The sequence below is a fragment of the Pseudomonas sp. MWU15-20650 genome (genome assembly GCF_023242475.1).
In the GTDB taxonomy this organism is placed as follows: domain Bacteria; phylum Pseudomonadota; class Gammaproteobacteria; order Pseudomonadales; family Pseudomonadaceae; genus Aquipseudomonas.
Map to the genome: position 1 here is coordinate 1 of NZ_JALJFG010000008.1, position 57,671 is coordinate 57,671.

At 60.4% G+C, this 57,671-nt stretch carries 37 protein-coding genes (1 of these 37 running past the window's edge); 20 read left to right on the forward strand and 17 right to left on the reverse strand.

Going from position 1 to position 57,671, the window contains the following annotated elements; genetic code table 11:
* Window positions 1-234: 234 nt before the first annotated feature.
* The 3 genes from M5B43_RS09490 to M5B43_RS09500 all read right to left on the reverse strand — a co-directional run bounded on the left by M5B43_RS09490 (window position 235) and on the right by M5B43_RS09500 (window position 2,730).
* Window positions 235-627, reverse strand: coding sequence for a DNA polymerase III subunit chi (locus tag M5B43_RS09490; protein WP_248749857.1), 393 nt, complete (start codon window positions 625-627; stop codon window positions 235-237).
* Window positions 628-634: 7 nt separating this feature from the next.
* Entirely contained in the window at window positions 635-1,063 is a 429-nt protein-coding gene (locus M5B43_RS09495) for a DNA polymerase III subunit chi (protein ID WP_248749858.1), read from the reverse strand.
* A gap of 176 nt (window positions 1,064-1,239) precedes the next feature.
* Window positions 1,240-2,730 carry a leucyl aminopeptidase gene (locus tag M5B43_RS09500; RefSeq protein WP_248749859.1) on the reverse strand — a complete coding sequence of 497 codons (1,491 nt, stop codon included), beginning with the start codon at window positions 2,728-2,730 and terminating at the stop codon, window positions 1,240-1,242.
* Between the two features lie 284 nt (window positions 2,731-3,014).
* On the opposite strand from M5B43_RS09500, the gene lptF reads away from it, so the two are divergent.
* From lptF to tadA, 10 genes are all read left to right on the forward strand, one after another.
* Window positions 3,015-4,133, forward strand: coding sequence for an LPS export ABC transporter permease LptF (gene lptF / locus M5B43_RS09505; RefSeq protein WP_248749860.1), 1,119 nt, complete (start codon window positions 3,015-3,017; stop codon window positions 4,131-4,133).
* Window positions 4,126-5,205 carry an LPS export ABC transporter permease LptG gene (gene lptG, locus M5B43_RS09510; RefSeq protein ID WP_248749861.1) on the forward strand — a complete coding sequence of 360 codons (1,080 nt, stop codon included), beginning with the start codon at window positions 4,126-4,128 and terminating at the stop codon, window positions 5,203-5,205. The genes lptF and lptG overlap by 8 nt, the downstream gene beginning before the upstream one ends.
* 151 nt (window positions 5,206-5,356) lie before the next feature.
* Window positions 5,357-7,156, forward strand: a complete 1,800-nt coding sequence (gene lepA / locus M5B43_RS09515; protein ID WP_003188853.1) for a translation elongation factor 4 — start codon at window positions 5,357-5,359, stop codon at window positions 7,154-7,156.
* 5 nt (window positions 7,157-7,161) lie between these two features.
* Window positions 7,162-8,016: a signal peptidase I gene (gene lepB / locus M5B43_RS09520; protein WP_248749862.1), complete on the forward strand. Its 855-nt coding sequence runs from the start codon at window positions 7,162-7,164 to the stop codon at window positions 8,014-8,016.
* A gap of 167 nt (window positions 8,017-8,183) precedes the next feature.
* Window positions 8,184-8,873: a ribonuclease III gene (rnc, locus tag M5B43_RS09525; protein WP_033902449.1), complete on the forward strand. Its 690-nt coding sequence runs from the start codon at window positions 8,184-8,186 to the stop codon at window positions 8,871-8,873.
* Window positions 8,866-9,768: a GTPase Era gene (gene era, locus M5B43_RS09530; protein ID WP_028618988.1), complete on the forward strand. Its 903-nt coding sequence runs from the start codon at window positions 8,866-8,868 to the stop codon at window positions 9,766-9,768. The genes rnc and era overlap by 8 nt, the downstream gene beginning before the upstream one ends.
* 154 nt (window positions 9,769-9,922) lie before the next feature.
* Window positions 9,923-10,612 carry a DNA repair protein RecO gene (recO, locus tag M5B43_RS09535; RefSeq protein ID WP_248749863.1) on the forward strand — a complete coding sequence of 230 codons (690 nt, stop codon included), beginning with the start codon at window positions 9,923-9,925 and terminating at the stop codon, window positions 10,610-10,612.
* A gap of 51 nt (window positions 10,613-10,663) precedes the next feature.
* Window positions 10,664-11,407 (forward strand): pyridoxine 5'-phosphate synthase, encoded by a 744-nt coding sequence (gene pdxJ / locus M5B43_RS09540; RefSeq protein ID WP_248749864.1) that lies wholly within the window; start codon window positions 10,664-10,666, stop codon window positions 11,405-11,407.
* Window positions 11,408-11,617: 210 nt separating this feature from the next.
* Window positions 11,618-13,000, forward strand: coding sequence for a multicopper oxidase family protein (locus tag M5B43_RS09545; RefSeq protein ID WP_248749865.1), 1,383 nt, complete (start codon window positions 11,618-11,620; stop codon window positions 12,998-13,000).
* Entirely contained in the window at window positions 13,000-13,497 is a 498-nt protein-coding gene (tadA, locus tag M5B43_RS09550) for a tRNA adenosine(34) deaminase TadA (protein ID WP_248749866.1), read from the forward strand. Before M5B43_RS09545 ends, tadA begins: the two co-directional genes overlap by 1 nt.
* 129 nt (window positions 13,498-13,626) lie before the next feature.
* Here the strand turns inward: tadA and cmoB are convergent, their stop codons facing one another.
* The 5 genes from cmoB to lon form a co-directional block, all read right to left on the reverse strand.
* Window positions 13,627-14,583, reverse strand: coding sequence for a tRNA 5-methoxyuridine(34)/uridine 5-oxyacetic acid(34) synthase CmoB (cmoB, locus tag M5B43_RS09555; RefSeq protein ID WP_248749867.1), 957 nt, complete (start codon window positions 14,581-14,583; stop codon window positions 13,627-13,629).
* On the reverse strand, window positions 14,580-15,323 hold the full coding sequence (gene cmoA, locus M5B43_RS09560) for a carboxy-S-adenosyl-L-methionine synthase CmoA (protein ID WP_248749868.1): 744 nt from the start codon (window positions 15,321-15,323) through the stop codon (window positions 14,580-14,582). Before cmoA ends, cmoB begins: the two co-directional genes overlap by 4 nt.
* A 36-nt stretch (window positions 15,324-15,359) precedes the next feature.
* Window positions 15,360-16,016: a lysoplasmalogenase gene (locus M5B43_RS09565; protein ID WP_248749869.1), complete on the reverse strand. Its 657-nt coding sequence runs from the start codon at window positions 16,014-16,016 to the stop codon at window positions 15,360-15,362.
* A gap of 1 nt (window position 16,017) precedes the next feature.
* Entirely contained in the window at window positions 16,018-16,407 is a 390-nt protein-coding gene (locus tag M5B43_RS09570; RefSeq protein ID WP_248749870.1) for a protease inhibitor I42 family protein, read from the reverse strand.
* 185 nt (window positions 16,408-16,592) lie between these two features.
* Window positions 16,593-19,016, reverse strand: a complete 2,424-nt coding sequence (gene lon / locus M5B43_RS09575; RefSeq protein WP_248749871.1) for an endopeptidase La — start codon at window positions 19,014-19,016, stop codon at window positions 16,593-16,595.
* A gap of 409 nt (window positions 19,017-19,425) precedes the next feature.
* On the opposite strand from lon, the gene M5B43_RS09580 reads away from it, so the two are divergent.
* Entirely contained in the window at window positions 19,426-21,762 is a 2,337-nt protein-coding gene (locus M5B43_RS09580) for a bifunctional diguanylate cyclase/phosphodiesterase (protein WP_248749872.1), read from the forward strand.
* Here M5B43_RS09580 and M5B43_RS09585 read toward each other — a convergent pair.
* From M5B43_RS09585 to M5B43_RS09600, 4 genes are all read right to left on the reverse strand, one after another.
* Window positions 21,759-23,183 carry a pyridoxal-dependent decarboxylase gene (locus M5B43_RS09585; RefSeq protein WP_248749873.1) on the reverse strand — a complete coding sequence of 475 codons (1,425 nt, stop codon included), beginning with the start codon at window positions 23,181-23,183 and terminating at the stop codon, window positions 21,759-21,761. The genes M5B43_RS09580 and M5B43_RS09585 overlap by 4 nt on opposite strands.
* A gap of 34 nt (window positions 23,184-23,217) precedes the next feature.
* Window positions 23,218-24,063: a 2OG-Fe(II) oxygenase gene (locus M5B43_RS09590; protein WP_248749874.1), complete on the reverse strand. Its 846-nt coding sequence runs from the start codon at window positions 24,061-24,063 to the stop codon at window positions 23,218-23,220.
* Window positions 24,064-24,331: 268 nt separating this feature from the next.
* Window positions 24,332-26,749: a glucose/quinate/shikimate family membrane-bound PQQ-dependent dehydrogenase gene (locus tag M5B43_RS09595; protein WP_248749875.1), complete on the reverse strand. Its 2,418-nt coding sequence runs from the start codon at window positions 26,747-26,749 to the stop codon at window positions 24,332-24,334.
* 1,124 nt (window positions 26,750-27,873) lie between these two features.
* Window positions 27,874-29,892 (reverse strand): TonB-dependent receptor, encoded by a 2,019-nt coding sequence (locus tag M5B43_RS09600; protein WP_248749876.1) that lies wholly within the window; start codon window positions 29,890-29,892, stop codon window positions 27,874-27,876.
* Window positions 29,893-30,106: 214 nt separating this feature from the next.
* Here M5B43_RS09600 and M5B43_RS09605 point away from each other — a divergent pair, with 214 nt between their 5' ends.
* Together M5B43_RS09605 and M5B43_RS09610 are read left to right on the forward strand one after the other, a co-directional pair.
* Entirely contained in the window at window positions 30,107-30,340 is a 234-nt protein-coding gene (locus M5B43_RS09605) for a VF530 family protein (protein WP_010212838.1), read from the forward strand.
* A gap of 4 nt (window positions 30,341-30,344) precedes the next feature.
* Window positions 30,345-30,971: a Pr6Pr family membrane protein gene (locus M5B43_RS09610; RefSeq protein ID WP_248749877.1), complete on the forward strand. Its 627-nt coding sequence runs from the start codon at window positions 30,345-30,347 to the stop codon at window positions 30,969-30,971.
* Window positions 30,972-31,026: 55 nt separating this feature from the next.
* Here the strand turns inward: M5B43_RS09610 and M5B43_RS09615 are convergent, their stop codons facing one another.
* Window positions 31,027-31,800 (reverse strand): siderophore-interacting protein, encoded by a 774-nt coding sequence (locus M5B43_RS09615; protein ID WP_248749878.1) that lies wholly within the window; start codon window positions 31,798-31,800, stop codon window positions 31,027-31,029.
* A complete protein-coding gene (locus tag M5B43_RS09620; RefSeq protein ID WP_248749879.1) occupies window positions 31,797-32,306 on the reverse strand; it encodes a PadR family transcriptional regulator in 510 nt (169 codons plus the stop codon). The genes M5B43_RS09615 and M5B43_RS09620 overlap by 4 nt, the downstream gene beginning before the upstream one ends.
* 476 nt (window positions 32,307-32,782) lie before the next feature.
* On the opposite strand from M5B43_RS09620, the gene M5B43_RS09625 reads away from it, so the two are divergent.
* The 6 genes from M5B43_RS09625 to M5B43_RS09650 all read left to right on the forward strand — a co-directional run bounded on the left by M5B43_RS09625 (window position 32,783) and on the right by M5B43_RS09650 (window position 39,611).
* Complete coding sequence (locus M5B43_RS09625) at window positions 32,783-33,280, forward strand: CS1 type fimbrial major subunit (RefSeq protein ID WP_248749880.1); 498 nt, start codon at window positions 32,783-32,785, stop codon at window positions 33,278-33,280.
* A gap of 115 nt (window positions 33,281-33,395) precedes the next feature.
* Complete coding sequence (locus tag M5B43_RS09630) at window positions 33,396-35,918, forward strand: CS1-pili formation C-terminal domain-containing protein (protein ID WP_248749881.1); 2,523 nt, start codon at window positions 33,396-33,398, stop codon at window positions 35,916-35,918.
* 19 nt (window positions 35,919-35,937) lie between these two features.
* Entirely contained in the window at window positions 35,938-37,182 is a 1,245-nt protein-coding gene (locus tag M5B43_RS09635; protein WP_248749882.1) for a hypothetical protein, read from the forward strand.
* Window positions 37,183-37,241: 59 nt separating this feature from the next.
* Window positions 37,242-38,000 (forward strand): molecular chaperone, encoded by a 759-nt coding sequence (locus M5B43_RS09640; RefSeq protein ID WP_248749883.1) that lies wholly within the window; start codon window positions 37,242-37,244, stop codon window positions 37,998-38,000.
* 5 nt (window positions 38,001-38,005) lie between these two features.
* On the forward strand, window positions 38,006-38,488 hold the full coding sequence (locus M5B43_RS09645) for a CS1 type fimbrial major subunit (protein ID WP_003188892.1): 483 nt from the start codon (window positions 38,006-38,008) through the stop codon (window positions 38,486-38,488).
* A 13-nt stretch (window positions 38,489-38,501) separates the two neighbouring features.
* Entirely contained in the window at window positions 38,502-39,611 is a 1,110-nt protein-coding gene (locus M5B43_RS09650; RefSeq protein ID WP_248749884.1) for a hypothetical protein, read from the forward strand.
* A 124-nt stretch (window positions 39,612-39,735) separates the two neighbouring features.
* Here M5B43_RS09650 and M5B43_RS09655 read toward each other — a convergent pair whose 3' ends face one another.
* From M5B43_RS09655 to M5B43_RS09665, 3 genes are all read right to left on the reverse strand, one after another.
* Window positions 39,736-45,954: a membrane-targeted effector domain-containing toxin gene (locus M5B43_RS09655; RefSeq protein WP_248749885.1), complete on the reverse strand. Its 6,219-nt coding sequence runs from the start codon at window positions 45,952-45,954 to the stop codon at window positions 39,736-39,738.
* Window positions 45,955-46,160: 206 nt separating this feature from the next.
* Window positions 46,161-51,017: a DUF6543 domain-containing protein gene (locus tag M5B43_RS09660; RefSeq protein ID WP_248749886.1), complete on the reverse strand. Its 4,857-nt coding sequence runs from the start codon at window positions 51,015-51,017 to the stop codon at window positions 46,161-46,163.
* Between the two features lie 199 nt (window positions 51,018-51,216).
* Window positions 51,217-56,292 (reverse strand): DUF6543 domain-containing protein, encoded by a 5,076-nt coding sequence (locus M5B43_RS09665; protein ID WP_248749887.1) that lies wholly within the window; start codon window positions 56,290-56,292, stop codon window positions 51,217-51,219.
* A gap of 134 nt (window positions 56,293-56,426) precedes the next feature.
* On the opposite strand from M5B43_RS09665, the gene M5B43_RS09670 reads away from it, so the two are divergent.
* A protein-coding gene (locus M5B43_RS09670) for a hypothetical protein (RefSeq protein ID WP_248749888.1) crosses the window boundary here: on the forward strand, window positions 56,427-57,671 show its 5' portion. 249 nt of this gene lie beyond the right edge of the window; the window shows 1,245 of its 1,494 coding nt (coding positions 1-1,245); its start codon is at window positions 56,427-56,429; its stop codon lies off the right edge, out of view.

Genomic DNA, 57,671 nt, shown 5'->3' on the forward strand with positions numbered 1-57,671 from the left:
TAACAAATCGGCTGTTGTGGCGAGCGGGCTTGTCCCGCGTTGGGGCGCGCAGCGCCCCCCAAAGAAGGACGAATGCGGTGTAGCCGATACTCCGCAGAGACAGCTTTTGGGGCTGCTGCGCACCCCAACGCGGGACAAGCCCGCTCGCCACCGGGGAATATGACAGCCTTCAAACGTTGTGTAGATACCTATGGTCATCGGGGGCAAGCCCCTCTACAGGGATCTTGGTGTGGCTCAGGATTGGTACTGGCTGAGTAACCGTTCCATCCGCGCATCCATCCGACGCTTGATCTCAGCCTCGATATGCGGCGCAAAGTCATCGATCACATCCTGCATGATCAGTTGTGCGGCGGCACGCAGTTCGTTGTCCAGGTGCAGCAGCAGGGCGTCTGGCGCTTTTTCAGCGGGGGCGGCGGCTACGGGGGGCTCGACGGGGGCCGGGGCAGCGGGCTCCGGGGCGACGGGCTTGCCACCGACCATATCGAACAACAGCGGAATCTGTACCTCACCCTCGACCGTCTCGGTCAACAGCGGCGGTTGCAAGTTGTCATCACCGAGTAACTGGCGGATCGACTCCAGGTCATCCAGCAAGTGATCGTCTTTTTTTATCGGATTGGGCGTGTCCATCATGTACTCAAAGTCGTTGTAGCCGGTGATCCTGCAAAGAATAGCCCTGTTCGCGGTAGAAACGGAAACTCTCCCGCGCGGCCTGACGAATTGCCGGGTCTTCCACCACGACTTCGGCTACGCGTGCAAACGCCTTGGCAAAGGCCGGTACTTTCAGGTCCAGGTTGACCAACAGGTCGTGGTGGTCGCCGCAGTTGTCCCCCAAACCCAGGGCAATCAGGCCTTCGGGTTCGGATTCGGCGGGGCCGTGGGGCACGAAGCTTTCGCCCTTGAAGCGCCACAGGCGCGCATCCAGCTCGTCACGTTGGGCAGCATCGCTGCAATGCAGGTAGATGCGGTGGCCCATGCGCCAGGCTTTTTCGGTGAGTTTGCAGGCAAAGTCCAGGCGCGCGGAGGGATCGGCGCTGGGCAATATATAGAAGTCGACTTGGGTCATTGGGGTTCCTGAGACCGGGGCGGCCTGATGGCTGCCCCGGAATTTGTAGGCGCGAGCTTGCTGTGGCGAGCAAGCTTGCTTGCGCTGGGGTGCGGAGCGCCCCTAAAAAAGCCGGAGACTGCTACGCAGTCAACGGGAGCAAGCTCCCTCGCCACAGCACGCTCGCGCCTACAGGGTTAGGCTTTGGCGCGATCCAGCAGGTACTGGGTCAGCAGAGGCACAGGACGGCCGGTTGCGCCCTTGTCCTTGCCGCCGCTGGTCCAGGCCGTACCGGCGATGTCCAGGTGCGCCCAGTTGAAGTTCTTGGCAAAGCGCGACAGGAAGCAAGCCGCCGTGATCGTGCCGGCTTTCGGGCCGCCGATATTGGCGATGTCTGCGAACGGGCTGTCCAACTGCTCCTGGTACTCATCGAACAGCGGCAATTGCCAGGCGCGGTCGTCGGCAGCCTTGCCGGCGCTGAGCAGTTGCTCGATGAGTTCGTCGTTGTTGCCCAGCAGGCCCGAGGTGTGGGAGCCCAGGGCCACGATGCAGGCACCGGTCAGGGTAGCGATGTCGATCACGGCCTGAGGCTTGAAACGCTCGGCATAAGTCAGGGCATCACACAGCACCAGGCGGCCTTCGGCGTCGGTGTTGAGGATTTCCACGGTCTGGCCGCTCATGGTCGTGACGATATCACCAGGGCGGGCAGCGCCACCGCTCGGCATGTTCTCGGCGCAGGCCAGGATGCAGACCAGGTTGACCGGCAGCTTCAGCTCCAGCACGGCGCGCAGGGTGCCGAACACGCTGGCGGCGCCACCCATGTCGTACTTCATCTCATCCATGCCGGCACCCGGCTTGAGGCTGATGCCGCCGGTGTCGAAGGTGATGCCTTTGCCGACCAGCGCGTAAGGCTTCTCGGACTTCTTGCCGCCGTTGTATTGCATCACGATCAGGCGGGGTGGCTGGTCGCTGCCCTGGCCCACGGCATAGAACGAGCCCATGCCCAGTTCCTTGATCTTCTTCTCGTCCAGCACTTCGACTTTCAGGCCCTTGAACTCTTTGCCCAGCGCCTTGGCTTGTTCGCCCAGGTAAGTCGGGTGGCAGATGTTCGGTGGCAGGTTGCCCAAATCGCGCGTGAACGACATGCCTTTGGCGATGGCCTGGGCGTGGGTCACGGCGCGCTCGACTTCAGCCTGGGCTGCCTTGATGGTCAGCAGGGTGATTTTCTTCAGGGCGCGTGGTTCGGCTTTCTGGCTCTTGAATTGGTCGAAGGTATAGCCGCCGTCCACCAGGCTTTCGGCCAGCAGGCGGGTCTTGCCATAGCTGTCACGGCCTTTGACGACGATTTCATCGAGTGCCAGTGCAGCATCGCTGCCGCCCAGGCCCTTGAGGGTGGTGAGGATGCCGCTGACGATTTTACGGAATGGACGGTCGCCCAGCTCGGCGTCCTTGCCGACACCCACCAGCAATACGCGGTCGGCTTTGAGGTTCGGCAGGCTTTGCAGCAACAGGCTCTGGCCGACTTTGCCGGCCAGGTCGCCGCGCTTGAGCACGGCGCTGATGGCGCCACCGCTCAGTTCATCCAGTTGCTTGGCGGCGACGCCGAGTTTGCGGCCTTCGCCGACAGCGACCACGAGGGTGGCGGTTTTCAACGTTTCGGGGCTAACGCTTTTTACAACCAATTCCATTTTCGGGTCCCTTATCTAAGGTCTGTGAGCCTGCGTTTGTACGCAGGCTTGAAGCTTGACAGCTTTGTAAGCCGCCAGTGGCAAAGGCCGCAGTTTGAACCTCGCCAGCGGAGCCTGACAACCCTCGGCACACGCTTTATGAGTACGTATAAGGTTGCGCAGTGACAGGCGAGGACAATCACAGGATAATGCGCCATCTTTTTAGCCGGCCCACTGTAAAGGGGGTCGACTCGGTATGCTTGCTTGTTTGGCCGCCTTAGCCTGACAACCCTGGAGTGTCTGGTTTGATCGTCTTCCGTTATCTGTCCCGCGAAGTCCTGTTGACCCTGAGTGCCGTGAGTGCGGTATTGCTGGTCATCATCATGAGCGGTCGCTTCGTCAAATTCCTTGCCCAGGCCGCTTCGGGCGCCCTGGATCCGGGCTCTCTGTTCCTGATCATGGGCTTTCGCCTGCCGGGCTTCCTGCAGTTGATCCTGCCACTTGGCCTGTTCCTGGGGATTTTGCTGGCCTATGGCCGGCTGTATCTCGAAAGTGAGATGACCGTTCTCTCCGCCACCGGCATGAGCCAGCAGCGTCTGTTGGCCATGACCATGGTTCCGGCGGCCGGTGTCGCCCTGGTGGTGGCGTGGTTGAGCCTGAGCCTGGCGCCCCAGGGCGCGTTGCAGTTCCAGCTGGTACTCAACAAGCAGGACGCGATGACGGAGTTCGACACCCTCGAGCCCGGTCGCTTTCAGGCCCTCAACGACGGTACGCGGGTGACTTATACCGAAACCATGACGGATGACCGCACCAACCTCGGCGGCGTGTTCATTTCCCAGAAGAACCTGGGCCAGAACCAGAAAGACCGTGGCATTTCGATTCTGGTGGCCGACAGCGGCCGCCAGGAAGTGCGCCCGGACGGCAGCCGTTACCTGATCCTGGAAAATGGCTACCGCTACGATGGCAGCCCCGGCCTCGCGGATTATCGCGCGATCAAGTACGACACCTATGGCGTCATGCTCGCCAAGCCTGAGATCAGTGAAGAGGTCACCGACCGCGACGCCCTGCCGACGTCGGCGTTGATCGGCAGCCAGGAACTGCGTTCGATCGCCGAGTTGCAATGGCGCATTTCCCTGCCGCTGCTGGTGTTTATCGTGACCTTGATGGCTGTGCCGCTGTCACGCGTCAACCCGCGCCAGGGCCGCTTCCTGAAGCTGTTGCCGGCGATCCTGCTGTACATGGCTTACCTGACTATCCTGATTTCCGCCCGTGGATCCCTGGAGAAGGGCAAGTTGTCGCCCACCCTGGGCCTGTGGTGGGTGCATGGCATTTTCCTGGTGATCGGCCTGGGGCTGCTCTACTGGGAGCCTATCCGTTTGAAAATGAAGAGCCGTCGTGGCCTGAAGGAGTTGGCTCGTGGCTAAGCTTGATCGCTACATTGGTAGCAGCGTACTGATCGCCATCCTGGCGGTATTGGGCATTATCCTGGGCCTGGCCTCGTTGTTTGCCTTCATCGATGAAGTGAGCAACGTCACCGACACCTACACGGTCACGGATGTGTTGAGCTTCGTGGCGTTGACCGCGCCGCGCCGGCTCTACGACATGATGCCGATGGCCGGCTTGATCGGTTGCCTGATCGGCCTGGGTACCCTGGCCAGCAACAGCGAACTGACCATCATGCGCGCGGCGGGTGTTTCCATCGGTCGCATCGTTTGGGCGGTCATGAAGCCGATGCTGCTGCTGATGGCGTGCAGCGTGCTGATCGGCGAATACGTAGCGCCGCCGGCCGAAGCCACGGCCCAGGCCAATCGCGCCCTGGCCCAAGGTTCGGGCGATGCGCAAAGCGCCAAGCACGGCCTGTGGCACCGTCAGGGGGATGAATTCATCCACATCAACGCCGTGCAGCCCGATGGCCTGTTGATCGGTGTGACGCGTTACACGTTCGACAAAGAGCGGCACATGCTCACCTCCAGTTTCGCCAAGCGTGCGCAATACAGCGCCGAGCAATGGCAACTGAGTGACGTCACCACCACTTACTTCCGCAACGTGGGCCAGGGCACCAAGGCCAGTACCGAAGTGATCAATGTACCGACCGAGCATTGGGACATCGCCCTGAAGCCGGAACTGCTCAACACCGTGGTCATGATCCCGGAAGCCTTGCCGATCTCCGGTTTGTGGAACTACATCCACTACCTCAAGGATCAGGGCCTGAACAATGGCCGCTACTGGCTGGCGTTCTGGGTCAAGGTGCTGCAGCCGGTCGTCACCGCCGCATTGGTGTTGATGGCGATTTCCTTTATCTTCGGCCCATTGCGTTCCGTGACCCTCGGCCAGCGGGTGTTCACCGGCGTGCTGGTGGGCTTCACCTTCCGTATTGCCCAGGACTTGCTGGGCCCGTCGAGCCTGGTGTTCGGTTTCTCGCCGTTGTTTGCGGTGTTGGTGCCGACGACGATCTGCGCCCTGGCCGGGTTCTGGCTGCTGCGCCGCGCCGGTTGAGGCCGCGCTTATGCACAAAAAATGCCCCGCTCGTATGAGTGGGGCATTTTTGTTCTGGTCAGCAAAGATGACGCCTGGCCTGAGCATCAGGTACAATTCCCGGCTATTTTTCAGCGGGCAATCTGCCTGCAGCCTTTTTGAGTGTTGATCCGTGAGTGATTTGAGTCATATCCGCAATTTCTCCATCATCGCCCACATTGACCATGGCAAGTCGACGCTGGCCGATCGATTCATCCAGATGTGCGGCGGCCTTGCCGAGCGTGAAATGGAAGCCCAGGTACTGGATTCCATGGACCTCGAACGCGAGCGCGGGATCACCATCAAGGCCCACAGCGTCACGCTGTACTACAAGGCCAAAGACGGCATTACTTACCAACTGAACTTCATTGACACCCCAGGCCACGTTGACTTCACCTACGAAGTCAGCCGCTCGCTGGCGGCCTGTGAAGGTGCGCTGCTGGTGGTCGATGCCGGCCAGGGCGTGGAAGCGCAATCGGTCGCCAACTGCTACACCGCGATCGAGCAGGGCCTGGAAGTCATGCCCGTGCTGAACAAGATCGACCTGCCCCAGGCCGAGCCGGAGCGCGTCAAGGAAGAGATCGAGAAGATCATCGGTATCGACGCCACCGACGCCGTCACCTGCAGCGCCAAGACCGGCCTGGGTGTCGACGAAGTGCTCGAGCGCCTGGTACACACCATCCCTGCGCCGACCGGCAACTACGAAGATCCGCTGCAAGCGTTGATCATCGACTCCTGGTTCGACAACTACCTGGGCGTTGTTTCCCTGGTACGCGTGCGCCACGGCCGTGTGAAGAAGGGCGACAAGATCCTGGTCAAGTCCACCGGCAAGATCCACCTGGTGGACAGCGTCGGTGTATTCAACCCCAAGCACACCGCAACCGTTGATCTGAAAGCCGGTGAAGTGGGCTTCATCATCGCCGGCATCAAGGACATCCACGGTGCGCCGGTCGGTGACACCCTGACCTTGAGCTCCACCCCTGACGTCGACGTGCTGCCAGGCTTCAAGCGCATCCAGCCACAGGTCTACGCCGGCCTGTTCCCGGTCAGCTCCGACGACTTCGAAGACTTCCGCGAAGCCCTGCAAAAGCTGACCCTCAACGACTCGTCGTTGCAGTACACCCCGGAAAGCTCCGACGCCTTGGGCTTCGGCTTCCGTTGCGGCTTCCTCGGCATGCTGCACATGGAAATCATCCAGGAGCGCCTCGAGCGCGAGTACGACCTGGACCTGATCACCACCGCGCCAACCGTTATTTTTGAGCTATTGCTGAAAACCGGTGAAACGATTTACGTCGACAACCCGTCCAAGCTCCCGGATCTGTCAGCCATCGAAGACATGCGCGAGCCCATCGTGCGGGCCAACATCCTGGTACCGCAGGAGCACTTGGGCAACGTCATCACCCTGTGTATCGAAAAGCGTGGCGTCCAGCGCGACATGCTGTTCCTCGGTACCCAGGTACAAGTGACCTACGATATGCCGATGAACGAAGTGGTCCTGGACTTCTTCGATCGCCTCAAATCCACCAGTCGCGGCTATGCTTCGCTGGATTACCATTTCGATCGTTACCAATCGGCTAATCTGGTGAAGCTGGATGTGCTGATCAACGGCGACAAGGTAGATGCCCTGGCACTGATCGTGCACAAGGACAACGCGCACTACAAAGGTCGCCAGTTGACCGAGAAGATGAAAGAACTGATTCCGCGCCAGATGTTCGACGTCGCGATCCAGGCCGCCATTGGCGGGCAGATCATTGCACGGACCTCCGTCAAGGCTCTCAGAAAGAACGTACTGGCCAAATGCTACGGCGGTGACGTAAGCCGTAAGCGCAAGCTGCTTGAGAAGCAAAAGGCCGGTAAAAAACGCATGAAGCAAGTAGGCAACGTGGAAGTTCCACAAGAAGCCTTCCTTGCGGTGCTCAGGTTGGATAGTTAGGTCCTATGTCACTAAATTTCCCGCTGTTGCTGGTCATCGCCGTTGCCGTTTGCGGTCTCCTGGCGTTGCTCGATCTGGTGTTCTTCGCCCCGCGTCGGCGGGCGGCTATCGCGTCCTATCAGGGCAGCGTCAGCCAGCCCGATACGGCGGTGGTCGAGAAGCTGAACAAAGAGCCTTTGCTGGTTGAATACGGCAAATCGTTCTTTCCGGTGTTGTTCATCGTGCTGGTGCTGCGCTCGTTCCTGGTGGAGCCGTTCCAGATCCCTTCGGGGTCGATGAAACCTACCCTGGACGTGGGCGACTTCATCCTGGTGAACAAGTTTTCCTACGGGATTCGCCTGCCGGTGATCGACAAGAAAGTCATTCCGGTCGGTGACCCACAGCGTGGCGATGTGATGGTGTTCCGCTACCCAAGCGACCCGAACGTCAACTACATCAAGCGCGTCGTGGGCCTGCCGGGCGACGTGGTTCGCTACACCAGCGACAAGCGTCTGTTCATCAACGGTGAGTCGGTGGCCGAGAAGCTGCTGGGCGCCGAGCCGAACACCCTGGGCAGCGCCGAGCTGTACCAGGAGAAGCTCGGTGCGGTAGAGCACGAAATCCGCAAGGAAATGAGCCGTTACCGCGCGATGCCTGATGGCGAGTGGAAAGTGCCTGCCGGGCACTACTTCATGATGGGCGACAACCGTGACAACTCCAACGACAGCCGGTACTGGGATGACCCCAGCATTCCCAAGGACCTGCTGGGCATGGTGCCCGACGAGAACATTGTCGGCAAAGCCTTCGCGGTCTGGATGAGTTGGCCGGAGCCCAAGCTCAGCCACCTGCCGAACTTCTCGCGGGTCGGGCTGATCAAGTAATACAAGCGGCGCTGTGAACACAGCGCCGAATGCTTTTCTGGGGCTGGGACAAATAAGTGTCCGGCCTCATGCAGCACCTATCAGGATTTGAATTTGAATACTGCGTCAATCGTCGATGGCCACCGGTGCCACGAACTCGATATGCATCAACCAGGTATGGCTAAACAGTGACCGTTTCTCTCAGTCGTCTCGAGCGCCAGCTCGGCTACACCTTCAAGGACCAGGAATTGATGGTCCTTGCCCTCACACACCGCAGTTTTGCAGGGCGCAATAACGAGCGCCTGGAATTCCTCGGTGATGCCATCCTTAATTTTGTCGCCGGTGAAGCGCTGTTCGAGCGCTTCCCCCAAGCCCGTGAAGGGCAGCTGTCACGCCTGCGCGCGCGCCTGGTAAAAGGCGAGACCCTGGCCGTGTTGGCCCGTGGTTTCGGCCTGGGCGAATACTTGCGCCTGGGTTCGGGCGAATTGAAGAGCGGCGGTTTTCGTCGTGAGTCGATCCTGGCCGACGCCCTTGAGGCGTTGATCGGTGCCATCTACCTCGATGCAGGCATGGAGGCCGCCAAGGAGCGCGTCACTGCCTGGCTGACGTCGGAGATCGAAAGCCTCACGCTGGTCGACACCAACAAAGATCCCAAGACCCGGCTGCAGGAATTTCTGCAATCGCGCGGCTGCGAACTGCCACGCTACGAAGTGGTGGATATCCAGGGTGAGCCCCATTGCCGCGTTTTCTTCGTGGAATGTGAGATCACCTTATTGAACGAAAAAAGCCGAGGTCAGGGTGTGAGCCGTCGTATTGCCGAACAGGTAGCGGCCGCTGCAGCACTGATTGCCCTGGGCGTGGAGAATGGCCATGACTGATTCAACCGCAACACGCTGTGGCTATGTTGCCATCGTCGGGCGCCCGAACGTGGGCAAGTCCACGCTGCTGAACCACATCCTCGGCCAGAAGCTTGCGATCACTTCGCGCAAGCCGCAGACCACCCGCCACAACATGCTGGGCATCAAGACCGAAGGCAACGTGCAGGCGGTCTACGTCGATACCCCGGGGATGCACAAAGGCGGCGAGAAAGCCCTTAACCGCTACATGAACAAGACCGCATCGGCGGCGTTGAAGGACGTCGACGTGGTGATCTTCGTGGTCGACCGCACCAAGTGGACCGACGAAGACCAGATGGTTCTCGAGCGTGTGCAGTACGTCACCGGCCCTTTGATCGTCGCGTTGAACAAGACCGATCGCATCGAAGACAAAGCCGAGCTGATGCCGCACCTGAGCTGGCTGCAGGAACAGTTGCCGAACGCCCAGATCATCCCGATCTCGGCCCAGCACGGTCACAACCTCGAAGCCCTGGAGCGCGTGATCGCCGAGCACCTGCCGGAGAATGAGCACTTCTTCCCGGAAGACCAGATCACCGACCGCAGCAGCCGCTTCCTCGCCGCCGAACTGGTCCGCGAGAAAATCATGCGCCAGATGGGCGCCGAGCTGCCATACCAGATCACCGTCGAAATCGAAGAGTTCAAGCAGCAGGGCAAGACCCTGCATATCCATGCGCTGATCCTCGTCGAACGTGATGGCCAGAAGAAAATCATCATTGGCGACAAGGGCGAGCGCATCAAGCGTATCGGCACCGAAGCGCGCAAGGACATGGAATTGCTGTTCGATTCCAAGATCATGCTCAACCTGTGGGTGAAGGTTAAGGGTGGCTGGTCCGATGATGAGCGCGCGTTGCGCTCCCTGGGCTACGGCGACCTGTAAGGACACCGCAGGGCAAAAATGTGGGAGGGGGCTTGCCCCCGATAGCGGTGGGTCAGTTAACAAATAAGTGACTGACACATTGCCATCGGGAGCAAGCCCCCTCCCACATTAGGTTTGTGTCGTTTTCAAAAATGCATTCCAGCAGTGAGAACCCATGTCCCAATCCCCACCCCCCAGCCAACTCGCCTACGTCCTGCACAGCCGCGCCTATCGTGAGACCAGCGCGCTGGTGGACTTCCTCACGCCCCAGGGGCGCCTGCGTGCGGTCATGCGCAGCGCGCGGGGCAAGGCGGGGACGTTGGCGCGGCCTTTCGTGGCCTTGGACGTGGAGTTTCGGGGCAAGGGCGAGCTGAAAAACGTCGGCCGCCTGGAAAGTGTCGGCACCTCTGCCTGGCTCAACGGCGACGCCTTGTTCAGCGGCCTCTACCTCAATGAACTGCTGATTCGCCTGTTGCCCGCCGAAGACCCTCACCCGGCGGTCTTCGACCACTACGCCGCCACGCTGTTGGCCCTGGCCGAAGGGCGCCCTCTGGAGCCGCTGCTGCGTGCCTTCGAATGGCGCTTGCTCGACGATCTTGGCTACGGCTTTGAGCTGAGCAACGACCTGCACGGCGACCCCATCGCCGAAGACGGCATGTACCGCTTGCAAGTGGATGCCGGCCTTGAACGTGTGTACCTGCTGCAACCGGGGCTGTTCCAAGGCGCTGAGCTGCTCGCCATGAGCGACGCTGACTGGACCGCCCCAGGCGCCTTGTCCGCCGCCAAGCGCTTGATGCGCCAGGCCCTGGCCGTGCATCTGGGCGGTCGGCCCTTGGTCAGTCGCGAGTTGTTTCGAAAGCCCTGACATCCCCGTGTATGCTGTGCACCGTTTCTTTCCCTTTTCAGGAGCGCTTCCGTGACCACCAGCAATCGCATTCTTCTAGGCGTCAACATCGACCACGTCGCCACCCTGCGCCAGGCCCGGGGCACCCGTTACCCTGATCCGGTCAAGGCCGCGCTGGACGCCGAAGAAGCGGGCGCCGACGGCATCACCGTGCACCTGCGCGAAGACCGCCGCCACATCCAGGAGCGCGACGTGCTGTTGCTCAAGGACGTGCTGCAAACGCGCATGAACTTCGAGATGGGCGTTACCGAAGAAATGATGGCCTTTGCCGAGCGTATCCGCCCGGCACATATCTGCCTGGTACCCGAGACCCGTCAGGAACTGACCACCGAAGGCGGCCTCGACGTGGCCGGCCAGGAAGCGCGGATCAAGGCTGCGGTCGAGCGCCTGTCGAAGATCGGCAGCGAAGTCTCGCTGTTCATCGACGCCGACGAGCGCCAGATCGAAGCCTCCCGCCGTGTGGGCGCCCCGGCCATCGAACTGCATACCGGTCGTTACGCGGATGCCACCACGCCGACCGACGTCGCCGACGAACTGCAGCGCATCATCGATGGCGTTAACTGCGGCTTGGCTGAAGGCTTGATCGTCAACGCCGGCCATGGCCTGCACTACCACAACGTCGAAGCGGTGGCGGCGATCAAGGGCATCAACGAGCTGAACATCGGCCATGCACTGGTGGCGCACGCGCTGTTCGTTGGCTTCAAAGGCGCTGTGGCCGAAATGAAAGCCCTGATCCTGGCGGCTGCCAGGACTTAAGCGCACACACAGTAAGATCCAATGGAGATCAAAATGTGGAAGGGGGCTTGCCCCCGATAGCAGTGTGACAGTCACCCAATACCTTGGCTGATCCGCCGCTACCGGGAGCAAGCCCCCTCCCACATGAGAAACCTTACTGTTTAGCCCGCGCAGGTGTATCGTATCTGCCTTTTGCGGGCGCACGGCCCGCGGCAGATACGAGAGGTTGTTGTGTCCCGATCCTTTTCCCGTCGACAAATCCTCGGTGGCCTTGCCGGCCTCGCCGTCGTGGGCGTGGGCGCCGGTGGCGCCTACCGCTACTGGCTGGGGAAAGTCGCCGACGCCAACGCTGGAAGCGATTACCAGTTGATCGCCGCACCGCTGGACGTGGAGTTGGTGCCGGGGCACACGACCCAAGCCTGGGCATTCGGCCCTTCGGCGCCTGGCACCGAGCTGCGGGTGCGCCAGGGCGAGTGGTTGCGGGTGCGCTTTATCAACCACCTGCCGGTCGCCACCACCATCCATTGGCATGGCATCCGCCTGCCATTGGAAATGGACGGTGTGCCCTACGTCTCGCAGTTGCCGGTGCTGCCCGGTGAATACTTCGACTACCAATTCCGCGTGCCCGACGCCGGCAGCTATTGGTACCACCCTCACGTGGACAGCAGCGAAGAACTCGGCCGTGGCCTGGTCGGCCCGCTGATCATCGAAGAGCGCGAGCCCACCGGTTTCAAATACGAACGCACCCTTAGCTTGAAAAGCTGGCATGTGGACGAAGAGGGCGCCTTTGTCGCCTTCAGTGTGCCCCGTGAAGCGGCGCGTGGCGGCACGGCGGGGCGCTTGTCGACCATCAACGGTACGCCCCAAGCGGTGATCGACTTACCGGCTGGGCAGATCACCCGCGTGCGCCTGCTCAACCTCGACAACACCCTGACCTATCGCATCAACATCCCTGACGTCGAAGCGCAGATCTATGCGCTCGACGGCAACCCCATCGAGCCGCGCCCGCTGGGCAAGGAATACTGGCTGGGCCCGGGGATGCGCATTTGCCTGGCAATCAAGGCGCCTGCGGCGGGTGAAGAGCTTTCGATCCGTAATGGGCCGGTCCGCCTGGGCACCTTCCGTTCGGTGGCCAACAGCGACGCGCCCACCGCATGGCCACCCGCATTGCCCGCCAACCCGATCAGTGAGCCGGACCTGGCCAATGCGGAGAAACTCAACTTCAATTTCGAATGGGTCGGTTCGGTCTCGGTCAACGTCGAGAACGGCAAACCGCCGAGCCTCTGGCAGATCAACGGCCAGGCGTGGGACATCACCGACAAGACCTGCGCCGACCGCCCGATAGCCAAGCTTGAGAAGGGCAAGAGCTACATTTTCGAATTGAAGAACATGACCCAGTATCAACACCCGATCCACTTGCACGGCATGAGCTTCAAGGTGATTGCCTCGAACCGCCACAAGGTGATTCCCTACTTCACCGACACCTACCTGCTGGGCAAGAACGAACGTGCCCGCGTTGCGCTGGTGGCGGATAACCCAGGGGTGTGGATGTTCCATTGCCACGTGATCGACCACATGGAAACCGGCCTCATGGCCGCCATCGAGGTGGCCTGATGCGCCAGATTCGCCCCATGGCGATTATCGACCGCAGCCGCGACCAGGACTTCATGCGCGAAGCCCTGGCCCTCGCCGCCCAAGGTGCTGCGCTGGGCGAAGTGCCGGTGGGTGCGGTATTGGTGCAGGGCGGTGAAATCATCGGGCGCGGCTTCAACTGCCCCATCAGCGGCAATGACCCCAGTGCGCATGCCGAGATGGTCGCGATCCGCGCCGCCGCCCAGGCGATCAGCAACTATCGCCTGGTGGGCAGCACGCTGTACGTGACCCTGGAGCCCTGCAGCATGTGCGCCGGGCTGATCGTACATTCGCGCATCGCCAGGGTGGTGTACGGCGCGCTGGAGCCCAAGGCCGGGATCGTGCAAAGCCAGGGGCAGTTTTTTACCCAGGGTTTTCTCAACCATCGGGTGTTGTTTGAAGGTGGGGTGTTGGCTGAGGAATGTGGGACGGTGTTGAGTGAATTCTTCAAGGCGCGAAGGGCCAAGCCCCCTCTCTAAAGAACACTGAGGACAACAATGTGGGAGGGGGCTTGCTCCCGATAGCGGTGTATCAGCCATAAATGTGGTGACTGACACTCTGCTATCGGGAGCAAGCCCCCTCCCACATTTGGCTCTCTATTTGTTCAGTTACTTTTTGGCGATGATCACCGCCCGCATCGGCGCCGGCAGCCCTTCGATGGTCTTGCTGTGATCTTCGGGATCGAGAAAGTCGCTCAAGGACTGATACTTCATCCACTCCGTGCCGCGCTGTTCTTCGACCGTAGTCACGCTCACATCCACGCACCGCACCTCACTGAACCCCGCACGCCGTAGCCACAGCATCAACGCCGGCACCGACGGCAGGAACCACACGTTGCGCATCTGCGCATAACGGTCTTCCGGCACCAGTACCTGTTGCTGATCGCCTTCCACCACCAGCGTTTCCAAGACCAGCTCGCCACCTTTGACCAGGCAATCTTTCAGCGCCAGCAAATGCTCGATGGGCGAGCGACGGTGATAGAACACGCCCATGGAAAACACCGTGTCGAAACCTTCCATGTTCGGCGGCAGGTCTTCGAACGGGAACGGCAGGTGCCAGGCATTCGGTGCTGACAGGTAGCGCTGCACCGCCTGGAACTGGCAGAAGAACAGCCAGTTCGGGTCCACGCCAATCACGCTGTCTGCCCCGGCACCGAGCATGCGCCACAGGTAGTAGCCATTGCCGCAACCCACATCGAGGATGCGCTTGCCTTTGAGGTCCAGGTGCGGCGCGACCCGTGACCACTTCCAGTCCGAACGCCATTCGGTGTCTACGTGCACGCCGAACAGGTCAAACGGGCCCTTGCGCCAGGGGCACAGCCCCATCAGCGCGGCACGCATTTGTTCGCGGGTGGCCTCATCGCAATCGGTGTCCAGCACCAGGCCGTTCAGCAGGTCGACTTCGCTGGGCATGATCTTCGGCAGCGCATCCAGCGCGCTCTGCCAGCGCTCCAGGTCACCGTGGCCTTTTTCCATCTTTGCGTCGAGCTGTGCTTGCAGGCCCTGGGCCCACACGGCCAGGGGAGTGCCGACCAAGTGGCGGGCGAGGGGAGACAAATCAATCATGGCAAGGCAATCAACGAGGCAAAGTTAAGACACTGGAACCACGGCACGACTTTCGAGAACCCGGCCGCCAGCAGGCGTTCGCGGTGTTCTTCGAGGCTGTCGGGCTTCATGACGTTTTCGATGGCACTGCGCTTCTGGGCGATTTCCAGTTCGCTGTAGCCGTTGGCGCGTTTGAACGCGATATGCAGGTCGGTGAGCAGGGCATGTTCTTCAACATCATTGAAGCGCAGCTTCTCCGAAAGGATCAACGCCCCGCCCGGCAGTAGCGATTGGCGGATACGCCCGAGCAACGCCAGGCGTTCGGCGGGGGCGATAAATTGCAGGGTGAAGTTCAACGCCACCACCGACGCGGGCTGAAATTGCAGCGCGAGGATATCGCCCTCGATCACCTCGACCGGCAGCAGCTCCTGGAACATCGAGTCCTGGCCATTGAGGTATTGGCGACAACGCTCGACCATCGCCGCCGAGTTATCCACCGCGATCACCCGGCAACCCTCGGTGCGTACATGACGGCGCAGGGCTTGAGTGACCGCGCCGAGGGACGCGCCCAGGTCGTAGAGCACGCTGCCCGGTTGGGCAAACTGGGCCGCCAGTACGCCGAGGTTTTCGACGATGGTCGGGTAGCCCGGCACCGAACGCTTGATCATGTCCGGGAACACCCGCACCACGTCCTCGTTAAAGGCGAAGTCCGGCACCTGGGGCAGGGGCTGGGCGAATAGGCGATCGGGTTCTTTGCTCACGGCTGTTCCGGCGACGAAGGGGGAAAGGCCGGCATTTTAGCCAAGTTGGCCCTCGGATGCGCGGGTTGTCTGATGGAAAGCAGAGGCGGTAATGCCCCATTGCCCGAGCCAATACGTGGCGATCAATAAATACGGCGCCGCATCAAACGCCAGCACAAACCGATTGATACCGATCAACGTATCGGAAAACACAAACGATACCGCACCCGCGGCTGCCAGCAGTGCCGAGCGTTTCGGCACGTCGCTGCCCAGCCGCGCCAACGCACGCCAGAGCATGGCGCTGATCACCAGCGCGTAAACCACCACCGGTATCAGCAGGTCGCCCAAGCCATGGGAAATCAGAATACTCAGCAGGATCGCCCCGACACCGAGGGCCAACACCAGCGGCAGCAACGCCAAGCGGCGGCAGTCGCTAAAGTAGGCTTTGAGGTAGGCCAGGTGCGCAAACAGGAACGCGCCAAGGCCAAAGATAAACAGGTCGCCCGGCCATGCCAGCAATACATCGCCGACCAGGGAAAAAATCAGCCCCAGGCTGATCCAGCGTCGATAGTCAGTGGGCGGCGCGTCATGCAACCAACCCAGCAGCGCCAGTACCGGCAGGGGTTTGACCAGCAGGCACAACAATGTGGCATGGACCGTCAGGCCGTAGATAAAGGTGCCGGCGCCCATCAACGCAAGAATCAGCCATGGCATATCAGTTCACCGTGATGGCGCAGTCGAAGGTTTCGGCCGGTTCGGCTTCCGGTTCCCAGGGTTGCTGGGAGGTGAGGCGCAAACGGCCTTGGCCGGCCGCGAAGGCTTGGAAGCGCCAGGTGGACTGGCCACCTCCACCAATCACGCCGGACTCTGCGCTGCTGTACACCTCGGGGCTGAGTACGCGCAACACGCCGCCGGCTGAATCCTGGATGGCCCAGCGATAGCCGGTGGTGGGGTTGCTCGGGAGGGTGAGGATCAGGTTTTGCCCGGTTTTAAGCGCGAGCGGGCAACTGCTCTGTTTTTCCACGGTGATATTTTGCTTCGGCGCACTGGCGCAGGCAGCCAGCAGGGCAAGGCTCAAGGGGAGAAGCAGGCGGGCAGCGGTCATGGGGGCTCCGTTGATTCACGACGAAGGGGGAGCATAACCGAAGATGAGACAAGGTGTGACAAGGCGGGGTTTTGCGTTGATCTGGCTGGCCTCTTCGCGAGCAAGCCCGCTCCCACATTTGATCGCATTCCAAATGTGGGAGCGGGCTTGCTCGCGAAAGGGCCATCTCAGGCACTACATAACTGTCAGAACAGCACCTTCGCCACATCCGCAAACCGCTTGGCAAAGTGCACGGTCATGCCTTCCTTCAGGTACTCCGGCAATTCCTCAAAGCTGCCACGGTTGGGCTCCGGCAAGATCAGCTCGTGTATCTTCTGGCGCCGCGCCGCAATCACTTTTTCACGCACCCCGCCAATCGGCAGCACATGCCCGGTCAATGTCAGCTCGCCGGTCATGGCCACGCCTTTTTTCGGTGGCTGGTTGCGCGCCAGCGACAACAGCGCACTGGCCATGGTCACACCGGCACTCGGGCCATCTTTGGGCGTAGCGCCTTCCGGCACGTGCAAGTGCACGAAGGCTTCGTCGAAGAACTTCGGATCACCGCCAAACGATTTCAGGTTGGAGCTGATGTAGCTGTAGGCGATTTCGGCGGATTCTTTCATCACGTCGCCCAACTGCCCGGTGAGCTTGAAGCCGCGATTGAGCGTGTGGATACGTGTTGCCTCGATCGGCAAGGTTGCGCCCCCCATGCTGGTCCAGGCCAGGCCGGTGATGACCCCGGTGCCGGACAGCACTTGCTCGTTGCGGAACACCGGCATCCCCAAGGAGTTTTCCAGGTCTTTGGGGCCGAGCTTGATCACCGACTCCGGCTCATCCAGCAACTTGACCACGGCCTTGCGCACCAGTTTGCCCAGTTGTTTCTCCAACTGGCGTACGCCGGCTTCGCGTGCATAACCATCGATCAACGCACGCAGGGCGCCGTCGCTGATGGTCAGGCTGGTTTTCGATACGCCGGCTTTTTCCAGTTGCTTGGGCCATAGGTGGCGCTTGGCGATGGCGACTTTTTCTTCGGTGATATAGCCCGACAGGCGAATCACTTCCATGCGGTCCAGTAATGGGCCGGGGATCGAGTCCAGGGTGTTGGCGGTGCACACGAACAGCACTTTGGACAGGTCCAGGCGCAGGTCCAGGTAGTGGTCGAGGAATTCGACGTTCTGCTCCGGGTCGAGGGTTTCCAGCAAGGCCGAAGCCGGGTCGCCCTGGAAGCTCTGGCCCATCTTGTCGATCTCGTCGAGCATGATCACCGGGTTCATCACTTCCACATCCTTGAGCGCCTGCACCAGCTTGCCGGGCAGGGCGCCGATGTAGGTGCGGCGATGGCCCTTGATCTCGGCTTCGTCACGCATGCCGCCGACGCTGAAACGGTAGAACGGCCGCCCCAGGGATTCGGCGATGGATTTACCCACGCTGGTCTTGCCCACGCCCGGCGGGCCCACCAGCAGCACGATGGAGCCGGCGACTTCGCCTTTATAGGCGCCCACGGCCAGGAACTCGAGGATACGACTCTTGATGTCGTCCAGGCCCGCATGGTGCTTATCCAGCACTTTGCGCGCGTGTTTCAGGTCGAGTTTGTCCTGGCCGTACACGCCCCACGGCACTGATGTGGCCCAGTCCAGGTAGTTGCGCGTTACGGCGTATTCCGGCGAGCCTGTTTCCAGGATCGACAGCTTGTTCATTTCTTCGCTGATGCGCTTTTGCGCCTGGGCCGGCAGCACCTTGCCTTCCAGGCGTTGCTCGAACTGCTCGACGTCGGCACTGCGGTCGTCCTTGGTCAAGCCCAGCTCTTGCTGGATGACCTTGAGCTGTTCCTTGAGGAAAAACTCGCGCTGGTGTTCGCCGATCTTGCGGTTCACTTCGGCAGAGAGCTCTTTTTGCAGGCGCGCGACTTCGACTTCCTTGCGCAGCATCGGCAGCACTTTTTCCATGCGCTTGAGCATCGGCACACAATCGAGCACTTCCTGCAACTCGTTACCGGTGGCCGAGGTCAGCGCGGCGGCGAAGTCGGTGAGCGGCGACGGGTCGTTGGGGCTGAAGCGGTTGAGGTAGTTCTTCAACTCTTCGCTGTACAGCGGGTTGAGGGGCAGCAGTTCCTTGATCGCATTGATCAGCGCCATGCCGTAGGCCTTGACCTCATCGGTCGGCTCGCTGGGCTGGTGCGGGTATTCGACTTCCACCAGGTACGGCGGGCGGTGGTGCTTGAGCCAGGTCTTGATGCGCACGCGGGTCAGGCCCTGGGCGACGAACTGCAGCTTGCCGTTCTCGCGGCTGGCGTGGTGCACCTTCACCAGCGTGCCGTACAGCGGCAGGGCGGAGGTGTCGAAGTGCCGTGGGTCTTCGGGCGGCGTGTCCATGAAAAACAGGGCAAGGGAGTGGTGGTCGGATTTGCTCACCAGCTCCAGGGTCTCGGCCCACGGCTCTTCATTGACGATCACCGGCAGTACTTGAGCCGGGAAGAAGGGGCGGTTGTGGATCGGAATGATGTAGACCTTGTCCGGAAGGTTTTGCCCAGGCAGGGCCAGGCCGGTGTTGGACGAAGGTTCGTGTTCAGCGTTTTCGGGATCGGCGTAGTCGTTCAGGTCGTAATCAGGAAAGGCTTGCTGGTCGCTCATGGGGCACCTGCATAAGGAAGTATGCAGGTTAGATGGGGCGGGGTAGCAGCGGTTTCAATGGCACTGTGTCGTTAGTAACAAATTGCATGAATTCAGTGCCCGTTATGCTCGGCAGGGTGGGCATGTCGCGCTGCGCAGGTTGGATGAGCACACCCCATTGGGTGCGTCGCTGGCGGACCTTATGCGTGCGCGAAGGGCTGAGTCCGGCTAATGCGTGAAAGTCAATAATATGACGCTTTTGCGCCAGTATTTATTGGGTTTACTTATCTGCAGTCCCAGCTAATCTGCTGGAATCGAATATTCAATAAAAATGGATGTTTTTTTGACGCCGGGTTGGCTGTCGGCAGGGATGTGTATGACAACAGGAAGGAGTCGCAGAGAGAGGCGGACGCTGCCGGAGGGCACGGCAATGAGGTGGCGCCACACGTTTCAAACCCGCATAGCCGGGGTGCTGGCGCTGCTGTTGCTGGTGGTCGTAGTGGCTAGCTACTTCGCCGTCAAGGCTGCTACGACGCGTGCAGTGGAGAACCAGGCCCAGGTCCAGCTGGACACCGGTCGTCTGGTTTTCGAGCGTTTCCTGGACCTGCGTGGGCGCCGCCTGCAATACGGCTTGGACTGGCTCACCATTGATGACCCCTTCAAACGCGCCGTGGCTGACGGCCAGGCTCCGGCGGTTCTGGCGGCCCTGCACCGGCATGCCACGGGTGCCGGTTCCAGTGAAGTGTTTGTGCTCGGCCTGGATGACAAGGTTATGGTCAGTACCTTGCCGAAGCTGATGCGCGGTCAGCCTTTCCCCTATGCAGATGCCTTACGTCAGGCGCGGCGCAGTGGTCAGCTAATGTTGATCGTGGCGATGGATGGACGGCCTTACTTGCTGGTGCAGAAGGACGTGCTCGACCCACAACCCAGTGCTCGCGTGATCATGGGCTTTCCCATGGACGCGCAATTTGCCCGTGAACTGCGCTCCATGAGCAATCTGGAGGTATCGTTTCTCAGCGTGCAGAACGAGCAAGTCGGCCAGTTGTTCACGACCCAGCCTGACGATCGCCGTTCCGCCCTCATCCGTCTCCTGTACGAAGCACCGCTTGATCGCGACGCGCAGTTCCATCAGTTTTATGGTCGGCCTGTGCTCAGCCAAGTGTTGCCATTGGCCAATACCGGCAAGGGCGATGAAGTGCGTGTCTTGCTGCAAAGCCCGCTGGATCATGCCTTGGAGTCCTTTGCGCCACTGGACCGGCAATTTCTCTGGATCGCCCTGGCGGTGTTGTTGGTCTCACTGGCCGGCGCGCTGTTCCTGGCGCGGCGCGTGTCTCGCCCGCTCAATGCGTTGGTGGAGGCCGCCGAACGGATCGGCGCCGGTGACTACCGCACGCTGGTGCGGGTGCGCAGCCATGATGAGTTCGGTTTGCTGGCCCGGGCCTTCAACGCCATGCAAAGCGGCATCGCCGTGCGCGAACGACAACTGGCGCATAACGCCTTGCATGATGCCCTCACCGGCCTGCCCAACCGTGCCCTGGCGATGGAACGCCTGGGCAGTGCGATCAGCGCCCGGCGGCCGGTGGTGTTGCTGTACCTGGGGATTGAAAACTACCGGGTCATCAACGAAGGCTTTGGCCCTCAAGGCGTGGAGGAAATGCTGCGTGAAGCCAGCCGGTGCTTGTCCATGAGCCTGGCGGCCAGCGACACCGCGGCGCGTATCGCCGGCAGTGAGTTTTTGCTGTTGCTGGAAAACACCGAGATCGACCGCGCCGTAGCCCGCGCCGACCGGCTGTATGGGCTGCTGACCGAAACCCAGCGCATCGGCAACGACGAAGTGCGACATGAAGTGAGTATCGGCATTGCTGCGTACCCTGCCGATGGGCAACAGGTGGAGGAACTGATCAACCGTGCCGCCATCGCCCGGCATGATGCGGCGCGCTTGCCGGGGTATTTGCAGATTTACCAGCAGGACCGCGACCTGGCTCATCAACGCCAGATCACGCTGATCCGCGACCTGCGCCGCGCGGTGATCGAGAGCGAACTGTTCCTGTGCTACCAGCCCAAGCTCGATCTCAATCATGGCCATGTGCGCCAGGCGGAAGCCTTGCTACGTTGGCAACACCCCACTCTCGGGCAGGTGTCGCCGACTGAGTTCATTCCTTTGGCCGAGCGCACCGGCAGCATGGGCGCGCTGACCCTGTGGGTGATCGAGGAAGCTATCCGCCAGATAGCCGAGTGGGCGCAGCGTGGCTTACACATCCAGCTGTCGGTGAATATCTCTGTGGACGACTTGGCCGATGATGACCTGGCCATTCGTGTCACCGGGCTGTTGATGCAATACGGGGTCGCGGCCGAGAAATTGATTTTCGAAATTACCGAAAGCGCAATCATGCATAACCCGCAACAGGCCCTCAGCGTACTGGAGCAACTGCGCAGCTGCGGCATCAGCCTGTCGGTGGATGATTTTGGAACCGGTTATTCCTCGCTGGCGCAATTGCAGCGGTTGCCGGTGCAGGAGTTGAAGATCGACCAATCGTTTGTGCGCAACCTCGACAGCACCAGCGGCGATGGGGTGATCGTGCGTTCCACCATAGAAATGAGCCACAACCTGGGGCTCAAGGTGGTAGCCGAGGGGGTGGAGTTTGAGCACAGCCTCAAACTGCTCAAGCACTGGAAGTGCGACACCGCCCAAGGCTACCTGATCAGCCGACCACTGAACGCCATGGCGTTCGAGATGTGGATGCGGCGCGAGCGGGTGCCTATTTAGTGAGAACCCGTTTCAACCACCAGGGTTTGCAATACCCCCCATAACCCTTCGACATGCTGACGTTCGGTGCCCAGTGCACCGATGGAGACGCGCACCATCCAGCGCCCGTCAAGGATTGCAGGGGTGACGTAGGCGTTACCTGACTGGTTGAGCTGTTCTGCCCAGGCACGCGTGTGCTTATCCAGTGCCTCACCGCTTAACCCGGGTGGCTCGTGGCGAATGCACAAGGTTTGCAGGGCCGGCGCAGCGACCAGTTTCCAGTGTTCGCAGGCTTCAATCTGTTCGGCCAGCCAGCGCGCATTGGCCAGGTCTCGCCGCAGCCGCGCTTGCAGGCCGCTGACGCCTTGCTCGCGTATCAGGAACCACAGTTTCAGGGCGCGGAAACGGCTGCCCAGGGAGATCCGCCAGTCGCGATAATTTCTGACTTGGCCGTCGGCGTTGGACTGCAGATAGCTCGGGTTGGTGGTCATGATGCGAATCAAATGCTCGGGGTCGCGCACGAAGTACACCGAGCAATCGAAGGCCGCGCCCAGCCATTTGTGCGGGTTGAGGACCAGGGAGTCAGCCTTTTCGATGCCATCCCACAATGCCCGGCATTCCGGCAGGATCATTGCCGCGCCGGCCATGGCCGAGTCCACATGCAGCCACAGGCCGTGGCGTTGGGTGAGGTCGCCAATGGCCGCCAGAGGGTCGATCGCCATGGCGGCCGTGGTCCCGGTGGTGGCAATCACCACGCAGGGCGTGTTGCCCGCAGCCAGGTCCTGTTCGATGGCGTGCGCCAATGCCTGCGGTGACATCGCATTGTGTTCGTCGGTGGCGACGGTGCGGATATGGTTCTGGCCGAATCCGGCCAGGATGGCCGCCTTGTTGACCGAACTATGGGCGTGGGATGAGGTGTAGACGATCAGGGGCGAGCTGCTGTTTTGCAGGCCGTCATGCATCAGCGCGTAATCGGAGCTACGTTCCCTGGCGCTGATGAGCGCCACCAGGGTGGAGGTGGACGCTGAGTCCTGGATCACGCCACTCCAGTTGCTGCTCAGGCCGAGCATGTCGCGCAGCCAATCGGTGGTGACTTCTTCGATTTCAGTGAGCGCCGGGCTGGATTGCCAAGACAACCCCACGACACCCAGGCCGGTGCTCAGGCAATCACCCAGCACTGAGGACAGCTCCACATTGGAGGGGAAGAAGCCGAAAAAGCTGGGATGCTGCCAATGCAGCAGGCCGGGCATGATCAGTTTTTCGACATCGCCCATGATCTGTTCGAACGGTTCGGCGGCGTCAGGCGGACTCATCGGCAAGGCGGCTTTGATTTCGCCCGGTACCGTGGTGGGCTGCACGCCGCGTTGTTCGATGTTTTGTCGATAGTCTGCGATCAGGTCGATCATGGCATAGCCATGTCGGCGGAATTCTTCGGGGGTCATATAACGATGTCCATCTGCAAGGGCAGTAAAAGTATTAGCACCAGAAGTAAAACGGCTCGCCAGGGGTATAGCCGATAAACGACTGCATGCTGATGCGTTTTCCCGAGTCGAAGCCGCAAATGGCGTGGGGGCGGCGGGTATTGATGATCACCAGCTCGTTTTTTCGCGGGCGTATGCGTAGCGGTGTTTGCAAGCGGTGCTCGGGCAGTTGGGCCCCTTCGAAACGCTTGACCTCTTCGTAGGCAAACGCCTCGGTATCCCAGATGATCAACTCACCTCCCGAAGGCGGTGTTTGAAGGTAGATATTGGCGCTGAATTGGTGGTCCAGCTCAGCAATCGAGTGGGGCAGGCAATCAACATGGGGAACCGTTTCCGAGAGGTGGGCCGTCTCGGGGAACATGGCGCGGATAATGCCGCAGAACATCGGTGGGCCTTGGAATGCCGCGGTTGCCGCGCCTGTTGGCCAGACTTCTTGCAAGCAGTCCATCAGTTGCTCAATGGGCGGTTTTTCAGGCGCGCAGATGCTGTCGATCAGGCCGCGCATATGAGCTGCGTCAGCATAATATTTGTGTTGGGCGTCACTGCCTGCGGCCTTGCCGTAGGTCGAGTTGAACGGGGTTCCCCAGCGGTGGACACCATAAAAATGCTGTACGACGCGCCCATCCTCGTAGGTTTCATGGTTGTAGGGTTCCAACGCCGCAGCTTCGTCGATGGCGTCGTTCAAGCGTGCGCTGGTTTTGGCATTGGCAAATTCAGGCACTCGGATTGCAAGCACTTCTCCGCTGATAAGCTTGTTTAACGTCGAAGTATCGAGCTGTTTAAGCTCCACGATTTTGGGGGGCCTGGAAATTATTGGTGCTAGCGTGTGCTGGTCCGTCATGCTGAAAAGCTCCGTGTAGAAATTTATCCGTGTGCGTATGTATTACGCAGGGCGCGCCGACTAAATTAGTTTCAAGGGCGCGAAGGGGGGAGGCATTTTTTTGCGCGTGACGGGTTTTTGATGGACGAGTAACCCAGCGCTCAGCGCTTTTTAAGTGGCGTTGAAAACACCCTTTTACGAAGCGTGCATCGGCAGGAGGGGGTTCTTTCAGGCGAAAAAAAGGCGGCTACCCATCAGGTAGCCGCCTTTTTCTTGCCGCCGGTGTTACTTAATCCGGCAGTTTGAACGCCATCACATAGTCACCCTGCTTGGTCCCCAGGGAACCGTGACCGCCGGCCATGACCAGCACATATTGCTTGCCGTCCTTGCCGGTGTAGGTCATCGGTGTGGTTTGCGCGCCTGCAGGCAGGCGGCCTTCCCACAGTTGCTTGCCGTTTTTCACATCATAGGCACGCAGGTACTGGTCGAGGGTGCCGCTGAGGAAGGCCACGCCACCGGCGGTGGTGAACGTACCACCCAGGCTAGGCACGCCCATGGTCAGCGGGATTGGAACCGGCGAGCTGTCACGCACGGTGCCGTTCTTGTGCATCCAGATGGTTTTGTGGGTGGTCAGGTCGACCGCTGCCACATAACCCCAGGCCGGTGCCTGGCACGGCAGGCCCATCGGTGACAGCAGCGCTTCGAGGATCACGCCATACGGCGCGCCTTTGTTCGGCTGTACGCCTTGGGTTTCGCTGACGCGAGGGCCTTGTTTGGCGATGTCGGCGGCCGGGATCAGTTTCGATTTGAACGCCATGTAGCTTGGGTTCACGAAGGCGATCTGGCGTACCGGGTCAACCGAGATGCCGCCCCAGTCGAACACACCAAAGTTACCGGGGTAAACGATCGAGCCTTGCAGCGACGGCGGCGTGAACGGGCCGTCGTAGCGCATCGACTTGAAGTCGATCCGGCAGATCAGTTGGTCGAACGGCGTGACGCCCCACATGTCACGCTCTTTGAGCGGCGGTGGCATGAAGTTCAGGTCCGACTTGGGTTGGGTAGGGGAGGTGTGATCCCCTGCCACGGCGCCCTGTGGAACCGGAATTTCATTGATCGGCACGACCGGTTGGCCATTGCTGCGGTCCAGCACGTAGATGCTGCCTTGCTTGGTCGACGCCATGACCGCTTGCTTGACGCCGTCAGCGGTCTTGATGTCGATCAGCGAAGGCTGGCCGCCCACGTCCATGTCCCACAGGTCGTGGTGAGTGAACTGGAAGGTCCACTTCACGTGGCCACTGTCGATGTCCAGGGCGGTCAGGCCGGCGCTGTACTTCTCGGAGGCCGGAGTGCGGTCGCCGCCGTATTGGTCGGGCATCTGGTTGCCCATCGGCAGGTAGAGCATGCCGAGTTTTTCATCGACGCTGAACATGGACCACATGTTCGGCGAGTTGCGGGTGTAGGTCTTGCCTTCGGCCAACGGGGTGGTGTCGTCCGGGTTGCCGCTGTCCCAGTTCCACACCAGTTTGCCGGTGTGCACGTCGAACGCACGGATCACGCCGCTTGGCTCGTCGGTGGAAACGTTGTCGGTCACGTGACCGCCGATCACTACCAGGTTCTTGGTAACGGCCGGTGGCGAGGTGGAGTAGTAACCGCCTGGGGCGAAGCTGCCGATGTTGGCACGCAGGTCGACCTGGCCTTTGTCACCGAAGTCTTCACACATCTTGCCGGTGTCGGCGTTCAGGGCGATCAGGCGGGTGTCGGCGGTCGGTACGAAGATGCGTTTCGGGCAGGCGTTAGGCGCGGCGGCCGGGCTGGCGCTGCCGGTTGGGCTCTGCTCGGAGGCGTAGACGGCGTCATCGTGATACGACACGCCACGGCAGGTCATGTGGGCCCAACCCTTGAAGTTCGCGGCACCTTCGGTGCTGAGCTTCGGATCGAAACGCCAGATTTCCTTGCCGGTGTCCGGGTCCAGTGCGATGACCTGGCTGTGCGGCGTGCACACGTAAAGCATGCCGTTGACTTTCAGCGGGGTGTTTTCCGCGGTGGTTTCACCGGGATCGCCTGGGCCAGGAATGTCGCCGGTGCGATAAGTCCACACCGGTACCAGCTTGTGGGCGTTTTCCGGGGTGATCTGTGCCAGGGGCGAGTAACGATCACCAAAGGCCGAACGGCCATAGGAGTTCCATTCACCATCAGCCTGGGAGGGAGCAGCGCTGGCCATGCCCGGCACCGCGTCGCGGTCCAGTTGGCCGGTCTTGACCATTTCACCCGGGTTGGTGAATTGGCTGGCCAGGGCGGTAGCACCTGCCAGCACCACGGCTACGCTCAGCGCGCCAGTGCCCAGCGGGGCCGCTTGGCCACGCAGCAACGGACGGCGAAACCACGGCAGCAACATAACGATGCCCAAGGCGAACAACAGGGCCAGGCGCGGCACCAACTGCCACCAGTCCAGGCCGACTTCCCACAGTGCCCATACGGTACTGGCGAACAGCACCAGTGCGTAGAGGCCCAGCGCGGCGCGGCGGGTGGCCAGCAACAGAACGCCGGTCAGGGCGATGCCGATACCGGCCAGCAGGTAGTACAACGACCCGCCGAGCATGCTCAGCTTGATGCCGCCGGCCAGTAAGGCCAGCCCCATGATCAGCAGCAAGATCCCCAGCAGCCTGGGCAGCAGGCGGCTTGGGCTTGAAGCCCCATCAGTGCTCATAGTGTGTTTCTCCGTGACGTTGGAATTATGTAACCCCGTGCTTCACTGTAGATGACGATTCGGCGCGGGCTTGGTTCATCGTTATTTTTTGGTTTTCCTGTGGGTAACTCGGTTATCCACAGGTCGGCGATTGTTTCCCTGGCGCAGGTCGGTTTAAGACAGCGCTGTCTTTTGTGCGAGGGGAATTCGGCAAGAGGGGATCATCGACCGCAGGCATGAAACGTTTCAGTTTGTTGCTGCAAGGATAAAGCGCCGATGCGCCAAGAGAAAGCGCAAATCGCAAGATGCATCATTTCAGATCTGGTAACAGTGACTAAGTGTCGCTGCTGAATGAGTGTGGGAGGGGGCTTGGATCTGCTGTGTGTCTGTTATTGAAGGTGCTGGCCTTGCCGGTGGCGGTTGCTATTGCAGGCAGTTTGTACTGACACGGCACCGTAAAAAGGTGGGAGGGGGGCTTGGATCTGCTGTGTGTTTGTTATTGAAGGTGCTGGCCTTGCCGGCGGCGGTTGCTATTGCAGGCAGTTTGTCCTGACACGGCACCGTAAAAAGGTGGGAGGGGGCTTGCTCCCGATGGCAGTGGGCCAGCTGAGGATAAGCTGACTGATCCACCGCTATCGGGAGCAAGCCCCCTCCCACACTTTGATCTGCTGTGTGTCTGTTATTGAAGGTGCTGGCTTTGCCGGCGGCGGTTGCTATTGCAGGCAGTTTGTACTGACACGGCACCGTAAAAAGGTGGGAGGGGGCTTGGATCTGCTGTGTGTTTGTTATTGAAGGTGCTGGCCTTGCCGGTGGCGGTTGCTATTGCAGGCAGTTTGTCCTGACACGGCACCGTAAAAGGTGGGAGGGGGCTTGCTCCCGATGGCGGTGGGCCAGCTGAGGATAAGCTGGCTGATCCACCACTATCGGGAGCAAGCCCCCTCCCACACTTGGATCTGCTGTGTATCTGTTATTGAAGGTGCTGGCCTTGCCGGCGGCGGTTGCTATTGCAGGCAGTTTGTCCTGACACGGCACCGTAACACGGTGGGAGGGGGCTTGCTCCCGATGACGGTGGGCCAGCTGAGGATAAGCTGACTGATCCACCGCTATCGGAGCAAGCCCCCTCCCACAGGGGACCTGCGGCATTTTTAGAAGGTGGTGCGGACACCGAACTGCACGCTACGCCCCGCCGCCGGTGCGATGTCGCGCAGGATCGAACTGGCATAGCGCACGGTCTGGTTGGTCAAGTTTTCGCCATTAACGAATGCCAGCCACTGGCTACCGCCGACATTGAAGCGGTAACCCGCGCTTGCCCCGAGGGTGGTGTAGCCATCCGTACCGCTTTCGTTGTCTGGCACACGCCCTTGGCCTGCGGCGTGTTCCACGTCGATACGCGCCTGCCAGCGGTCCAGTTCCCACAGCAAACCGCTGTTCAGACGCAGCGGCGCAATACGCGGCAGGGCTTCGCCGGTGTCCAGGTTGGTGGCCCGGGTGTAGTCGCCCGACAGTTCCAGGGCGAACTTGCCGTAGGCGCCTTCACCGAGTTTCCAGTGATCCTGGGCCTCGAAACCGGCGAAACGTGCGCGTACCCCGGAGTACTTGTACTCAGGCATTCCCCCTGCGTCTTCCTCGCCTTCATCATTGAGCGTACGACCCGTTCCCAGCAAGCCGATGTAATGGGAGAAGCGGCTATAGAACACGCCGAAGCTGCCCTTGTGGGTACCGTTATCAAAGCGCAGCGCCAAGTCGCTGGACACGGCTTTTTCTTTCTTCAGGTTGGCATCACCCAGTTCATAGGTGCCGGTGGCGACGTGAGCGCCGTTGGCGTACAGCTCATAGAAGGTGGGCGCGCGTTCGGTGTAGCCCAGGGTTGCAGCCAGGGACCAGACCGGCGTGAGGGTGTACACCGCGCCCGAGGACAGGCTGCCGGCGGTAAAGTCATTGCTCTGGTCGGCGCCGGCAAAGCGCGCGTTGCCCTTGGCGTCCGGGTCGACGTTGGTGTGCTCCAGGCGCCCGCCGAAGCTGAGTTTCAGGCGCTCGGTGGCTTGCATCTCTTCGAGGATAAACAGCGCGCCGGCGTTGGTGTCGGTCTGCGGCACGAAGGCTTCTTCGCCCAGGGCCGAGAACTCGTTGCGGGTCACTTGCGCGCCGACCACGCCGTCGAACGGGCCGAGCGGTTGATGGCGAGCTTCCACGCGTGCTTCATAGCCTTTGTTCTTGAAGGTGGTACCGGTTTTACCGCCCTCGATCTCGCGGTGCTGGTAGTCGGTATAGCCCGCGTCGATCTTGACTGAGGTGAACGGGCCTTGCAGGTTGCGGATTTCAGAGGCAAACGCGTAGTGATCCTGCTTCATGCGGATGCGGACGTCCTGCTCGGCAGGTGAGCCGTAGTTACTGTCGTAGTTGCTGTAGGACAGCCCGGCATAGCCGTCGTCCCAGGTGTACGAACCACCTACAGCGCCGCCGTCCTGGCGCCCGCTGCTGTTTCCCAGCCGGCCATTCTTGCCGGGGCCGTCTTCGCTCGGCGCGGCATGGCGACTGCGGGCAAAACCCGGGATTTTCAGGTCGTTGAATTCCCGCGCATTGGCGTCCAGATGCAAGGCAAAGGTGCCATTCCCCGCTTCCAGTTTGCCCGCGCTGCTGCGGGTGGTATCCGCGCCGCCGTAGCGCAACTCACCGGCGCCATGGATGCCTTCGATGGCCTCGGTCGGGATGCGATTGTCGAACGTGTTGACCACGCCACCGATGGCGCTGCCACCGTACAACAGGGCGGCCGGGCCACGAACGATTTCGATACGGTCGACGTTGATCGGGTCCAGTGGCACCGCATGGTCGTAGGACAACGACGACGCATCCAGCGCCCCCACACCATTGCGCAGGATGCGAATACGGTCGCCATCCTGGCCACGAATGATCGGGCGGCTGGCGCCTGGGCCGAAGTACGAAGACGACACGCCCGGCTGTTTGTTCAGGGTTTCACCGAGGCTGCCTTTTTGTTGCAGGGTCAGCTCATCACCTTCCAGTACGGTGGTCGGCGCGGCCAGTTGCTCGCTGCCCAGCGGGTTGGCAGTGATGATTTGAGGTTGCAGCTCAAGGGCCTGGGTTTCGGAGCAAATCAGCAGGGCGGCAGCGAGTGGGGTCAAGCGCCAGAGAGAAGAGAGGGACATCGGACATTCCTTGGCAAAACGGCAAAAAAATAGAGCAGGCTTAAACGGTATCGAATCAGTTACTTTTGATAAGTGTCGTTACAATATAACATCTCTTTTTTCGCTGGAAAGGGGAACTTTTCTCCAAGGGCTATATTCAATGCAGTGCTTCCACCGGTACGCCCCGTCGGCTAAGGTGCGCGGCTGTGTTTCCTCTTTTTGCAAAAGGCCCGGCATGACCGCGACAAGCAACGACCCGCTCCACGGCGTGACCCTGCAACACGTCCTCACCACGTTGGTGGAACATTACGAATGGAGCGGCCTGGCCGAGCGTATTGATGTGCGCTGTTTCAAGAGCGATCCGAGTATCAAGTCGAGCCTGACGTTCCTGCGCAAAACACCCTGGGCACGGGAGAAAGTCGAAGGCTTGTACGTCAAGCTGATGCGCACCAAACGCCCGCTGGACTGAAACCATGAAGCGCTTTGTGGCCGCAGCGGCCCTGGCCGGTTGGGTGGGGCTGGCGATTCAGCAATACCTGATTTTCTATTCGCGCTGGGAGACCGGCGCCAGCCTGTTGGGCGGGCTGATCAACTTTTTCAGCTTCTTCACGGTATTGACCAACACCCTGGTCGTGGTGGTGTTGAGCTATGCGCTGGTCAACCGCGAATCGGCCGCCAAACGGTTCTTCCTGGCGCCCGGGGTCGGTAGCGCGATTGCCGCCAGCATCGTCGTGGTGAGCCTGGCCTACAACCTGCTGCTGCGGCATTTGTGGAGCCCGGCAGGTTTTCAATTCATTGCCGATGAGTTGCTGCACGACGTGATGCCGCTGCTGTACCTGATCTATTGGTGGCGGTGCGTGCCCAAAGGCACGCTGCGCTTGAAGCACATCGGGGCTTGGGTGATTTACCCGCTGGTGTACTTCGGTTATGTACTGCTGCGCGGGCATTTGCTCGGGCAGTATCAGTACCCGTTCATCGACGTGGACACCCTCGGTTATCCACAAGTGTTTGTGAATGCCGGGGGGATTTTGGCGGGGTTTATAGTGATCGCTTTGGCGATGGTGGGGCTGGATAAATGCCTGAAATCATCCTCGTCTTAAAGTGAGCACCGTCAATGTGGGAGCGAGCAAGCCCGTTCCCACAGTATGAATTGAGTCAGCTCTGTTCCTCGTCGCTGCCTTCGGCACGCCAGTAACCCACGGCCTTGAGATACTCCTCGTTGACTTTGTGCGTATCCAGCAACACCCGCCGTACCTGGCGTGACAACTTGGTTTCGGTCGCGACAAAGCTGTACAGCGTGCCGCTGGGTGGCGTCAGTTTACGCACGGTGTCGAGCAGGTCGTCCCGGCCGCGCACCACCCACATCACCTCCACCTCAGCGGCACTGTTCAGGGGTTGTTGCTCGGCCACGTCGGCGATTTCAATCACCGCCAGCACCTTGCGCCCCGCCGGCAGTTCTTCCAGGCGCCGAGCGATGGCCGGGATCGCCGTTTCATCGCCAATCAGCAGGTAGCTGTCGAAGATATCCGGCACAATCATCGAGCCGCGTGGCCCGCCGATATACAAGTGCTGGCCGACTTGCGCCTGTTCGGCCCACGTCGAGGCAGGCCCATCGCCGTGCAGCACGAAGTCGATATCCAACTCACCGATGCTCAGGTCGAACCGCCGTGGCGTGTAGTCGCGCATGGCCGGTTGCGGGCCGTCGCCCTTGATGCTGAAGGTCGGGCTTTCCAGCGCGGCCTGTTCGGCGGCGTTCTGCGGGAACAGCAGCTTGATGTGATCGTCGCTGCCCAGGCTGATAAAACCGGCCAGTTCCGGCCCGCCCAGCGTGACGCGGCGCATGCGCGGGGTGATATCGACCACACGCAACACTTGCAGGCGGCGACGTTTGATTTCGTGGGTAACGCGATGGATGGCTTGAGTATTCATGGGGCTTTCCCGTCGGCAATGGCTTGAGCGGTGCCGTTGAGCAGCGCCGCGACACGAACGATTTCTTCCGGGCTCCAGCGCCCGTGGTGCGAATGCAAGGCGTGCCGCAGGTTGTGCACCGCCTCGTGAATCTCCGGCGGGCGGTCGTGGCCGCGCAGCGAACGCTTGCTGACGTCAATGCGCATGCGCACGCCATCCAGGGCAACGACCTGCTCGCTTAAGAAGAGACGACCGGCCTCGGTGATTGTGTAGCGTTTTTTTCCACCGTCGGCGTCGCCACTGATCAACTCGCTTTCTTCGAGGAAGGTGAGGGTGGGGTAGATCACGCCGGGGCTGGGGCTGTAGGCGCCGTCGAACAGGCTTTCGATGCGGCGGATCAGGTCGTAGCCGTGGCAGGGCAGTTCGGCAATGAGCGACAGCAGCAACAGCTTCAGGTCGCCGGGGGCGAATACCCGCGGGCCGCGCCCGCCGCGTTTTTCAAACTCACCGCGATGTTCGGGTCTCATGGTGACAGGCCTCCGTTCATATTTAGATATAACTTAAGATATATCTTATGCTCGACGGTAGCCCCCGCCGACAAACGGTCAAAAGCGGTTGCAGCGGCCTGTGTGTAGAAGTTATTTGGACGATTATTGAAATTAGAGTTATAACTTTAATTAGAGCTCGCACTCGAATGTGTCGCGAGTTTTGTGATTCGTTCGAAACTTGTTAATCGTGTGGTACTGTTCCGACAGGCTATTCGTTACTCCTGTTTTTCGATGTTGTAGTTCACGTCCTACGGACACTCTTAAAGTTTTGGCAAAATGCCATCTTTTTCTCGCAATCCCTGTTTACAAGGGCTACGTGCCTATTGGAATGTCCCTGCATACCTGTTTTTAGTTTGAGTTGATCATGGCCTGGCAGTGCGCGGCTCAATTAACGCAGCACTGTAATTCGTTGTTTGACGAATCCATCAATGTTGTCAACTACAGGTATTGACCCCATGTTCAAGAAGTTTGCAATCGCTGCTCCCCTGGCTGTTATGGCACTGTCTTCCTCGGTAACAGCCTTTGCTGCCGGCGAAGCCGACCATACCGTCAACCTCAAGGCAACCATCCCGACCACCGTGTTCCACGCACAACCCCGTGACCCGAACTGGGGCCGTGACGAAACCATGACCTACAACCTGGTCAGTGGCGAATTGGCACCCCTGAGCGCCATCTATGACATCAAGAACACCAACGGTTCGGTTCACGCCTACATCGAAGGCGGCCCGGCTGTGCTGTTCAATGGTGATGCCGCGCAGAACATCGCGCTGACCACCACCCTCAACGGCGTGACCCTGACCGGTGCGCCGCAGGAAGTGGTCAACGAAGCCGACTCCACCCCTGGCGTGGGTGCTGAAATGCGCATCGTCGCGGCCAAGCCTTCGGCGACTCAACGCGGTTCCTACACCGCTGTGATGCCGGTGGTCTTCGACGCTGTATTGCCGACGCCTTGAGCCCAATAAATGCCCGTTGAGCACGGGCATTTGTTTTCAGGTCGGCTGACGTCCCTCCTCGGTCCGCCGACCTGGTTTTTCTCTCCCGTCTTTTGGCATTCAGAGTGTTCCGTTCATGTTTTCGATGACGCCTATCGCGGCTGCGCTTGCGCTGTTGATGTGTACGAGTGCCCTGGCCGCACCTGCTGCCTCGGGCGCTTTGACGACCGGCAACCTGCTGAGCCAGGCTCAAGGCTTGCCCGCCGGTTTTGCCGATCACTTTTTCGACGTGCCGCTGGCGGTACGTGTTGACCTTGACCAGCAATTACTGGGCGAGGCGCTGATTGTGTTGACCCGGGATGATCGCGTCACCCTGCTCGAATTCACCGACACCGGTGACAGCAAGGTCCCGGCCGCCACCCGCGATACCTGGCAAGCCCTGCTGGAAAAAGGCGTGGCATTGGGCACCTGTACCCAGTCCTGTCCGGAAAAGATGCTCTCGGCGTTCTACAACCTGGAAAACTCCCAGTTGGCGATCATCACCCAGGATGTCGAGCTCAATGACGACGCACCGCGCTTCTACCCGCAACCGGAAGGCGGCAGCCTCGGGTTGATCATCAACAACCAACTCAACCTCAACGGTGGTCAGGACAACCAACTGGGTGGCCGTTACGGCTTGCAAGCCAGTTCCAGCCTCGGCAACTGGAGCCAGGTATTCAACCTGCAGCTGGCGCGACAGAGTGGCGATAACGAACAGATGCGCCACGCGATCCACGAGCTTTACACCCAGCGGGAAATGGAAGGGCAGTTCTTTCGCCTGGGCCATTTCACCCCCAATTCCGATGGTCTCACCCGCCAACTGCGCAGCTTCGGCGCCAGCCCCGACACAGCGCTGGGCCTGATGTACGGCAGTTCCGACAGCCTGGCCATCAACAATGCCAAGCCCAGCGTGTACCCGATCTACGTCACCGCCAACCGCCAGGCGGCGGTGGAGATCTACCGCAATGGCCTGTTGATCAACACTCAGGCAGTGGCGGCCGGGCTGCAAACCCTGGACACCCGGCCACTGCCCGGCGGTATCTATGAAGTGGAAGTGCGCCTGGTGGAAGATGGCCTCACCACCAGCACCACCCAGGAGCTGGTGTACAAGCCCAGTAACTGGCGCAACGCCGAAGACCCGTGGCGCTACAACGTGTTCGCCGGGCGCGAGACCAAGCTGTTCAGTAACTGGGACGACCAAGCCTCTGGCGCGATGACGGCCGGTGCTTCCATCAACTACCTGCTGCACCCACGGGTGATCCTCGGCCTGTCGGCCCGTCAGGTACGCGAGCAATTGCAATACGGCGGTTCGGTGGACTGGACGGTGGTCAACAACACCAGCCTCTACACCAACCTCTACCAAACCCAGGACCATGGCACCGGCCTGGACCTGCAAGCGCTCTATACCCTGGGCGCCACCAACCTGGTGTTCAGCCACACGCGCAGCTGGCTCGACACGCGCGACACCTACGAGACCCTGCCGGACGGTACCCGCCTGCGCCGCAATACCTTCGTCGGTGAGGCCAGCAACACGGCGCTGTCGGTCAACCACCGGCTCGACGCGAAAAACACCCTGAACATGCGCCTGTCCCACAGCGAAGGCAATGTCGAGGGCGCGGGGCTGGACCTGGGCTGGAGCCGCCACGACAACCTGTTTGGCAGCGACGCCAACTGGCGCTTCTCGGTGTTCGATCGGCCTGGTAGCGCTGGCACCAACGATGCGCGCAATCGCGGCGTGGACGTGAGCGTCAGCATGAACCTGGGCCGCGATGGCCGGCAGATTTCCGGCAGCATCGGCACTCGTACTGCTCGTAACGGTGGGCGCGACAATAACGCCTCGGTGACTCTGCGCCAGGACCTCACCGACCACGCGCTGCAAAGCGTCTCGGCGACCGCGATCACCGATACCTACGGTGTCGGCCTATCAGGCATGACCAGCTTCAGTACGGACGTGGTCAGCGGTGACGGTTTTATCCAGCGCAGTTCCTTCAATGGTGATTTGAGCGGTGGCCTGAACCTCAACAGCACCTTTGTCGCCGGTGCCGGGAAGATGCTCCTGAGCAGCCAGTACCAGGGCAACGGTGCCGGGATGATCATCGACGTGGAAACCGACCTCGACGACATCGCCCTGCGCGCCGACGACCTCGGCGGTGGCGGCGCGATCTTGCGGCCGGGGCGCAACTATGTGCCGGTCTCGGCCTACAAGAGCAGTAGCGTGAGTTTCGACTTTGAAGGCAATCACCCGCCGGCCGCCAATATCCAGCCGACCCGCGCCAGCTATCACCTGAACAAGGGCGGCGTGGACTACCGGAAAATCACCGTGATGAAAACCGTCACCGTGCTCGGCCGCTTGTTGGATGAACGCGGTGCACCGCTCAAGGGCCATCACGTGATCAACCATGCCAGCCGTGGAGTCAGCGAAGTGGACGGGTTCTTCTCGATGGAAATGAGTTCCAGCGCACCCACCTTGCAAGTGCGCTACCAAAACCAGTTGCTCTGTCAGTTCCGCCTGGATCCAGCTAACGCACCGAATGAAAGTGACGTGTTGATGATCGGCGATTTGCGCTGCACCAAGGACACGCTCGCAGAAGCGACCCACAACGCCGAAACCGCTGGTTGATGGCATGGACTGGATTTTTATGAACGTGAAAAACACAACAAGAACAGGCTTGAAGCAGTGTGCGTTCGCGCTGGCGCTGGTCAGCATGAGCCTGCCTGCGCATGCGTTGGTGCAGGACATCACGGCGGTATTTCGTCCTGATCCGTCGAACCCGATGGTCAATAAATTCGAAAACACCACGCCCCACAGTGGCGTCTGCGCGTGGCACGTACCGGCGAGGTGCGAGGCGTTGAATACCTTCAGTATCCGTGACCCGGCATTCAGGGCCGAGTCGGTAGAGCCGATTGAGGCCAACCATGAAGATCCTCGAAAAGGGGCCTATTTCAAAGTGCCTTCATCTTGGCGTGATGTGCAGGTGGTCCACGTCGGGACGGGTGAGGTTGAAACCGTACAAATGCGCATTGCGGGTATTGGTACGCGTTGGGATGTTCCGCGTCCGCCTGGCGTCAGCGGATGGGCTAACGGAGGAACCGGTTGGACCTACTATTGGAGTAACGGTGCGCCTCCCTGCCAGGGGGTTAACTACTTGGCGGCATCCGCCACTTTCGCACTGTTTTTCTGGATCGTCCCGGAGGGAGTAGGGGCTTGTACGGTAAACCCGGGCACCACTTTTCCGCGCTTGACCTACAGCCACTTGGAGTACGGCTACGAACTTAAAACCCCCAACCCGCTAGGCATGGCCAGCGGCGAATACCGGGGCTCCCTGACTTACAGCATCGGGCCGGGCGGGGATTTTGATTTCGGTGACGTGATGGCGTCCACTGAAAGCGCCCTGACGTTCAATTTTCAATTGTCGGTGGAGCACGAGCTCAAGGTCGATCTCCCGCCGGGCGGCAACCGCATCGAGTTACTCCCCGAAGGCGGCTGGCAAGCCTGGCTCAACCGTGGGCGCCAGCCAGCGCGGTTGTTCCGTGACCAGACCTTCGTCATTTCCGCCAGTGGGCGTTTCAAGATGCAGCTCGAATGCAGCCTTGCGGTGGGTAACACCTGTGGCTTGCGCAACGGCGCGGGGGACCAGGTGCCGTTGCAGGTGGCTGTCAGCCTGCCATTTGGCATGCAGGACCAGGCCGGGCAAGCCGTCAACAAGCTGCCCCTACGCCTGGATGGCGTGGGCACCGAGCTGTTCCAGCCGGCGTTTTATGTGAACAACCGCTCCGGAAAACTGCACTTTGAAGTCGAAAACGATGACGTCAAAGGGATGCTCGAACATCCGGGCAGCACCTATTCGGGCGTGGTCACGGTGATCTGGGATTCGGAAGTCTGAGCGAGCATTAGCCGCATCTCAGCCCCAGGCTGGGTTCAATCAATAAGGCGTAATCAAACATGAAACATGCAGTGTTAGCGGTGGGGCTGTTCCTGATGTCGTTGAGCGCTTATGCAGGGCCGGCGATCAACGTTGGGGTGGTCTATGACTATCTGGACGGCGACCGCAGCTCTTACCTCAAGCGGGTCTACAACGGCGGCACCAGTACCGCGTTTATCAAGGTCAATGTGCTGGAGATCGTCTACAACGCCGATGGCACGTCCAGGGAAGTGCCCGTCGCTTCGATGACCGACGCCAAAGGCAGCACCACCAATCGCGACGGCCTGATGGCCAGCCCGGCGCGCCTGATCGTACCGGCCGGCGGGCGTCAGGGCACACGGTTGCTGTACATGGGCCTGCGAGACAAGGAGCGCTATTTCCGCCTGCGCTTCATTCCGGTGGTGCCGGAAAAGGAAGATGACTTTGCCGTGACCGATCAAGAGCGTGCCGAGTACAAGGACGCGCTGGCGGCCGGGGTCAATGTCATGGCGGGCTACGGCACGGTGTTTTTCGTCAGGCCCAAGGACACCCGTTTCGATACGCAAATCAGCGAGACCGCCAGCCAGTACACCCTGCGTAATGCGGGCAACAGCGTGGTGGTGCTCGATGAGTTCCGCGATTGTTCGGTGGCGAAAAAGACCGACTGCGAGGCCACCACCAAGCACCACATCCTGCCCGGTCGCCAGTTGGTGCTCGAGAAAAAGCCGGAGCGCCAGTTCAACTTTCAGATGATTGAAGGCCGCGACAAAAAACCGATGACGGTCAACAGCAACGGGTGATGACAATGTTCAAGCAACTGACAGCACTGGCGGTACTGATGACCCCTGTGTTCCTGGGCGAGCCGGCGCAGGCGTTCCAGGAACGCCACAGTTTCGATGTGTCGGTGACCATCCCGATCGAAGAAGCCTATGTACTGCCCTCCGAACCGGACTGGATGGGGCATGACCAAGTGCTGGCGTGGGACCTGGCGACGGCGCGGCTTGGCCGCTTGCGCAAGAACTTCGACGTCAAGAACATCAATGGCGGTGTGACCGCCCGCTTGGGCGACACACCGTACCTGCTGAGCGGGCGTAACCGTATCGAGCTGCAGGTGTTGTTCAATCGCGTGCCGTTGACCCTGGATGCCACCCAGGTGCTCAGCGCCGAGGAGGCCCGGCCGGGCCGCCGCGCCGAACTGGAAATTGCCGCTATCGAACCACCCGACGGTTACCGGGGTGGAGAGTATTACGGCACGGTGCACTTGATGTTCGATTTCCCAGCGCCCTGACCCCACCAACCCGATGGTCAATAAGTTCCAGAACACCACCCCCCACAGTGGCATCTGTGCCTGGCACGTGCCGGCGCTGTGTGAGTCACTCAACACCTTCAGTATTCGTACCGATGCGTTGGCGTTCGACTCGATCACGCAAATCGAGGCGAACCACGAAGACCCGCGCCAAGGCGCGTACTTCAAGGTGCCCTCCGCCTGGCGCGACGTGCAGGTGACCCATGTCGCCACCGGCGAGCTTGAAACGGTGCAGATGCGCATCGCCGGCTTCGGTGGCCGATGGAGCTTGAGCGGTGGCGCGCGGGTAGGGGTGTGGTCCAACAATGGAAACTCCTGGGACTATCCCTGGCGTTACGGCATGGGGGCTTGCCGGGGCGTCGGCTACATCGCGGCCGCCAGTACTTACGCGCTGTACTTCTGGACCATTCCGGAAAATGCGGGGGCGTGCAATGTGGTCCCCAGCTTGCCTATTCCACGGATGAGGTATAACCCCGTCGAGTACGGTTATGAACTCAAGACTCCCAACCCGCTGGGCATGGCCAGCGGTGAATATCGCGGCTCGGTCACGTACAGCATCGGGCCTGGCGGGGATTTTGACCTGGGCGATGTGATGCTGCCCAACGACAACGTGTTGACCTTCAATTTCACCCTGTCGGTGGAGCACAACCTCAAGGTGGACCTGCCACCGGGAGGTAACCGCATCGAATTGCTGCCCGAAGGCGGCTGGCAAGCCTGGCTCAATCGCGGGCGGCAACCGGCGCGGCTGTTCCGTGACCAGACCTTCGTGATCTCTTCCAGCGGGCGTTTCAAGATGCAGCTCGAATGCAGCCTGGCCGTCGGCAACACCTGCGGCCTGCGCAATGGTGCCGGTGATGAGGTGCCGCTGCAGGTCGGCGTGACCTTGCCCTTCGGCCTGCAAGACCAGTACGGCCAGGCCGTGAACAAGTTGCCTTTGCGCCTGGACGGTAGCGGCACCGAGCTGTTCCAGCCCGCTTATTACGTCAACAACCGCCCCGCCAGCCTGCACTTTGCCGTGGAGCGGGACGACGTCAAAGAAATGCTCAAACAGCCGGGCAGCACCTATACGGGGGTGGTGACTGTGATCTGGGATTCGGAGGTCTAGGCTGCCCGTCCCCCTCCCTGGCTGGGAGGGGGACGGCTATTGCAAGTTCTGACTCGATTGCCGCGAGCAAGTCCTCTATCAACCCGTCTTTTGGGGCGGCATGCATGCACCTCTGATCACGGCGTTATAACGCGGCGTTCAAACCCACGTCTTTTATCAGGGCATCAATCAAGTCATCCAGCGCTGAGTAACGTTTATTTTTCAACTGTGGCCAACGATCAATATAGAACTGCCCCTGAGCATTGGTTTGAATAGGGGTAGACACTATTTGCGCATTATTGGAGCGGTGGAGCAAAGTGGCTTGAGTCGGTAAAGCCTGTTGGTCAATCACGAAGTCACCGACCGATTGCAGCCGCGCTCGGGGCGAAGCCGTAGGGGTGAGAAGTGACAAATGGACTTCTCTCTTGAGTGCCTCGATCAACTGTTCGACCGTCCGGTAGCGCTTATCGTCCAGATTCCAACGTTTAATGAAGAACTTATTACTGGCGTCCTGTTCAATACGCGTGCGAACAATCTCTTTGCTTTTGGAATAGTGGACCAACCAGGTCTCAAGAAAGGTAGGCCGCTCGATCAGGGCGTCGCCGATGTTTTTCAGCCGTGCACTCGGCAGGGACGCAGCGGAAGCAGGAGACATATACGCGTCGTCCTTAAGGGCCTGGCTCAGCTGTTCCAACGTTGTAAAACGTTTATCTTTCAAGGGCGCAAACTCTTCAATAAAGAACTTCCCCGTGTCGTCAATTTTAATCGGGGTGCTCGTCTCCCCGCCGAGAATGGTGCGCGAGATCACGTTGGCTTCGGTGCTTGAGGGCTGCTCGATGAGGAAATCGTCGACGTTTCTCAGCCATGCGCGATCCGTTGCAGTTCGAGGGGACGGTGCTCGCATACCGGTAATACCGACGTGCAACTTGAAGTCACTGCGCAGGGCTTTAGTGCCGACGGAGCCCGGTTCGGGCCCGACGATAGTCCATCCTCCCTGCTGCAGGGGCAATGCCTGGCTGGGGGGAACATCGAGTATCCTCAAGCTGACCGCATCCTGCAGTTGCGCGATGCCCGGTACACCCAGGAACGTATCGCAGTGGGAGTCCCCTATGAGCGCTACCCAATTATGCGGGCCCTGTGCCAACTGGTCGGCCTTGATCACCTCATTGGCGAAATAGTTGAACAGGTTCGTGCGGGCGTTATCCGTGTACAGGCCTTTAACGTGATAGCTCGCCGTACAGTCGAGCGCACGCACGCGAATACCCGCCTTGTTCGCGGCTTTGACCACATGGGTGTAAGTATGGTCTCCGGTATGATTGGGCATTTGGCGGGCATCTTGCGCTTTCAGATAACGTTTCAGATTTTTCGGCATTTTGTTCGTGAGGTTAAAAAGATCCAGCTCTGCCTGATGCAAATCGGTGAGCAGGTGCTCCAGGTACAATGTCTTGACGCCCTCCTGCTTCAACAGCTCCATGTACTTGATCAGGGCCTGTTTGCTGTAGGTATGAGCATGGACTTCGCCGATGACGAGTCCTCGTATCTTTGTATACAGTTGCTTGATAAACGCCTCCTCACTGGTCGCCGTGGCAAGGTCGGCGAAATCGGGGCGTGGCCGTGGCGTGTAAGCGGAAAACGCTGTTTGGGCGGCTTCACTCAAGCGAGTGCGTGTTTGCTTGAACGCCTGGAATGCCGAATAGTAGGGGGTTCCAGCGTTAGGTGGGACGGTCGTATCAAAGCTATCAACCTTACGCACCATCTCGTCCAGGTCCGGTTTAAACGACGCGGACAAATCAAACTCACTGTAATGAGAGGGCGATGGGGGGACCTGTACCGCTTTTGAGGGGCCGGCCGTCGGTAAGGTTTGGGCGGTTGTGGCCATTGTCAGCCTGTAATCACCCCGGGACAGCGCGGTGGAAGATGTATCAAGCACGACCTCTCCTACCTGGCCAGGTGGAACGTCATCCACACGCAGGGCGATGACATCCTGCAAATCGGCCAGGCCCGGCACCTCGTCGGTACTGCCTATGCGATTGTGTTCAACCAGGGCAATCCAACCCTCATCGGGATTTTTTTGTGCAAGGGCTTTGTGGGAATAAAAGTTTCTGAGTTGGCTGCTGCGCGGGATAAACCGTTCTTTGTCTGAAAGCTCCAGCACATGCTCCATATGATAGGAGCTCGAGGCGTCCACGCCGTCGATCGCGACCTTGTGCTTGTGGGCTTCAAGCATCAGCTTACGGTAGGTAAACGGCGCATCCGCGCCCCAGCCCAAGCTTGCATCGACCCGCGCCAAATGGTCCTCGACCCGTTTCAAGGCATGCGCAAGGTTGCCCTTGGTTTCGCCGTTGATGATCTTGAGTTTGGTACGGAAAACATCCGCCGGCAGGTTTTCGATGTACACACGCTTTAGCCCTTGCGCTGCCAAGGCCTGCATCTCTTCGATCAACACCTGCTTACCGGCAACGCTGGTGTTGGACGCGCCAATGATCAGCCCCTTCTTCAGGGGGAACAGGGTGGCAAGTACGGTAGACGGGTTGGAGTCCGGTGCCAGTGCCGGCAAACCGGTGCGGTCCGGGCGTGCTGGAGGCGAGGCGTAAAGCGCCTGCGCATCTTCAGTCAGGTGTTTCACCTGATTGGGATAGCTCTCACGTAGAGGCTTCAAATCAAAATGGGCCCCTTCACGTACGCCCTGCGCAATAACGTCATCCGGATGGTTGACGACGTTGCGCACATATTCAAGGTTGAGCGCGGATCTGAAATACTTACCTTGCTCGGATGCAATCTCGTAGCGCGCCAGTGGCTGGTCCACCTCCTCCTGGAGTACCGTATACGTCTTTCTGCGTCCGCCTGCCTCAAACCCGGAGCGTACCCAATGGCCATCGGTGTTTTTGTTGACCCAACGTGCAGTCGACCGCATTTGCCCGGTGACGGGGTCATGGCGAAACAGCAGATGCCGCCCCAGAGAATCCTGTGTGTTCTTGACCCAGAACGGATGGCCATCGAACAGCACCGGTTTCATTCCGGCAGTAATGCCAGGGTCGATATCGTTGATCAGCGTGGCCTGCTGTATCGCTTTAGTAACCGGTCTGACAGACAGTGTGTTGAAAGGGCCTTTTAGAGCCGGGCGAAAGTCAAACAACACAGCACCGCCCACATTGGCCAGGTAGCCGATGTAGTGTCTCAAGGCCCCGGCCATGTCACCCTGTTGGTAGGCACTGATGGCGAGCATCGCGTCCTTGAACGCCAGCAAGCCGCCCAGGCCCAGGCTCAACACGGGAAAAGGGATGGTGGCGATGGCGGTGACCAGTTCGACGCACGTCCACAGAATTCCCATGATCATTTCCGTGCGATTGACCGTGGTGGCAACCACATCATCGATTTTGCGCTGCAATACCATGTTGTAGAAATCATTGCGTGGGTCGGTCACGGTGGTGTGCGGGGTTGTCGTGTCATAGCGCGCCGGGCTTGGGGTCGTACGGTCAATCGTTTCGGGTAATCCATCACGGGCAGTCTTCAGAAACGCTCCGATCCGTACCTGGGATTGGACCGGCGCCCGACCCTGCAGGTAATCGGATACACCGTCGACTTTTTTCAGCCAGTAGTTGAACAGCTTCGCCTCACGAAAGCCGATGCCATCAGGTGCGTTGGGGGTGTAGAGCAACACCGGGTTGGCTGCATGGCTGAACAGGTAGTTGCCGATCACCCAATCGCCGTCAAGGGTCAGTCGATGGACCTGATAAGTGGAGCGGGTCGTGACCGCTGTGTCACCCAGGCTGTCGATGGCGCGCTCCAGCCAGGCCAAGTCGACCCGGGCGATATGGCCACGCAGGCAGCTATCCAGCGCCGCGTGTTTCATCTGCAGTTGCGTGATCGCCAAGGTGGCGTCGCGCCGCTTGGCGTAACCGGGGCTGCTCGCGCTTTGCAATTTGGCGCGAACTTCGTCGGTGTAGCGTTGACCGATCCATACACCGGTCACCGAGCGTGACACGTTTTGCGGGGTCAGGCGGCTCAGGTCGACGCCCACCGGCCCGCTGAACGTCGCCGAGGTGGAGAATTTCGGGTCGATGAACCCGACGTTATCCGTGTAGCCGTCTCGGTACAGCCGTGTATAGGTGATGGGCTTGGGCTTGCCGCCCAGCAGCGGCCAGGGCGCCGAAACGTAGACGGTGTCCGGGTCAATATCATTTTTAGGGCGACCCAGCAGCGTGTTCAGGCTGAGTTTGGCTTTATCGTGCAAATAGGCATTGAACGTAATGAATTTCGCTTCGGAGTCGGGCAGGTTGTTATAGACGCGCAAGGCACCTGCGGCCGCTTCGGCAAGGCTGGTCAACCGGGTTCGGTCTTCCGGTTTCGCCGAGCGATACCAGGGCGGGGTGGTGTATTCATAGTCGTCCTGTGCTGCGCTTTGCGAATGCATGACCATGGCGTCCAGGCACATCGTGTGGGAGCACAAAGGGCCAAATGTCACCTCCTCGTGTTCCTTTGCGTCGGGCGTGAAGCCTAACCCTGCGAGGAACGTGCTCATCTTCGGCCGAAAACGCAGCGGGCATTGCTCCAGCAGGTAGTCGCTCATGGTCCGGCCCTTTAACCGGGTTTTGTCATCGACCCAACCGATGATATGCGCCTGGCATTCGCGCTCGGTGGTGAAGGCCAGGAACTGTCGCTCGCGTGGCGAATCCGGGGTGCACAGCAGCAAGCGTCGGACTTGGCCGGTGGCATCTTCCTCGCGCAATAACCACAGGTCTTTGAGTTGCGCGCCATGCAGCAGCACGGTTTGCGCGCGCAGGCGCGGGTTCGTACCGGCTCGCAACGCTTGGAACAGGGCGTGGTCTGCCTGGCTCAGGTCGCCTCGCAAACGAGCGATAAAGGCAAGCAACACCAGGCGATGATCAAACAGGTCGCGAGTAGCCTTTTTTAATTCAGCCTTGACCTGCATTTCTTTTTGTAGCGCGGCAAAGTCCAGGCGTGGTTGCAGGCCATATTCGCGGAGGATGTCGAGCAGGCTCTGCGCATCCAGAACGGCATGGTCGCCTTGCAGGGCCGCGCCCGCATACGTCAGGGTGGTATGGGTCAGAAAGTCAGAGCCGGGCAACTCGTCGCCGGTATGTAGCCCTTCATAGCTTAACTGCACCAGATTACGTGTTTGCTCATAGGTGCCGACATTGGCGACGTTGCGTCGGGTGGTGATGTTCAGGTGGCTCGGGTCCAGGTCGTGGATTTCCAGCGCTTCGTCCAGATACTCGGTCAACTGGAAATTCGCCAGCGCTTGAGGTGACGCGGCAGGCCCCAGTAGCTCGATATACGTTGCCCGGGCCTGGTTGTAATCGAGTATGAAACGACTCAGGGTGTCCTGGTCCGCCGCAGCCGCGTTGCGATACCACTCCGGCAGGCTGTTATAGACGCTGCGCTCCAGCAGCTGTTGGCGCCGGAACGCCAAGCGTGACGACACGTCTGGCAGTGCCGCCTTCACCGCGTTGTCCAATGCTGACTGGAGCAGCGTTGCCTCGTGCAGCGGGTTTTCAACCAGGCTCAATGCCAGTTCGATGTCCTGGCTGCGCTTGTCGATGATCGCGTTGTAGGTATGTTCAAACAGTGGCTCGCCGTCAATGGGCAGCAATTGCAATGGCCAGATATCGACGACGTCCAGCGCTTGATAACGCACCGGCAAGTGTTGACAGAACTCCTCGTGACCTGCCGGCAACGCCAGCGTCGCCTTGAGTCGCTGGTCGAGCTGCGCCAGCGAGTCGAAGGCCTCCAGACCTCGGTTTGGGGTGAATAACAAGACCTGGCCGAGGTCTTTTCCCGACGTCAGGTTATCCACAACCGGGCTGGATTTGTGCGTAAGCACAAAGGCCCCGGCAAACTCCACGGTTTTATCTTGGTAGCTGAAGTTGAGCGAGTACATGCCCGGCCTGAAGGTTGGGCCCAGGGAGCAGTCTTCAATCATGCGTTGTTGGGCAGCAGACAATAGGTAGTCACGCGCATCGAGCTTGGCCTGCTGTTCCAGTGCGTCAAGACCGGCCGTTTGCGTGAGATAGCTCTTGCGCCCTTGACCGTCTATCGTGCTGGTTTCGTCCAGGATTTTCAGGTGTTTGTTCAGGTCGGATTTGAGCGTTGCGAGCAGTGTTTTACCGGTTTCCTGGGTGAGGTCTGCCTCCTTCAATGTCTCGAAATGACGGCGTGCCTGATTCAGAAACAGTGTGTTGGCTGCGGCCAGGGTAGTGTCCAGTGCCTCCAGCGCCAGCAGTTCGGCTGGCAATACGACGGGAGGCTTGGCTTGAGCGCGCAGGCCTGAGTCGATTTCAAGCAGGTGGCCGCGTATTTCTTGAAGCGTCGGTGTTGTTGCTGGGGGGGAGGATGTGCTCATTGGCATTGTCCGTATGCTGGTGGAATGAACTATCAGCATGCGGTGGGGGCGGGTGGTGTCGGCGGTAACTATTCAGGGTACGGGTCAGGGTACGGGTCAAGGTCTCGCCGGGAATGACTGGCGCTTCAACCGAAAAGAGTCGGGTAGGGCTCCCTTGCCTTGGGGCCGAATTGGGCTGGCAAGGGAGGCGTCGCTCCGGGCCGTGTTCAGACCGAGGGCTGGGCGGAGGTGCCTGTCCGTGAGTAGTCAACAGGGGTGGTTTGCGGTGGTGTAGAGGGAAGGCCCAAGCGCTTCAGGCGCTTTACCTGTGCGGGGTTGTACCTCAGGAATGTGCCGTCTTTGGGCGATACGTATTTCATCCAGGAGTCGATGTGAATGTGGTTATCAAAGGCATAGGTCGTGACGTCCGCTTTTGTGAGGGGCGTCGTTCTCGGGGTTTGCGGCCGCAGGTATAACTTGTCCCAGTCCAGAAGATGTTGGTCCGTGATCCGGCTTCTTGTACCCGATGGGAGATTGGCCAGCCTTATCGATCGGCTCAGGCCGACGGGGGTCAACTTACCGCTCGTTGTTATGTAGATTCTCCACACGGTTGGACTAATACGATGTGCGCTGACAAAGGCGTCCGCAGCGGCCTGGGTTTCATCGCCGAGCCCTACCCAGGTATTGAAAAGGTCGTCTGTAAACTTGGCGTACCCTTGCGTGGGCGCGGGCCTGAGCCTGGCTATCCCCGCCGCATTTATCTCGCCGGTCAGCCTTACCACTTTGTTCCACGTCTTGAGCGGGATCGCTCGGTTTCTAAAAAAAGTGGTAGGGTCCAGTGTGGTCAGCGGGTTGGCTGCCTGGGCCGCGACATGCGCCTCCCACTCCCTGAGCGCAAGGGTGAGTGCACTCTCGACTTTTGGCGCGCCAGCGGGCAAACGGTTCAACGTGTCCAATTCCCAGCGTTGGTTGGCCAGTTTACGCAGCTTGAAAGGCGTAAACCCACCACTCGGCGTGAGTACCGGGGCAACCAGCCCATTGGGGTCGTAGAGGTTGAACGAGTCCTGAATCCGAAACACCTGCTCTTTGCCTTTTCCATCGGCGGCGCGGACCAACACGGTGCGCAGGTCGGGCGCGCGATAGATGCCGGTGCCTTCGGACAGCGATGAGCCGGCCGGAATGCCGCCCTTGACCACCAGGTTGGGGCTCGCTTGTTGGAAGGCTCTCTCATAGGTCGTCAGGTCGGGCCTGGGCATGTTTCTCGCGGGCCGAAGCAGCATCTGCAACGGCTTGATGCCAATGCCGGCGGTGCGTGCAGCGCCGGTGGCCGTGGTGGTGGCCGTTGCGATCTCGAACAGGACACGCTCCTTGCCCGCGTGACGTGTAATCAACCCTACAACGTTTTGCCCCACTTTGCGCAGGGACTGCACCGTGGTTTGCCCCATCCGGCCCAGCCACCTGAAGGCGGAAGAGGTCAACTGGCCGCCCCAGGGGAACCCACCCAATACCGTCGTGACCACTTCAACGCCGAACATCACTTTGTTGAACATGGATTGGTAAGCCAATTCCTCGTTGGTCACGCTTTCAGCATCGGTTTTGTCCAGTAGATACAGGTAGTTTTGCCGGTACAGCCCCGCCAGCACGTCGCCTGTATAGGCAACCAGGCGCTGATTGAGCAGTCGCGTGCCTGCCGGTAAACGCGCCTTGAGGTAAGCCTGCCAGGCGGAACTGTGCATCAGCTTGATCAGTGCCGCTTCGTTGGCGATTTCCCTGAGCTCCAGGCCGTCGGGTGCATGCGGGGTATAGAGCACCAGCGTTGCATCGGCGGCGGTGGAGAGTAGCAAAATGCCGTTTACGGTCTGCCCGCCGCGCCCGTCGGGTGCGTCGCTGGCCGGGTTGAACATCAGGGCATTGGCGATGATTGTCTGTCCGTCGACCGGTTGACGTGCCTTGGGGTCTGGCGCGGCGAGTACTGCCGCCATCCAGGCGGCGCCTTTCTTTTGAAGGTTGTCACTGGCCAAGGCTGTGCTATAGGCATCCGGGCTCAAGCGGGCCGACAAGGCCGCATAGTCCAGAGCGGCCGCCTGGCTTGCCATCCAGGCTTTTTTCAAGGCTTGGGCATCGGCCGTCGTGGCCTCGGGGGCGAGGTGTTTTTTGAGGATGTTCTCGGTGTACGCGTGGCCGATGTTCAGCTCTTTGACCCACTGTTCAAGGCGTTCTTTGCCCACGGTAATGGCTTTACCCTTGGCATCGGTCACCCACTTACCCTGGGAGGTGATCAACGTCGCTTCCAGCAGGTCGTCTTCGGTCCAGGTGAGGCTCCGCTCCCAGGGTTTGTTGTTTTTCAATAGCAGATTGGTCAGGCTTATGCGGGTGCTCGCCACACTTTCATGCACTGAGCCAAAACCGGCACCGGCACTGGTACGGGTTCGGGTGGTACGAATGACCATCGTCTGGTCCGGGTCAATGCCCTGCGCGGGGTAGTCGGCCAGGAAGGCGCGTATCTTCAGCAGCACCTGTTGCTTGGCATACGCGGCCAGTGTGGGGATCAGTGCGCTCCATTGCTTGCCCAGTTCGTTCTGTTTCTCGTCCGTGATGCGGGCCTGGTCTTGCATTGCTTTCTCATCCACCGGGCTCAAGCGTTTTTCCCAGTCCGGTCGCCAATGTTTCAGCAGTCGCTGGTTGCGCGCCACAAATGCCTCTGCCATATCCAACAGCTCGACCAGCTCCGCACGGCCATTGCTTTGGGTATCCGGCTCACCCTCGGTCAGGCTCAGGATGGCCTCGATGTCAGACTGCTGTTTGTCCAGCAACGCTTGAATGTTGTCGGCGACAAAATCGCTTTCTATCGGTGCAAAGGTGCTGCGCAGGTCATTGCCCCATAACCCGGTTTTGCTACGCAGTACCAGCAGCGGTAAGCCGCTGACCAATAGCCTGCCGGTGTCCTCGCCGGTATTGATGCGCGCCTTTAGCGTGTCGTGCAGTGCTTGCAGGGTTGCGAACTCTTCAAAGCCTTGGTTCGGGGTATACAGCACTGTCGTGCCTGCTACAGCCCTGCGGGTACTGAGGTTTTTGTGCCCGTAGGGCCAGTGGGGAAGTACCGGGCGTGAGTCGTCGCTGGAGGTCAGGACGAAGCTGCCGGCCAGGCGCACACCCTCTGCGTCACCGGTGTCCAGGGTCAATTGATACACCCCGGGTCGGTTTCCGTGGCTGAAGCGGGCTTCACGCCGGGCCAGGGTCGGGCAGTGCAGCACGCGATCAATCAGCAGTTTGGCCTGCGGGCTCAAGGTGTTGTCGGCCATGCCCAGGCGCGCCTGCACATCCAGGGCTTGACGGTGCACCTCTGTCAGCCTGGCTTGGGGGCAGGCCAATTCAGGCGCTATGGGCGTATGCCAGTAAGTGGTGATGTGTGTGGTCAACCTGGCCAGCAGGGTTTCCGCCAGGGCCGTCAGTGTGCCGGTATACGGGATCTGGTCGGCAGCGCTGAAGGCTGTGGCGCTGCTGAAGACGCCTTCAGTGTGATTCGCTTGTTCCTGGGGGGCATCTTCCGCACTCAATAAGGTGCAAAGCGCCTCCAACAGGGTTTGCGAGGATTCAAAATGACGCTGGCCGCTGCTGTCGGTGCGGTAGCGGTTCACATACAAACCGGACGGTTTGGGCTCGGGGGACAGTTTTGGGAAGGTTTCCTTGAGCAGGGCTGACAACACGCCCTCCAGCGAAGGGTGTTTGTCCAGGGCCAGTACGTATTCGATCTGCTGGTTGAGTGAGTGCCAAAGCTGTATCAACTGCGCCTGCTGTTCAGGGGCCGGCGGGGTATGGGCGAGGGCGGGCATGGTCATTGGGTCTACGGGGTCAGGCAAGCGGGCTCTCAAGCCCGGGCCGCCCTTGAGTGGCAGTGCCAGGGTTGCGCTCAGCTCGGTCGCCAAGGCCACGAACGTGGTATGGGCGGCGCTGAAGGCCTGGTCAATATCGGCATCTTGCTGGTCGCGCTGGGCTTGCAGGCACGCACTGAAGACCGGGGCGGTGATGGGTGTGTAGCGCAAGTTCTGCCCACTGCGTAAGCCATCGTCGACAACGTGTCGCTGGCTGAGTGCGATGTTGGCGAGCAGTCGACTTTTTTCGGCGCTTGTCACCAGGCGCTTGCGCAGGGCGTCCTCCATGGCGGAGAAATGCTCGAATACCTCAAGCCCCAATTGCGGGGTGTAAAGCACAGTCGCTCGGCTTCCGTGCAAGCGCTCAGTGAGTACGAAGCAGCCGTTCAGCGCCGCTGACCATTCGGGCTTGTTCGTTGAGTACAGGGTGATCGTTACCGCCTGCGGCGGTGTGGCGGTGCCCGAGGTCTCATGGAGTACCAGGTTGTCGATTAACTGCCGGCCCTCGGTGTGCACCTCCAGGTGGGCCTTGGCTGCGGCAACGTCCGCCAGGGCTTGAGCGTCCGTGGGTTTGTTCTGCAAAGCCTGCTCGGCCTGTGCGACCTGTTGCAGGGCATCGTGTGTTTTCAGATCCGACTCAAGCACAAACACCACACGTTGTTTTTGACTGATGGCCTCAAACACACTCAGGGCGCCGGTGGCGGCCTGGACAGACATCCAGAACACCTCGAGCCTGCGAGAGTAAAGCGCCAGGCGGTCGTGCCGCAGGTTGTCGATCAATTGATTGAAGGCTGTGACCTCAAGTGCCGTTATTTCGCCGGTGCGGCCCGTGTCGTGGGGGCGTGAGTAGAAGCCCACGGCCTGCTCGATCACGCCGGTTTGCGGTTCCTTGGTGCGCTCGGTCGGTTTTTTTCCGGTGGCAAGCGCCTCCTGAAGCACCTGTGTCAGGCTGCGTGTGCGGGTGAGACGAGGTTCCCGTGCGACGCTGTCTGAGGCGTCCGTCGCCGGGGGAGCGTACTCATACTCGTTGAGAAAAACCGCATCGGGATCAAGCGGGTTGCCGGGCACAAGGTTGGCCAGTGCCTGGCGTAACTCGGTGGCCATCAGCGTGGCGAAGTCCGGCTGGGCATCCAGCAGATGCTCGATGGCGGTGAGACAGACCGGTAACCGGCGTAGCAGGTCTTCGGTTGGGGGCAGTGGGAGTAAAGGCATAACCTGGGTTTCCTGTAGAAGTAGGGCGAGAGCACCCCACGTGAATCGAACAATCGACTCGACCTACACTACTAACCCTGAGCACAGGGGCGACCTTACATATCCACTGCATGGGCCTTTCATCTCTGCGGTGAGCTGAGGTTTTTGCAGGAACCCGGGCACGCCGGGTTCCTGCTCGCTGCTGCGATGGGATGGAGGGTCAAGACCCGGCGGCGGCCATGGCCTCACGCGTCAGGCGGCGGCCCAATGCCTGTTCGTCGTGGAAACTTTTGAGAAACAGGCTCAAGTACCGCTCTTCCGTCATAGGCTCGCCGGTCAGGACTTGCTCATGGGGGACATTCAGCGCGTCTGCCAGGTCGAGCAGACGCTGCCGGAGTTGGGCACTGGTGGCGGGTTCTTGTTGCCCCGGTGGCAGTTGCTCATGGGCGGCCCAAGCGTTTTGAGCCAGGCGCAAATCGTCGATGCTTTCACTGGCCTGTTCATGCTGGCATTTGATCTGTCGGAACGCCTCGGGATGGGTATTGAGCAAGTACTCGCTCCAGAAGGACTGTTCAAGCATTTGGTTCACCAGCCCATCGCCTTGCTCCTCCTCGATGACCTTGTCGTAGGCATTGGCCAGTTGCGAGGCTGCGACATTCCCGGCATCGCGGTACAGCATGTGATCCGCCAGCCAAGGCAGATCCAGGCGCGCCTTCAGGCCGGTCTGGTAGGCGCTGTACACTTCGACCTCATCCAGGGTGCCCGGGACACCGTCGACGACATCGGTGGTCAGCCGCAAAGGGGGGCCTTCGCTGCCATCCTCATTGAGCGTGGGGGTGTTGAGGCGAGTCTGGATATCTTTTGCGGCAATCTGGTTGACCTTGTCCAGCCGGGCCTTTTGTCTGGCCAGGCGTACCAGCGCTTGGGTCCGGGCTTGAGGGGTGGGCTCGCGCCAGGCCTCCAGCTTCATGGCTTCGATACCCATGGCGTTGAACAACTGGGCGCCCGCATCGGCGCAGTGGGTCGGCGTGGCGCTGAGGTTGAACAGCGCGGTGCGGGTTGGTTCGTCGCTGTCGGCGGCCCTTAGCAGGCGCAAGACATTGGTGCGCAATTGTCTGAGGTTCTGGTTGTAGCGCTCCAGGTCGGCCGGGTCGTGGACGATCTCGGGGGCGGGTTGTCGCTGGCTTCTGATGACTTCAAAAAAGCCCTGTGAGCCATGTTCCCGTTCGAGATCGTCCCAGATTTCCTGCCATCCCTGGCGGATTTCGGGTGTCAGGTGTTCGAGCCAGAACTGGCTGTCCAGTTCGCCTCGGGGGGGATAGGTGCGATAAGGGTCCAGACCTGCGGCGCGTCGGTAACCGACCAGCCGATCCTCGGCGTCCCGGTCAAGCTTGTGGCTGTCCAGGCGAGTGCGTGTCACCACTTGCGCCGACGCCGAGCCGGGCTCGACGATCGGTACTTGGGTGATCGGCGTATTCAGCAAGTTCAGGTTGAAGTCGGGTGAGCGGGGCAGCGCGAACAGCCCTATGGGCCAATCGCGAATTTGCGTGTTGTTGAGCGCCAGTATGCGCAGTTCCGGCATGCGGCTAATGTCCGGCGGTGTCACCAAGTGTTCATTGTGCGAGAGGATCAATACCCTCAGGTGCTGCAATTGCCTGAGGTGTTCCCGGTTCTGCGCGCGCCAGTGAATCGGGTTTTCGGACAGGCCCAGATGGGTGAGTCGACGCATACCGCTGACGGCCGGTGGGAAGGTCTTCAGGTGCTTGCCGGTGATATCCAGCATGCGCAGGTTAGGGAAGTTGCGCAGGAACGGGCTGTCGGCATCCGTGAAGTCGGTACCCGCCAGGTTGAGGCTGGTGATGTGGTTCAACGCGGTATCCAGGTGGGGGAAATTTTGCAGAAACCCGTAGATGGTTTCTCTACGCAGGTCCAGTTCGCTACCCAATCGGCGCTCACCGAAATCCGTTTCGTACCCCTTGGCCGACTGCTCCCAACTGTGCTGTATGAGCGTGCTCAGTCGCTTCCTGAACAGTTGCTCCGGGAGTGCTGCGCGACGTTTGCGGGTACCGGCGGCGGGCAGCTCCTGCCAATGTTTGAGTGCATGGAGCAGGCCTTTTTTCTGGGTTTCAAGCGCAGTGAGCAAACGCTTTCCCTCGGCCGAGTCCAGCGACAGGGCATAGGCCGTTACATCGTCTTCGCAAAGCGTCGGATACAGCGACTTGAGGCGTTCCTCTACGCTGGCGCGCCCCAGCCTATGGCGCAGGGCGCTGAACATTGGCTTTTGCAGCAGTTGTTGGATCTCCAGGGGGGCGACGTTGAAGACCGGCGGTTCGGCCAACACAGTACGGCGTTCGGCGGGTGGTTGCAGGGTGCGTGTAAGCCACTGGCGCAATGCTTCGCCGTCACCCGGCGCAAAGCCCAGGGTGCCATGGGGTACGGCTTGCAGTACGGCTTCATACAGGTCCCAGGTGCTCTCGACGCTGGCTTCGTGGATGGCGTATCGCCCTGGCGCTGTGCGTATCAGCAGCGTATCGCTCGCCGCCTCGTCCGGACCGACATGGCAACGCAGTTGCCCGCTGGGCACTTGCTCGCGGATGCTCAGGCGCAGGTTGGCGAACGCGTCGCTGTGGATTCTCAAGGCATTGAGCAGCAGCCGTTCGGTATCGGGGGTGGGCGCGCTGCCCTGGTAGAAACCTTCGTAGGCGTGGGTGGTTCGCGCTTCGAACTGCAATTCCCTGGCTTGATGCTTGAGCCGTAGCGGCAAGCGTTTCTCGTCGGTCATCAACTGCACTTCCGCCGGGCGGGCCTGGTTCAGTATCACTTGGGCCAGGGGGGCGGGCAGCTCGGGGAACTGGCGTTGCAGCAGTAACCCATGGGCGCTGTTTGACTGGCGTTTGAAGCTGTACAGGTGCTCGAAGATGTCGTCCTTGCGCGAGGCCACATAACGGCTCAGGTGCTCGCGCAGGGTGTGTGCCCGCGCGTTCTTATCGGGCAAGGGGTCGCCGAGCAGGACGGCGAGTTCGGTCTCGTCCAGAAAGTCCACGACGCGTTGGGCTAGCCGGCCTGCCAGCAGGTCTTCACGGCTGATGGCCAGCGTCGATTGCGGCCCGGCCGGGTCCGAGCCATGGTGGATCGGCTCGCCGCTCAGGTCGGACGCCTCGAACACCGCGATGGCTTTACCGGACGGCCAACCCTCCATCCGCGTGACCATGTCGGCGGACCAATAGGCAGATTCATCGTCGCTGGCGGAGGGCTCGCTGAGGGTTTCGATGTGCTGGCGGAGTTCAAAGCGGTCCACGGTGTCGGCCAGCAATGGAGGCGGTGGCTGGTTTTCAGCGTACATATGCCGCAGCGCTCCGGGTTCGGTGCCGCTGATATCTCGCAACTGTTGCAGGCGGGCTTCTGGCCAGTTGGCGGTGGTCGGGCTCAGGCGTTGGAGCAGTTGTGAGTCATCCCAGGCCCTGGGCTCTTCGCCCTCCAGCACCACGGCCCCCTGACCGTTAAGCCGCACTTGCGGACGATAGGCGTCGGCACGTTGTGGATGGACGATCCGGTGCTGGCCGCTGTCGGGGTCCTGGCTGACCTCGTAGTGTTTGTTTGCCACGCGCAGGATTTTTTTTCCGGCGTGCGGGTGAAACCCCTCGGCATCGGGTTTCGAGCCGGGAGCCAGGGTGACGGTTTTTTGTTCATAGGGGCTCAAGTCCGCATGCCACAAACGGGTTTTGCCGTCAGCCAGAGTCACAGGCTTCAAACCCTCGACAAAGGTGGAGAGCTTGAGATGGGCCAGTTGCCCGGCGGCACCGAACGCGATCAGTTGCACCACGTTCTCCGTCACCCCCGCCACGTGTTCTATGGCCTCGATACCCTGGCCTTCAGCCCAATCCAACAACCCTTCGAACACCTCGTCGGCGAGTTGGTAAGCGGTATAGGCCAACATCAACTCACCCAAAAACGGAACGAAGGGGGTCACCACCAATAGCGCCGCGTTGAGAATGTCCGAGAGGATTTTTTCCAGATTGTCCCACCAGGCCCAACGTGCCATGCGGTCGGCGTAGGCGGTGGAGATGGCCAGTTCACGGGCATCGTTGAGGATTTTATTGAGGCTTTGCTGGTACAGATGTTCCCACACCGGCGCGCGTAGACGCGTCACGCTGAACTGCAGGTTGGGGTTGTCGAGGGGTGTTTCACGCCAGCTCGGTCGTGGATCGCCGGGCGTGTGCTGATGCCATTTCACCTGGCTCAAGCGCGCGCCCAACTGGCTGAAAAAATGCCCCTGGTACTGATGCTCGATAAACCGGCTGAAGAATTGCTGATAGTCGGGCTGCCGCAGTTGCCCAGTCAGTGCCTGCATGAACTCGACCGTCGAGGCATAGCGTTTGAGCGGGTGCTGCGGGTCATCCGGGATATAGGCGATCACGGGCAATGCCTGGCGACTGGCTTCCAGGTCGGCGGCGATCAGTACGACGCCGGTCAAGCGGGCGTCCATCAGGCTCAGGTCATGGCAGTGCGCGACCTTGCCGTCGAGCATCAGGGGTTGCTGGCCCTTGGCCAAACCTGTGATCAACGCATGATCCGACGCCAGGATATCGCCCTTGATCAACGCCATGCGCGCGGCCACCGCGAGGGCGGCCTGTTGGTTGAGCACCACTCGGGCGCGCAGGACACCTTCGACCACTGGGGCGGTGCGGCCCAGATAGCTGTCAAGGTGCTGTTGGTACTGGGCGCCGATGTCCAGGTCGCGAACCAGCGTTTTGAATTGCTGGATCGACAGCTGGGCTTTCAGAGGGACGACTTCGAAATGGCCCAAGGCGTCGGGCTGGGTGATGAATTGCGAATCGGCGGTGAACGTCTCGCTGTCGGCAAAATTGTGCAGTGCCGCGTCCAGCAGTGACACCGTGCGGCTTTGCACACCACCGCCAAAGTCCTTGACCCACCATGCCTGGTCGGCCGGAGCATAGAGTCGCAGGTGGGTGCTGCGGACATCGACATCGAGGTTGTATTGCTGTTTCAGTGCGGCCTTTAACAACGGCTCGGCGAAACCTTTGAGGTCGGTGACCGGGGCGAGTTTCCGGTCGACGAGGGTTTGGGTTTTCCAGTGTTCGGCAATCGCGGTTTTCAACAATTGATGCTGGTGGGGCGAGGCACTTTTATACCAGGGTGCAATCGTTTTGCGGCTGGATTTCAAGGCGCTGACCCGTGATACCGACAGCGCAGTGATCCAGTCGGGCAAGGCCTCCCGAATGACGCCGTCGTGTTGGCCTGTAGCTTCGTGTGTAGAGGGGGCAAGGGTGCTCATGTCTGATTTTCTGTAGTGGGTCGGGCACTCAGACTAGGCGCGCACAGGGGAGCGTCTGGCAGTAACTGTCTATCGACACTGGGGGGCGGGCAGCCTGTAGCGTCGTGGGCTCTATCACAACGAGAAATCCTGTCATGATCTCGACCGAGCCCAGCCCCGCTTCACAGCGTCAAACCCATATTGACCAAATCGAGGCCCTGTTCCGCGATCCACCGTCATTGCTCACTGTGGCGCAAGAGACTGCCCAAGCCTATCTGGACCAACATTTTGCGCCGCAACAGTGGATGGCCGGCCTGATCCACATCGCCACACCCACCGCTGACAGCACCGCTGCATTGCCGTCCTACGCTTACCAGCCTTTGCCCGAATTACTGGTGCAGCGCTTGGCCAGCGCCAGGCCGACGTTGCTGGTCGAGCAGTATCAGGTTGTGGTCCGGCGGGTTCGCGAGGTGTTTGTGCCGGGTGGGCCGACCCTGGCTGAGCTAGAGACGCTGATCAATGAGTGCGGCGCCGTGCTGCTGAGGTCTTTTTCCAATCGCTTGCAAAGGTGGTGGCGTGAGCCTCTTCCGATAAACATGGTCCGTTGGGGCAATCTGTCTGACCACCTGTTGGCGTTGCTCTACGACTCACCGAAACCCCCAGGCATGGACGAAAAGCGTTTCGCTGCACTGTTCCCCAAGGCCCTGTTGCGCCAGGTACGGCCGACGTCGCAATGGAGCCTGCATGGCGGCCCGTTACGGGTGCAGACCGTGCACCTGCAACGGGGGGATCAAACGCAAATGCTACCGCTGCTGGTCCTCAGCCATGCCTCGACCACCTTGCTGTTCAGCCCGGCGAGCGGTGTTCACGCGCTCAATAGTCTGGACGACATCGGCGCTCTGTTACCGGCTTACACCAGCCCGGTGCTGACGGGCGCGGCTGACCAGTGGTTCGTCGTGGAGGCTCAGGGTGACCCGTTCGACGCCTTGGCGGCGAGTTACCTGGCACGCCAACTGTTGGAGATCGATAGCATTGCGCGCACGGTGCCGCGCACGCCGCAGGTGTGCCAAGCGCTGCTCGATTACATCACTGACTCCCGGCGTTGGTTTATCGATGAACTGAGCGCGCCCCAGCAACGTTTACGCGAGGTCATGCCGGGGTGGCTGACCCAGGCGAGCCCTGAGGACAGCATCGCCTACGCCCAGTTGTTACAGCAGTGGGTGTTGGCCCAGCATGAAAGCGGGGCAGCGCATTTTCTTGAGGGCATCGAGTCGATTACCCAGTACGCCGACCGCCAGTTACAGCGGTGCCTGAGGGAGCAACCGGGTGCGAAGAGCCTCCAGCCGGGTGACGTTTCGCTGACCTTTGATCGAGTGGTTGCGGCAGCCGTGCCGGTGCCT

Coding starts and splice junctions, on each gene's coding strand:
- M5B43_RS09645 (WP_003188892.1), top strand. CDS start 38,006: ATGTTCAAGCAACTGACAGCACTGGCGGTACTGATGACCCCTGTGTTC.
- M5B43_RS09570 (WP_248749870.1), bottom strand. CDS start 16,407: ATGACCGCTGCCCGCCTGCTTCTCCCCTTGAGCCTTGCCCTGCTGGCT.
- M5B43_RS09625 (WP_248749880.1), top strand. CDS start 32,783: ATGTTCAAGAAGTTTGCAATCGCTGCTCCCCTGGCTGTTATGGCACTG.
- M5B43_RS09665 (WP_248749887.1), bottom strand. CDS start 56,292: ATGAGCACCCTTGCCCCCTCTACACACGAAGCTACAGGCCAACACGAC.
- M5B43_RS09660 (WP_248749886.1), bottom strand. CDS start 51,017: ATGCCTTTACTCCCACTGCCCCCAACCGAAGACCTGCTACGCCGGTTA.
- M5B43_RS09580 (WP_248749872.1), top strand. CDS start 19,426: ATGAGGTGGCGCCACACGTTTCAAACCCGCATAGCCGGGGTGCTGGCG.
- tadA (WP_248749866.1), top strand. CDS start 13,000: ATGCGCCAGATTCGCCCCATGGCGATTATCGACCGCAGCCGCGACCAG.
- M5B43_RS09655 (WP_248749885.1), bottom strand. CDS start 45,954: ATGAGCACATCCTCCCCCCCAGCAACAACACCGACGCTTCAAGAAATA.
- M5B43_RS09615 (WP_248749878.1), bottom strand. CDS start 31,800: ATGAATACTCAAGCCATCCATCGCGTTACCCACGAAATCAAACGTCGC.
- M5B43_RS09500 (WP_248749859.1), bottom strand. CDS start 2,730: ATGGAATTGGTTGTAAAAAGCGTTAGCCCCGAAACGTTGAAAACCGCC.
- M5B43_RS09650 (WP_248749884.1), top strand. CDS start 38,502: ATGGTCAATAAGTTCCAGAACACCACCCCCCACAGTGGCATCTGTGCC.
- era (WP_028618988.1), top strand. CDS start 8,866: ATGACTGATTCAACCGCAACACGCTGTGGCTATGTTGCCATCGTCGGG.
- M5B43_RS09595 (WP_248749875.1), bottom strand. CDS start 26,749: ATGAGCACTGATGGGGCTTCAAGCCCAAGCCGCCTGCTGCCCAGGCTG.
- M5B43_RS09585 (WP_248749873.1), bottom strand. CDS start 23,183: ATGACCCCCGAAGAATTCCGCCGACATGGCTATGCCATGATCGACCTG.
- lon (WP_248749871.1), bottom strand. CDS start 19,016: ATGAGCGACCAGCAAGCCTTTCCTGATTACGACCTGAACGACTACGCC.
- M5B43_RS09600 (WP_248749876.1), bottom strand. CDS start 29,892: ATGTCCCTCTCTTCTCTCTGGCGCTTGACCCCACTCGCTGCCGCCCTG.
- M5B43_RS09635 (WP_248749882.1), top strand. CDS start 35,938: ATGAACGTGAAAAACACAACAAGAACAGGCTTGAAGCAGTGTGCGTTC.
- M5B43_RS09495 (WP_248749858.1), bottom strand. CDS start 1,063: ATGACCCAAGTCGACTTCTATATATTGCCCAGCGCCGATCCCTCCGCG.
- M5B43_RS09640 (WP_248749883.1), top strand. CDS start 37,242: ATGAAACATGCAGTGTTAGCGGTGGGGCTGTTCCTGATGTCGTTGAGC.
- recO (WP_248749863.1), top strand. CDS start 9,923: ATGTCCCAATCCCCACCCCCCAGCCAACTCGCCTACGTCCTGCACAGC.
- M5B43_RS09630 (WP_248749881.1), top strand. CDS start 33,396: ATGTTTTCGATGACGCCTATCGCGGCTGCGCTTGCGCTGTTGATGTGT.
- M5B43_RS09605 (WP_010212838.1), top strand. CDS start 30,107: ATGACCGCGACAAGCAACGACCCGCTCCACGGCGTGACCCTGCAACAC.
- lepB (WP_248749862.1), top strand. CDS start 7,162: ATGTCACTAAATTTCCCGCTGTTGCTGGTCATCGCCGTTGCCGTTTGC.
- M5B43_RS09610 (WP_248749877.1), top strand. CDS start 30,345: ATGAAGCGCTTTGTGGCCGCAGCGGCCCTGGCCGGTTGGGTGGGGCTG.
- cmoB (WP_248749867.1), bottom strand. CDS start 14,583: ATGATTGATTTGTCTCCCCTCGCCCGCCACTTGGTCGGCACTCCCCTG.
- M5B43_RS09565 (WP_248749869.1), bottom strand. CDS start 16,016: ATGCCATGGCTGATTCTTGCGTTGATGGGCGCCGGCACCTTTATCTAC.
- M5B43_RS09590 (WP_248749874.1), bottom strand. CDS start 24,063: ATGACGGACCAGCACACGCTAGCACCAATAATTTCCAGGCCCCCCAAA.
- M5B43_RS09490 (WP_248749857.1), bottom strand. CDS start 627: ATGGACACGCCCAATCCGATAAAAAAAGACGATCACTTGCTGGATGAC.
- M5B43_RS09620 (WP_248749879.1), bottom strand. CDS start 32,306: ATGAGACCCGAACATCGCGGTGAGTTTGAAAAACGCGGCGGGCGCGGC.